Origin of the sequence: Kitasatospora sp. NPDC015120 (assembly GCF_043080305.1) — a bacterium.
Taxonomy (GTDB): Bacteria; Actinomycetota; Actinomycetes; order Streptomycetales; family Streptomycetaceae; genus Kitasatospora.
In genome coordinates this window covers 115,343-173,013 of record NZ_JBIBVJ010000010.1, presented here as the reverse complement: position 1 = coordinate 173,013, position 57,671 = coordinate 115,343, and the positions used below count along the sequence as shown (strand labels likewise).

30 protein-coding genes and 4 pseudogenes (2 of these 34 running past the window's edge) are annotated in these 57,671 nt (G+C 76.3%); 10 read left to right on the top strand and 24 right to left on the bottom strand.

Annotated elements, in window-relative coordinates:
* Nucleotides 1–442, bottom strand: a pseudogene (locus ACF1AK_RS22875) (chitinase) (its annotated part extends 515 nt beyond the left edge of the window); the annotation flags it as partial.
* Nucleotides 443–634: 192 nt separating this feature from the next.
* A pseudogene (locus ACF1AK_RS22870) lies at nt 635–1,168 on the bottom strand (carbohydrate binding domain-containing protein); the annotation flags it as partial.
* A gap of 226 nt (nt 1,169–1,394) precedes the next feature.
* Here ACF1AK_RS22870 and ACF1AK_RS22865 point away from each other — a divergent pair.
* Nucleotides 1,395–1,607: pseudogene (locus ACF1AK_RS22865) on the top strand (universal stress protein); the annotation flags it as partial.
* A 47-nt stretch (nt 1,608–1,654) separates the two neighbouring features.
* Here the strand turns inward: ACF1AK_RS22865 and ACF1AK_RS22860 are convergent.
* Nucleotides 1,655–2,488: an ABC transporter permease subunit gene (locus tag ACF1AK_RS22860; protein WP_391500659.1), complete on the bottom strand. Its 834-nt coding sequence runs from the start codon at nt 2,486–2,488 to the stop codon at nt 1,655–1,657.
* Entirely contained in the window at nt 2,485–3,444 is a 960-nt protein-coding gene (locus tag ACF1AK_RS22855; protein WP_391500658.1) for an ABC transporter ATP-binding protein, read from the bottom strand. Before ACF1AK_RS22855 ends, ACF1AK_RS22860 begins: the two co-directional genes overlap by 4 nt.
* 289 nt (nt 3,445–3,733) lie before the next feature.
* Between ACF1AK_RS22855 and ACF1AK_RS22850 the strand changes: the two genes are divergently transcribed.
* Entirely contained in the window at nt 3,734–4,846 is a 1,113-nt protein-coding gene (locus ACF1AK_RS22850) for a hypothetical protein (protein ID WP_391500657.1), read from the top strand.
* Complete coding sequence (locus ACF1AK_RS22845) at nt 4,843–5,931, top strand: polysaccharide pyruvyl transferase family protein (RefSeq protein WP_391500656.1); 1,089 nt, start codon at nt 4,843–4,845, stop codon at nt 5,929–5,931. The genes ACF1AK_RS22850 and ACF1AK_RS22845 overlap by 4 nt, the downstream gene beginning before the upstream one ends.
* Before the next feature lie 42 nt (nt 5,932–5,973).
* Here the strand turns inward: ACF1AK_RS22845 and ACF1AK_RS22840 are convergent, their stop codons facing one another.
* From ACF1AK_RS22840 to ACF1AK_RS22830, 3 genes are read right to left on the bottom strand one after another with little or no spacing between them, the layout of a single operon-like run.
* The gene (locus ACF1AK_RS22840; protein WP_391500655.1) at nt 5,974–6,924 is read right to left on the bottom strand and encodes an ROK family protein; all 951 of its coding nucleotides are present in this window, start codon (nt 6,922–6,924) and stop codon (nt 5,974–5,976) included.
* Nucleotides 6,921–9,026: a beta-galactosidase gene (locus tag ACF1AK_RS22835; RefSeq protein WP_391500654.1), complete on the bottom strand. Its 2,106-nt coding sequence runs from the start codon at nt 9,024–9,026 to the stop codon at nt 6,921–6,923. The genes ACF1AK_RS22840 and ACF1AK_RS22835 overlap by 4 nt, the downstream gene beginning before the upstream one ends.
* On the bottom strand, nt 9,023–10,039 hold the full coding sequence (locus ACF1AK_RS22830; RefSeq protein WP_391500653.1) for a zinc-binding dehydrogenase: 1,017 nt from the start codon (nt 10,037–10,039) through the stop codon (nt 9,023–9,025). Before ACF1AK_RS22830 ends, ACF1AK_RS22835 begins: the two co-directional genes overlap by 4 nt.
* Nucleotides 10,040–10,088: 49 nt before the next feature.
* Here ACF1AK_RS22830 and ACF1AK_RS22825 point away from each other — a divergent pair, with 49 nt between their 5' ends.
* Nucleotides 10,089–10,949, top strand: coding sequence for an SDR family oxidoreductase (locus ACF1AK_RS22825; protein ID WP_391500652.1), 861 nt, complete (start codon nt 10,089–10,091; stop codon nt 10,947–10,949).
* A gap of 37 nt (nt 10,950–10,986) precedes the next feature.
* On the opposite strand, the gene ACF1AK_RS22820 is transcribed toward ACF1AK_RS22825, so the two are convergent.
* The 3 genes from ACF1AK_RS22820 to ACF1AK_RS22810 are packed head-to-tail and all read right to left on the bottom strand — an operon-like array spanning nt 10,987 to nt 15,112.
* Nucleotides 10,987–12,222, bottom strand: coding sequence for a hypothetical protein (locus ACF1AK_RS22820; protein WP_391500651.1), 1,236 nt, complete (start codon nt 12,220–12,222; stop codon nt 10,987–10,989).
* Nucleotides 12,223–12,230: 8 nt separating this feature from the next.
* Nucleotides 12,231–13,139 carry an inositol monophosphatase family protein gene (locus ACF1AK_RS22815; RefSeq protein ID WP_391500650.1) on the bottom strand — a complete coding sequence of 303 codons (909 nt, stop codon included), beginning with the start codon at nt 13,137–13,139 and terminating at the stop codon, nt 12,231–12,233.
* Complete coding sequence (locus ACF1AK_RS22810; protein WP_391500649.1) at nt 13,136–15,112, bottom strand: aminotransferase class III-fold pyridoxal phosphate-dependent enzyme; 1,977 nt, start codon at nt 15,110–15,112, stop codon at nt 13,136–13,138. Before ACF1AK_RS22810 ends, ACF1AK_RS22815 begins: the two co-directional genes overlap by 4 nt.
* A gap of 245 nt (nt 15,113–15,357) precedes the next feature.
* Here ACF1AK_RS22810 and ACF1AK_RS22805 point away from each other — a divergent pair, with 245 nt between their 5' ends.
* The 4 genes from ACF1AK_RS22805 to ACF1AK_RS22790 all read left to right on the top strand — a co-directional run bounded on the left by ACF1AK_RS22805 (nt 15,358) and on the right by ACF1AK_RS22790 (nt 19,613).
* Nucleotides 15,358–16,254, top strand: coding sequence for a PfkB family carbohydrate kinase (locus ACF1AK_RS22805; RefSeq protein WP_391500648.1), 897 nt, complete (start codon nt 15,358–15,360; stop codon nt 16,252–16,254).
* Nucleotides 16,251–16,964, top strand: a complete 714-nt coding sequence (locus ACF1AK_RS22800; protein WP_391500647.1) for an HAD family hydrolase — start codon at nt 16,251–16,253, stop codon at nt 16,962–16,964. The genes ACF1AK_RS22805 and ACF1AK_RS22800 overlap by 4 nt, the downstream gene beginning before the upstream one ends.
* Nucleotides 16,961–17,845: a glycosyltransferase family 2 protein gene (locus tag ACF1AK_RS22795; protein ID WP_391500646.1), complete on the top strand. Its 885-nt coding sequence runs from the start codon at nt 16,961–16,963 to the stop codon at nt 17,843–17,845. The genes ACF1AK_RS22800 and ACF1AK_RS22795 overlap by 4 nt, the downstream gene beginning before the upstream one ends.
* Before the next feature lie 268 nt (nt 17,846–18,113).
* Nucleotides 18,114–19,613 carry a tyrosinase family protein gene (locus tag ACF1AK_RS22790; RefSeq protein WP_391500645.1) on the top strand — a complete coding sequence of 500 codons (1,500 nt, stop codon included), beginning with the start codon at nt 18,114–18,116 and terminating at the stop codon, nt 19,611–19,613.
* A 33-nt stretch (nt 19,614–19,646) separates the two neighbouring features.
* On the opposite strand, the gene ACF1AK_RS22785 is transcribed toward ACF1AK_RS22790, so the two are convergent.
* Nucleotides 19,647–20,258 (bottom strand): DUF5134 domain-containing protein, encoded by a 612-nt coding sequence (locus ACF1AK_RS22785; RefSeq protein WP_391500644.1) that lies wholly within the window; start codon nt 20,256–20,258, stop codon nt 19,647–19,649.
* Between the two features lie 667 nt (nt 20,259–20,925).
* On the bottom strand, nt 20,926–21,885 hold the full coding sequence (locus ACF1AK_RS22780; RefSeq protein WP_391500643.1) for a GlxA family transcriptional regulator: 960 nt from the start codon (nt 21,883–21,885) through the stop codon (nt 20,926–20,928).
* A 71-nt stretch (nt 21,886–21,956) separates the two neighbouring features.
* Between ACF1AK_RS22780 and ACF1AK_RS22775 the strand changes: the two genes are divergently transcribed.
* Complete coding sequence (locus ACF1AK_RS22775) at nt 21,957–22,589, top strand: HD domain-containing protein (protein ID WP_391500642.1); 633 nt, start codon at nt 21,957–21,959, stop codon at nt 22,587–22,589.
* Nucleotides 22,590–22,631: 42 nt separating this feature from the next.
* On the opposite strand, the gene ACF1AK_RS22770 is transcribed toward ACF1AK_RS22775, so the two are convergent.
* Both ACF1AK_RS22770 and ACF1AK_RS22765 read right to left on the bottom strand, forming a co-directional pair.
* Nucleotides 22,632–23,423 carry an ABC transporter permease gene (locus ACF1AK_RS22770; RefSeq protein ID WP_391500641.1) on the bottom strand — a complete coding sequence of 264 codons (792 nt, stop codon included), beginning with the start codon at nt 23,421–23,423 and terminating at the stop codon, nt 22,632–22,634.
* Nucleotides 23,420–24,406, bottom strand: coding sequence for an ATP-binding cassette domain-containing protein (locus ACF1AK_RS22765; RefSeq protein ID WP_391500748.1), 987 nt, complete (start codon nt 24,404–24,406; stop codon nt 23,420–23,422). Before ACF1AK_RS22765 ends, ACF1AK_RS22770 begins: the two co-directional genes overlap by 4 nt.
* A gap of 478 nt (nt 24,407–24,884) precedes the next feature.
* Here ACF1AK_RS22765 and ACF1AK_RS22760 point away from each other — a divergent pair, with 478 nt between their 5' ends.
* Nucleotides 24,885–25,646, top strand: a complete 762-nt coding sequence (locus ACF1AK_RS22760; RefSeq protein ID WP_391500640.1) for a GPR1/FUN34/YaaH family transporter — start codon at nt 24,885–24,887, stop codon at nt 25,644–25,646.
* Here the strand turns inward: ACF1AK_RS22760 and ACF1AK_RS22755 are convergent.
* From ACF1AK_RS22755 to ACF1AK_RS22710, 10 genes and pseudogenes are all read right to left on the bottom strand, one after another.
* Nucleotides 25,598–26,686 (bottom strand): helix-turn-helix domain-containing protein, encoded by a 1,089-nt coding sequence (locus tag ACF1AK_RS22755; protein ID WP_391500639.1) that lies wholly within the window; start codon nt 26,684–26,686, stop codon nt 25,598–25,600. The genes ACF1AK_RS22760 and ACF1AK_RS22755 overlap by 49 nt on opposite strands.
* A gap of 118 nt (nt 26,687–26,804) precedes the next feature.
* A complete protein-coding gene (locus ACF1AK_RS22750; protein WP_391500747.1) occupies nt 26,805–27,557 on the bottom strand; it encodes a carbohydrate ABC transporter permease in 753 nt (250 codons plus the stop codon).
* Nucleotides 27,558–27,624: 67 nt separating this feature from the next.
* A complete protein-coding gene (locus tag ACF1AK_RS22745) occupies nt 27,625–28,521 on the bottom strand; it encodes a carbohydrate ABC transporter permease (RefSeq protein WP_391500638.1) in 897 nt (298 codons plus the stop codon).
* Nucleotides 28,514–29,758: an extracellular solute-binding protein gene (locus ACF1AK_RS22740; protein WP_391500637.1), complete on the bottom strand. Its 1,245-nt coding sequence runs from the start codon at nt 29,756–29,758 to the stop codon at nt 28,514–28,516. Before ACF1AK_RS22740 ends, ACF1AK_RS22745 begins: the two co-directional genes overlap by 8 nt.
* Before the next feature lie 114 nt (nt 29,759–29,872).
* The gene (locus ACF1AK_RS22735; RefSeq protein ID WP_391500636.1) at nt 29,873–30,661 is read right to left on the bottom strand and encodes an alpha/beta fold hydrolase; all 789 of its coding nucleotides are present in this window, start codon (nt 30,659–30,661) and stop codon (nt 29,873–29,875) included.
* Between the two features lie 82 nt (nt 30,662–30,743).
* Complete coding sequence (locus ACF1AK_RS22730) at nt 30,744–33,491, bottom strand: helix-turn-helix transcriptional regulator (RefSeq protein WP_391500635.1); 2,748 nt, start codon at nt 33,489–33,491, stop codon at nt 30,744–30,746.
* Nucleotides 33,492–33,693: 202 nt separating this feature from the next.
* Nucleotides 33,694–34,446 (bottom strand): thioesterase II family protein, encoded by a 753-nt coding sequence (locus ACF1AK_RS22725; protein WP_391500634.1) that lies wholly within the window; start codon nt 34,444–34,446, stop codon nt 33,694–33,696.
* Nucleotides 34,447–34,496: 50 nt separating this feature from the next.
* A pseudogene (locus tag ACF1AK_RS22720) lies at nt 34,497–44,663 on the bottom strand (type I polyketide synthase); the annotation flags it as partial.
* Between the two features lie 107 nt (nt 44,664–44,770).
* Nucleotides 44,771–56,041, bottom strand: coding sequence for a type I polyketide synthase (locus ACF1AK_RS22715; protein ID WP_391500633.1), 11,271 nt, complete (start codon nt 56,039–56,041; stop codon nt 44,771–44,773).
* 25 nt (nt 56,042–56,066) lie between these two features.
* Nucleotides 56,067–57,671, bottom strand: the final stretch of a protein-coding gene (locus tag ACF1AK_RS22710) for a type I polyketide synthase (protein ID WP_391500746.1). 13,296 nt of this gene lie beyond the right edge of the window; 1,605 of the gene's 14,901 nt are visible here — the last part of the coding sequence; the start codon falls outside the window, past its right edge; the stop codon is at nt 56,067–56,069.

Below are 57,671 nucleotides of genomic sequence, written 5' to 3'. Positions count from 1 at the left end.
CGGAGAGCGTGTTGATGCTGCCGCTGCTGGACAGGCCGGTCTCGATGTCGATGTCGATGCCGTCGAAGTTGTACTTCTTCAGGATCGGGACGACGGTCGCGACGAACTTGTCGGCGACGGCGCTGGAGCTGAGGTCGATGCCCGCGGCGGCGCCGCCGATCGACATCAGGATGGTCGCGCCGGCGGCCTTGGCCTGGCACATCTCGGCGGGGGTCGACACCTTGACGTTGGCGTCCATGCCGTCCTCCCACAGGACGGTGCCGTCCGAGAGGATCACCGGGAAGGCGGCGTTGATGACGTTGTAGCCGTGCGCGGCCATCCGCGGGTCGGTGATCGGGGTCCAGCCCATGCCCGGGTGCACGCCGTTGGAGGCGCCGTCCCAGTTCTCCCAGTAGCCCTGGAGCACCTTGCCGGTCGGCTTGGGCTTGGTCGGGCAGGTGGAGCCCGGAGGCGTGGTCGGCGGGGTGGTGGGCGGGGTGGTGGGCGGCGTCGTCGGCGGGGTGGTCGGCGGCGTCGTGGGAGGCGTCGTCGGCGGGGTGGTGGGCGGGGTGGTCGGCGGCGTGGTGCTGCCGCCGGGGCCGGCGAGCTCCACGTCGTCCGCGTAGAACGCGGGCTGGCCGTACCAGCCGTGCAGGAAGACGGTCACCGAGGTGGTGGTCGCACCGGTCGAGAAGGCGACGTTGAGCTGGCTGTAGGACGCGCTGCCCGCCGTCCAGGTGGACGTCGTGCCGGACAGGCCGGTGCCGGTGGCACCCAGGTAGACGTAGCTGCCCTGGACGAAGGCGCTCAGCGTGTACTGGGAGTTGGGCTGCACGCTGATGGTCTGGGTGCACTGGCCGGTGTCCTGGCCGGTCGGCGTCACCTTGAGCGCCGAACTGCCGCCGTGCACCGGGCTGCTGACGGCCGCGCCGACCCCGCCCGCGCAGTTCCAGTCGGAGAGGCCGTTCTCGAAGCCGGGGTTGGCGACCAGGTTGGGGGTGGCGGCCCCGGCGTTGACGGTGCCGGCCACGGCGATGCCGGCGCCGACGACGACGGCCGCGCTCAGCGCGGCGAGGGAGCGCCGGGCGAGGCCGGGTCCGGGCTGGGCACCGGTGGTCCGGTGGGTCTGTGCTGCGCGCTCCACGACCGCACGCTGCGGCTGCGGAGTACGCGACCTCCGACGGAACATGCTGTGCTCGCTTCCCGCCGGGAGTCATGGGCATGACCGTCGCTGTGGGGGCGTGACGCCCGGCTCTGGGTGGGGACATGTGGGGATGTGCCGGTCCGGATCGTAGGAGCGACGGCAAGGCCCGTCAATAGGTCTGGACCAATGCCTACTTGGGGCGCGGTAGCGGTACCACTACCCTCGGTGCGCCACCCGGGCGTTCCCCCAGTTGAGGGGCGGGCACGCGGCGCACCCCGGGGTGGGGCTCGGCCACGAGGTGCTGCACGGGCATCCCGTCGAGCAGCCGGCGCGGGCCTCCGAGCACGCGCTCGCCGTGGTGGTCGGGCGGCGGGGCGACGGCGGGTTCACCGGCATGCGGATGGGCTCGGTCCCGCACGGACTGCTGCGCCGCGCCTGCTGCCCCGTCATCACCGTCCCGGAGCCTCCGGCCGACGGGCGCTGACCGGGGCCGGGCCGCCGCCCGGTGGCCGGGCGGGCGGGCCCCGGGGCTCAGATCGCCAGGTCGCGGCGTTCCAGCAGGGCGAAGGCGGCGGCCAGCCCCGCCAGGCCGACGGCGGTCAGGACGACCAGCGAGGACCACGGAACGGTGCCGCCGACCAGCGCGTCGGCGGGCGTGTAGTAGTGGAAGGGACTGAGGTACCGCAGCGGCGCGGCCGGCTTCCAGGCGAGGGCCACGAAGTTGAGCGCGAACCCGACCGCGCCGAGGGCGACCGCGGCCCCGACCACGTGCGCCCGGCGCCGGCTCGCGGCCGAGACCGCCAGCACCGGCCCGGTCAGACAGAGGGTGAAGCCGCACCCCAGCAGTCCGGCGGCGAGCACCCCGCCGACCGGGACGGCGGCCCGCAGGTCCGGTGAGAGCACGACGCCGAGCGCCACCGTGGCGGTGGCCGCGGCGTTCAGCAGGACGGAGGCGGCGACCAGCGCGACGGTCCGCTCGGCCAGCAGCCGGCGGCGGGAGACCGGACGGGTCATCAGCAGTTCGACGGTGCCGGACTCGACGTCGGCGGCGACGGCCGCCGCGCCCAGCGCGCCGATGGCGGTGAGCTGGAGCGCGATCCAGAACGGGTGGGTGAGCCCGGCGCCGAGCAGGCCGGGGTAGCTGGCGATGGAGACGTCCCCGCTGGAGCCGCTGAACGCCTTGAAGGCGTCCGGGGGGTTCGCCGCGCCGCCGAACAGGTCGGTGGGCGGCACCGTCCCGGTGATCACGACGATCAGGGCCTCGAAGACGACCATGCCGAGCACCAGCGACAGCAGCATCCGGCGCCGGCGGTGCAGGGCCAGCCAGACCAGGGGCAGCCGCCGGCTGACGCCGCCCCGGCTCATGACCGCTCCTCGACGCCGGGGCCGCTGCCGGGGGCGGCGGCAGGCTCCTCACCGGTCCGGTAGAGGTCGAGGAAGGCCTCGTCCAGACCGGCCTCCTCGACCGTGAGGTCGCCCACCGGCAGGGCCGCGAGCAGGCCGCGCACCGCCGCCACGACATCGTCCGGCGGCACCAGGAGCTCCACCCTGGGCCCGTCCCAGCGCGGGGACCAGCGTTCGGCCGTGCCGAGCGGCCGCTCGCCCCGCCCGTCGGCGAGCACCAGCCGGATCCGCCGGGCCCGGGCCCGGCGCAGCGCGGCCACCGACTGGACGGCCACCAGCCGCCCGCCGCGGATGATCGCCACCCGGCCGCAGGCCCGCTGCACCTCGGGCAGGACGTGGCTGGAGAGCAGCACCGTGCGGCCCGCCGCCGTCTCCTCGGCGAGGAGTTCGAAGAAGACCTCCTGGACCAGCGGGTCCAGGCCCTCGGTGGGTTCGTCGAGGACGGTGAGGGCCGGGCGGTGCTGCAGGGCCTGGACCAGCCCCAGCTTCTGCTTCATGCCCCGCGAGTACGCCCCGACCGTCTTGTCCAGGTCGGCCCGGGACAGGCCCAGCCGGGTGCAGAGCTCGGCCTGCCGGGGCGCGGGGGCGCCCTGGAGGTTCGCCAGCAGGTCGAGCGTCTGACGGCCGGTGAGTTCGGGGTAGAGCCGCAGTTCGCCCGGGAGGTAGCCGATGGACGGCGCCACCCGGCGGTGGTCGGCCACCGGGTCCAGGCCCAGGATCCGCACCGCGCCGGCGCTCGGCCTGAGCAGCCCGACCAGACAGCGCAGCGTGGTGGTCTTCCCCGCGCCGTTGGGCCCGAGCAGTCCGAACACCTCGCCCGTGCCGATGTCGAGGTCCAGGCCGTCGACCCCGACGCTGCGCCCGTAGCGCTTGGTCAGCGATCTGAGCTCGATCGCCGCCGTGCCCGCAGCGGACATGCTCCACCTCCCGTGGTGAGCGCGGCTCCATGGTTCCCCGTCCGGGCGGCGGCGAACCGGGCTGCCGGCTCCCCCACCCTGCCGTTCGCCGCGGTCCGGCGCACGGGGCCGAACGGACCGCCCGCCCGGGCCCACCGGCCCCTGCGACCGCGGCTGACCCGCCCGGGTGGACACCGGGCGGGCCGTGCCCGGGCGGCCGGGGCGGGGCGGTGGCGCCCTGGTACAAGCGGAGCGTGGGCGGCCGGCCGGGTGGGGACGCGCGCCGGGCGGCTCCCGGAGAGGCGGAGGAATGATCGTCGAGGATGTCAGGTGCGAACCCGTCACGGACGGCCGGCGGTTGTCGGCGGCGGTCCGGGCCGGGACGCGGCTCCCGTCGGCCCGGCTGCACTTCACGGTGCCGGGCGGCGAGGACGGCTGGCTGCCCGAGCGCGGCGACGCCTTCCTCGCCGCGCTGCTGATGCCGGCGATGAGCCTCGGCGAGGAGCTGGTGGTCGACGCCCCGGTCTCGGCCCGGCTGCTGCGGTCGGCGCGGACCGTGGCGGCCGTCTACGCGGCCTGGTGGGAGCAGCTGCGCGAGGTCCGGGTGACGGCGGGCGAGGTCGACGAGGCGCGGCGCGGGCCGGAGCGCGTCGGGCTGTTCTTCACCCTGGGCGTGGACTCCTTCTACAGCCTGCTCGGGGACGGCGAGCACCGCGCCGAACCCGGCCACCGGCCGGTGACCGACCTGCTGTTCGTCAACTTCGACCAGCACGCCGGCCCCGACCAGGACGAGCTGCTCGGCCGGGTCCGGCAGGTGGCCGCCGGGACCGGCTGCCGGGCCCTGGCCGTGGAGACCGACGTGCGCGCCTTCACCGCCCCGCTGGTCCGCTGGGAGGACTTCCACGGAGCGGCGCTCGCCGCCACCGCGCTGGCGCTGCAGGGCCTGCTCGGCCGCTGCCTGATCGCGGCCAGCTTCGACTACCGCCGGCTGCCGCCGTACGGCTCGCACCCGGTGCTGGACCACCTGTGGTCCACCGAGGCGCTGGAGGTCGTCCACGACGGTGCGGACGCCACCAGGGCGCAGAAGGTGGCACGCCGCCTGGCGCGCTCCGACCTGGCGCTGCGGAACCTGGCGGTGTGCTGGCGCGGCCGGCCCGGGCGCAACTGCGGGGCGTGCGAGAAGTGCCTGCGGACCATGGTCGCCCTCGAACTGGCCGGGGTGCTCCCGCGCTGTGCGACGCTGCCTGCCGTGCTCGACCCCGACCGGCTGCGCAGCGTCCCGGTGAGCACGGCCGACGCCCGGGACGCGATGCGCGAGGCCGCGGCCGACGCCGCCGCCCGGGGCCGCCCCGATCTCGCGCAGGCAGCCGCGCAGGCGGCGGACGGCCCCGGTCCGGTGCCCCCGGCGGCGGTGGCCCGGTGACCGGGACCGGCCGGTGGGCCGACAGCCGGAGCCGGCTCGCGCGGACCGTCGGCGAGCTGGTCGGGCCGCCGGGCCCCTGCGCGCTGCTGGGCTTCCCGTACTACGCCAACGTCGGCGACAGCGCGATCTGGCTGGGGGTGCGCGCGCTGCTCGCCGAGCTGGGCGCCGAGGTCGTCTACACCGCCGACCACCACGACTTCTGCGAGGCGGCGCTCGCCGCGCGGCTGCCGAGCGGAACCATCCTGTTCACCGGCGGCGGCAACCTGGGCGACCTGTGGCCGAGCCACCAGCGGATGCGCGAACGCGTGATCGGCGCCTTCCCGGGACACCGGATCGTCCAGCTGCCGCAGTCGCTGCACTTCGGCGACCCGGCCGCGCTGGACCGGGCCCGGGCCGTCTTCGACGCGCATCCCGACCTGGTGCTGCTGCTGCGCGACGAGCCGAGCCTGCGCGCGGCCCGCCGGGCCTTCCGCACCCCCTCCGTGCTCGCCCCGGACTGCGCGTTCGCGATGACCGGCCTGCCCCGCCTCGCCCCGCCCGAGCGGCGGATCCTGTGGCTGCGGCGCGAGGACCACGAGTCGGCCGCCGCGCACGAGCCCGGCGGTCCGCCGGCGGACGCCGGGGTGCACCGGACGGACTGGACCGCGCAGCAGGGCGCCGACGCGGGCTGGGCCGCCGCACTGCGGGCCGTGCGGCAGCGGATCGAGAAGGCCTCCGCGGAGGTCCGCGCGACGGCGGGAGACGGGGCGGCGGGAGACGGGGCGGCGGCCGAGCTCGCCGACGCCCGGGACCGTCATGCCGAGCTCCAGCTCCGGCGCGGCTGCCGGCTGCTCGGCAGCGCCTCGGCGGTGGTCACCGACCGGCTGCACGGCCATCTGCTGAGCCTGCTGCTGGGCCTGCCGCACGTCGTGGTCGACGACCGGTACGGGAAGATCAGCGGCTACTGGCAGACCTGGGGCCACGACCGGCACCACGCGGTGGCCCGGCGCGAGCCGGACGCCGAGCGGGCGCTGCGGACGGCGGCCGCCCTGCTCGCCGACCCGGCCACGCCCCGGCCGGCCCGGACCGGCGTCCGGACCGGCTGAGCGGCGCGCCACCGGGGCCCGGCGTCGGCGCAGGGCCCGGTGTCAGCGCGCACGGTCGAGCGCCAGCAGCGCCGCGCCGACCGCCCCGGCGTCGGCGGCGAAGCGGGCCGCCAGCACGGGCACCGGCGGGCGGTCACCGGGCGCGTACAGCCGGCGGGCGAACTCGGCGCGCGCCGGGGCGAGCAGCAGGTCCCCCGCGGCGACCGGCCCGCCTCCGACGACCACCACCGCCGGGTCGAACACATTGGCCAGCGCGGCCAGTCCGACGCCGGTCAGCGTGCCCACCCGGTCCATGATCTCCAGTGCCTGTCCGTCGCCGCCGCGCGCGGCGGCCGTGACGGCCTCGCCGGCGCCCGCCCGCTCCCCGCCGATCAGCCGGGCCAGCGGCGAGGCCGGCCGGGCCGCCGCCTCCCGCAGCCCGCGCCGGCCGATGGCGGCGCCGGAGGCCGCCTCGCCCCAGCACCCCCGGTTGCCGCACTCGCACAGCGGCCCCCCGGGCTCGACGATCAGGTGGCTGGCCTCGGCGGCGAAACCGTGCGCGCCGTGCAGCAGCCGCCCGCCCACGATCACGCCGCACCCCAGGCCGGTGCCGAGCGTCACCAGCACCACGTCCTCGTGCCCGCGCCCCGCACCGAGGCGGTACTCGGCCCACGCGGCGGCGTTGGCGTCGTTGTCGGTCACCACCGGCAGGCCCACGGCGTCCGCGATCGGCTCCCGCAGCGGGGCGCGGGCGAAGTGCAGCCCGGGGGCGAAGGCCAGTGCGCCGGTCCGGGCGTCGACCATCCCCGGCAGCCCGACGCCGACGGCGGCGGCCCGCTCGCCGCGCACCCGCGCCACCAGGGCGGCGACGGCGGCGACCAGCTCCTGCGCCGTGCGGCGCGGCGTGGCGCAGCGGGCGCGCGCCGCGACCGTGCCGTCGGCCGTGATCCGCACCGCCGCGATCTTGGTGGCGCCGACGTCGATGCCGACCGCCTCGGCCCGGGGCACGGTCACGACCCCTCCGCCAGGACCACGCGGGCCTCGCCCTGCGCGGCGGCGGTGCGCACCTCGAAGCCGCCCGGCCCGCGGAGGGCGGACAGGTCGCACGGCCGGTCGGCGCTCAGCAGGTCGCTCCCCACCCCGACCCGGACCGGTGTCCCGGCGCCGGTCCGCTCGTTCAGCCCCTTCACGTAGCACGCCCCGAGCCGTCCGTGCGCGACCTGGACGACGGCGCAGCCGCCCGCGGCCAGGTCGGCGGTGACCAGGTGCTCCCCGCACGCGGTGCGGGCCCGCAGCGGGGCGTCCGTGCGGTTGAAGAGGAAGACCAGCTCCTCGTCGGGGTCCCGGGCGGCCCTGCGCAGTTCGAGCCAGGGCGCCGGTCTGCCCCGCACGGCGGCGGCGCTCCCGGCCAGCCAGTCCTCGACGGCCGCGCCGACGCTCCGCCCGCCGGGCACCACCGCGACCGCGGCGCTGCGCAGCGCGGCGTCGGCGAGCTCGGTGCAGCGGTTCAGGTCCTCGTCCAGTGCGGGCGGTTCGCCCACCAGGAGGAGCGCTCCGCCGTGCGCGGCGAAGGCGGCGAGCCGCCGTTGCAGGGCCCGTTCCATGAAGCGGGCCGAGGTGGTGGCCAGCGGCCCCGCCGCGGGGTCGAGCGGGCTGCGGCCGGTGAGTTCGGTCAGCCGGAAGGGCAGGTTGCGGTGCAGGCAGTGCGTGACGAAGGGCACCAGGGTGCGGTCGGCCGAGGGCACCGGCCGCTCGCCGTCGCGCGCCCAGTCCCAGGCGCCGATCGCGGCGTACGGCGGATGCACGCCCCACCGCACGCCGGGCTCCGGGCGGGAGAGGGCCAGCGCCTCCTGCCGCCCGGCCAGGAAGTGGGTCAGCACCCGCAGCGCGGCGAAGGCCGGGCCGGGGCCGGCGTCCAGCCGGACCGGGGCGCCGTCGCCGTACGGCGCCTCGAAGGGCACGGGATCGCCGGCCGTCCGCGCCAGCCACGTGCGGTCCACCGCGAGGTGCGGGCCCCAGCCCTCGGTGGCGCAGGCCGGGTAGACGCTGATGCCGGTCGCCCCGCAGGCCACGCCGAGCAGGGTGTGGTGGACCGGGACCACCGGGAACGCACAGCCCGGCTCCGCCCAGCGAAGGCCCCAGTTCTCCTCGATGTTGGGGCCCGGCCCGGCCTTGGCCGCCAGGACGTAGCCGATCAGGGCCTCCTCGTCGGTGAGCACGTCGCCCGTCCAGCTGGTGTAGGCGCGGGGCAGGGCGCCGGCCGCGCCGATCCGGTTCCTGGCCAGCCAGGCGTCGTGGCGGCCGGCCGCCCGGCCGGGGACGCGCTCGGCCCTGGCCGGCGGCGCGCAGGTGGTGAAGACGGGCAGGTCCGGTGCGAGCGCCCCGGCCCAGCCCGCCATCCCGGCGGCCAGCACCTCGGCGGACCACCGGCCCCAGCCGATCTGGGAGCGGAGCCCGTCGGCGCCGGTGCCGGTGGGCGGGGTCAGGCCGGGGGCGAAGCGGGCGAAGGCGTCGGCGCCCGGCGGGGCGTAGTCGAGTGCGTCGATCGGCAGCGCGCTCTCCCCGTAGTGCCCCTCGTTGCCGATCTGGGCGGCGACGACCGGGCCGCGCGGATGCGCGAAGGGGCGCAGGAAGCGGCCGACGGCGCGCAGCCAGCCGGCCGCGTCGGCGAGGAACGCCGGGTCCAGGGCGGAGGGCAGCGGGTGCTGCTGGCAGGTCAGCGGCCGGCCGTCGGCGGACCGGGCGGCGGGCCGCCGGGGGTCGAGGGCGGGGCTGAGCCGGTCGGGCAGTCCGCCGAAGGGCAGTTCGGCGTGGACGAAGGGGCCCGGCTTCACCACCGCGAGCAGCCCGGCGGCCGCGACCAGGTGCAGGAAGCCGGCCAGGTCGCGGTTGCCGTCCCCCTCGAAGCACCACCGCCGGGCGCCGTCGGCCCCGGCGACCTCGTGGTGCCGCCAGGGGACGTAGCAGGTCACCACCTCGATGCCGGCCTCGCGCACGGCCGCCAGCTTGGCCGCCCACCGCCCGGGGCGGTCCCGGTAGTAGGGGTACTCGCCGGTGATCAGGAACCGGGGCCGCCCGTCCAGCCACAGCGTTCCGTCGACGAAGCGGGGCCTCACGGGGCGAGGCCCTCGCCGCCGGCGAGCAGGACCTTCATGGCGCTGTAGCCGGCCGCCGGTGCGAGGGCCAGCAGCGCCAGGGCCTCGGCGCAGCGTTCCAGCGGCAGCACATGGGTCACCAGTGATTCCAGCGGCAGTTCCCGTGCGAGGTCCACCGCCAGGGCGAAGTCCGCCGGGCGGTACGGTCCGGCCCCCACCAGCCGGATGCCCCTGGTCACCAGGGCCCGCAGCGGCACGGTGGCGACGCCGGTCTCCTTCTCCCCCATCACCACGACGGTGCCCCCGGCCGCCACCGCGCCGAGCACGTCCCCGGGCAGCGTCCCGGTGGTGTCGATGGCCACGTCGGGCCGGCCCGCCCCGGCGGCCTCCTCGGCGGGCAGCACCCGGACCGTGCGCGGCAGCAGCAGCCGGGCGAGGGCCACCCGGCCCGGATCGCGCTCGGCCAGGGTGACCCTGGCGCCGCGCCGGGCCAGCACCAGTGCGCACAGCGCCCCGATCGGGCCGGCGCCGACCACGAGCACCCGGTCGTCCCAGCGCGGCCGGGCCGCCGCCAGGTTGTTCAGCACGCAGGCGAGCGGCTCCACCAGGGCCCCGCGCCGGTAGGACACCGAGGCGGGCAGGCGGTGGACGAAGCGCTCGGGCACGACGGCGAAGCCCGCCATCGTGCCGTCCCGGTCGACGCCGACCTCGCGGCCCGCCTTCGCCCCGCAGTGGGCCGGCATCCCGCGCCGGCAGGGGCGGCACCGGTCGCAGTGGTAGGTCGGGTTGATCACCACCCGGTCGCCCGGTGCCACCGAGCCGACGCCCGCTCCGACCGCCGCCACCGCGCCGGCCGCCTCGTGCCCCAGCACCACCCCGCGGCGGGCGGGGAACTCGCCCAGCAGGATCGCCCGGTCCGTGCCGCAGATCCCGGTGGCCGCCACCGCGACCAGGACCTCGCCCGCCCCGTAGGCGGGGACCGCGCGGTCGTGGATGCCGGGCACGCCCACGTCCTCGAACACGACGGCCTTCATCGCAGCCTCCCACCGGATCGTTCGTCAACGGTCCCATACGATGTCCGATATGAACGCATTCTGGCGGCCGAGCGGGTGGCCGCCCCCGCCGGAATCCCGGCTGAGGATCCTGCTGCTCGGTGCGTCGGGATTCGTCGGCGGCGGCCTGTGGAGCCACCTGGCCGCCCGTCACGAGGTGGTCGGCACGTACGCCACCCGGCCGGCCCCCGGACTGGTGCGGCTGGACCTGCGGGACGAGTCCCGGCTGGCGGCGCTCGCGGCCGGCGGCTTCGACCTCGTCGTGCACGCGGCCGGCCTGGTCCCCCTGGAGCAGGCCGAGGCCGATCCGGAGCTGGCCCACCGCCTCAACGTCCGCCCCGTCGAGGTGCTGCTGGACGCCGTGCGCGGCTCGGCGGCGAAGCTGCTCCTGCTCTCCAGCGACAACGTCTTCGACGGCACCCGGGAGCAGTACACCGAGGCGGACCTCCGCGCCCCGGTGAACGTCTACGGGCGGACCAAGGCGGCGGCGGAGGACCTGCTGCTCGCCGAGGGCGGCCACCTGGCCGTGCGGATCCCGATGGTCTTCGGGCGAGGACCCTGGGCCAACACCTTCCTGGCCCGCCTGGCCGGACCGGCCACCGCCGCCCGCACCGACCTGGTCTGCGCCCCCGTCTACCTGCCCAGCCTCGGCCCGGCGCTGAGCCGGCTGTGGGACCGCACGGGCATGCTGCACTACGGCGGCGCCGACGTGGTGACCCGCTACGAGCTGATGTCCCGGGTCCGGCGGGCCCTGGCACTGCCGACCCGGGTGGTGCCCACGGAGCACGACGGCCCCGGCTGCCGCCGCCCCCCGCGGCTGGTGCTGCGCAGCACCCGGCACGGCCTGCTGGGCCCCGGGCTGGACGAAGCGCTCGCGCATCTGGCGGCATGACCCGGGGGAAGGCGGGGCCGGCGCGGCCGGCCGGTGCCTAGGGCAGGTGGTCGGCGACCAGCGCGAGGTGGCTCCCGGCGTCCACGCCGCCGGGGCGGCCGAGCCGGGCGGCGAGGTCGTTGAGCAGCAGGGTGCCGAGCAGGTAGTGGCCGAGCGCGAGTTCGGCGGGCGGGGAGTCCCGGCCCCGCAGGTCGGGTTTGGGCTTGCGGTCGGAGAGGCGGCACGGCGCCTCCGCCAGGACGTGCAGGGCGTGCGTCAGCAGCAGCCGGTCCCGCCAGCCCGGGTCGTCGCGGAAGAGGTCCGACAGGCCGTCATGGGCCGCCAGCCGGGGCAGGAAGCGGTGGATCGCCGCGCGGTAGCCCGGGAACACCGGCCGGCGGAAGCCCACCCGGTAGCCGTGCTCCGTCCTGCGCACCGAGAAGCCCGTGCGCAGGGCGGGGTCCCACACGGTGAGGCTGAACAGCGTCTTCGCCAGGTCGTAGACCGGGTCCCACGGCTCGACGGAACCGCGCGGATCGATCAGCCGGAAGTCCTCGGCCGCCGCGCCGGGGCGGGCGGAGAGCAGTACGTTGCGCGTGTTGGCGTCACCGTGGGCGGGGGCCATCAGCCGGGCGGGCTCCAGCCGCGCCAGCCGCCCCGCCAGCCGTTCCAGGACCAGCTGCGGGGCCTCGCAGGGGACGCCGTTGACCGTGAGCCGCCCGGCGCCCATCAGCTCCGCCGGCAGGGCCCGGCGCAGCACGGGCAGCCGTCGCAGGAAGCGGCCCAGCACGACGTCCGCCAGGTGGCCGGCCGGGGTGGGGTGGGAGCGCACGGCGTACCCGTCCAGGACGAGGGCCTGGACGAGGGCCGTGTACCGGCGGAAGAACTCCCCGGTGCCGTGCGGCGACTCCCGCAGGGGGGCCGCCAGGTCCGCGGAGTCGTAGTACGGCGTCGTGCAGGCCGACCAGCCGTCACCGTCGAGGACGTGCGGGACCGGCAGGTAGTGCGCCGCCAGCCGCGGTGCCAGGGTGCGCAGCAGCTCGATCTGGCGCAGCTTGCGGCGGAAGGACACCAGGTCGTGGCCGTCCACGGCGCCGGGCGCGGGCACCAGGACCTTGACCACCAGGGCCTCCCCGGCGGGGGTGAGGGCCCGGTGGACCCGGGCCGGGGAGCCGCCGTCCAGGATCTCGTCCCCGATGGTGAGGCCGAGGGTCCCGGCGACGGCGGCCAGGGCCGTCCGCCCGGTCCACCCGCCGGGCGGGCGGGGGGAGGTGACGTGCCGGTGATCGGTCACCGTCCCTCCTACCAGCGGATCGAGTCGATCAGCGCCGCGTGCAGCCGGGGCGTGCAGGCGGCGATGCAGGAACGCTGGTTCAGCGGGCCGATGTCCAGCAGCAGGGTGTCGTGCAGCGGTTTGCCGTAGGCATCGGTGATGGTGACCCCGGCGCGTTCCGCGAGGTGGACCGAGGCGGCGATGTCGTAGGGGAACAGGTGCAGCACGCTCCCGTGGCCGACCCGGCGGAAGTCCGCCTCGGTCTCGGGGCGGTCGCGCAGCAGCCGGTTGCCGATGTCGACGTAGGCGTCCATCTGGCCGGTGATGATCCGGGAGATGGAGAAGGAGGCGCTGTTGAAGACGTACACGCCGCCGGTGTTGGCCGAGGCGTCGATCAGATGGCCGTACGACCCGATCATCAGCTCCGCCGGGTGGCCGTTGAACTCCAGCGACCAGAACATCCGCCCGGGATCGGTGGTGGCGGACAGCCGGGGCACCGGGGCGGGGAAGCCGCCGGACTCGATGCCGGGGCCGTGCTCGTCGGCGTAGAGCCAGTGGCCGGTCTTGATCTCCTGGAGCATCGCGTAGCGGATGTCGCCGATGGTGGGCGCCTCGGTGAACGGGGCCGCGGCGATGGAGACGCAGGCCATCTCCAGGTCGGCGGCGGCGCCGCGGGTCCCGTCGATGGGGTCGATGATCAGCACGTGTCCGGGTGCCCGGCCGATGGTGCGCAGCCCCTCGCTCTCGGTGTAGACGGCCACCGGCTCGCCGCGCTCCCGCAGGAAGTCCCAGGCGGCGCGCTCCGCGAGCACGTCGACGGGAAACTCGGCGTCGCCGCCCTTGGCCGTGCCCGCCACGTAGCGGCTGCCGACCTCGTGCAGTCCCTCGCGCACGGCCGCCCGGATCCGCCCGGACAGCTCCTGGACGAGGCCCCTCATGAGACCGAGAGGAAGAGTCGTTCCAGCAGGTCGCACATCTCGTCCGCCTCCTGACGGGTCATGATCAGTGCCGGGCGGACCTTCAGCACGTTGCCGTGCCCGTAGAGCGAGGTCCGCAGCAGCAGTCCGTGGTCCATGCCGCGTTCGGCGAGGTGGTTGGTGAGCCGGGCGTCGGGGCGGCCGTCCCGGTCCACGACGTCGATGCCGATCATCAGCCCGACGCCGCGCACCTCCCGGACGAACGGCACCTTCCCGGCGAGGTCGCGCAGCCGGGCGAGCACGTGCCCGCCGACCTCGCGCACGTTCTCCAGGAAGCCGGGGCGGCCGATGATCTCGACGGTCTTCAGCGCGGCCGCGGCGGCCAGCACGTTGCCACCGAAGGTGGAGTTGATGTGGTGTCCCTCCACCCCGGTCAGCCGCTCCTCGGTCAGGATGCCGGCGATCGGCATGCCCGCGCCGCCGAGGCCCTTGCCGAAGGTCATCATGTGCGGGGCGACGCCGAAGTGGTCGGCGGCGAACATCCGGCCGGTGCGCCCGAAGCCGGTCTGGATCTCGTCGAAGACCAGCACGATGCCGCGTTCCTCGCACAGGTCCTTGAGCGCCCGCAGGTAGCCGTCCGGCGGGACGACATTGCCGCCGTTGCCGCTGATCGGCTCCAGCACCACGCAGGCCACCCGGCCGGTGCTCGCGTAGTCGATGAAGTCGTTGATCCGCTCGACGCACAGCAGGCCGCAGGTCGCCCGCTCCTGCCGGTAGAAGCAGCGCAGGCAGTGCGGGTCGGGGACGTGCACGACGCCGGGCAGGTGCGAGGGGAAGGGGGTGCGCCGGAACGCGGCGCCGGAGGCCCCGATCATGCCGAGGGTCTGGCCGAGGTGGCCGCGGAAGAGGGTGACCACATCGGACTTCCCGGTGTGCACCTGGGCGATCTTGACGGCGCTCTCGTTGGCGTCGGAGCCGCTCGCCGACTTCAGGTGCACCCGGGTGAGGTTCGCCGGGGAGACCTCGGCCAGCTTGGCCACCAGCGCGTTCAGCGGCTCGGTCTGGAACTTGGAGGTGACGTGGATCAGCCGGCCGGCCTGCTCGCGGACCACGTCGACGATCTCGGGGTGGGCGTAGCCCAGGCTCAGGTTGAACGTCCCCGAGGAGCAGTCGAGATAGCGCCGGCCGTCCTCGCCGTAGAGGTACACGCCCTCGCCCCCGGCCACCCGCAGGTCGTCCGGCCGGTAGTAGTAGTGCTGGAGCGCGGCCGCGGCGTCCCCGCCGGGCGGGGAGTGCGGGGCGGCGGCGGTGCGTGCCGCGGAGCTGGCCTGGCGCATCGGTCTTCCTCCGACAATTCCTGGCAGATCGACCTGCTCGAACGATTCGAACCGCAGATCCGCTTCCTGGAGATCGAGTTCGGCGGTCATCGCGTTCGGTACCGCGACGCACCGGATTCCGGCCCGTTTCGCGGCGCGCACGCCGCTGGGGGAATCCTCGAAGGCGACCGCCCGCTCGGCCGGAATTCCCAGCGAGGCGAGCGCCGCGACATAGAGGTTCGGCTCCGGTTTGGCGCTGGCCCGGTCACCGTCGGCGCACTGCACGGTGCTCCACCCGTCGGCGAGTCCGCATTGCCGCGCATAGCGCGCGACCCATTCCCGGGTGGAGTTGCTGACGATCCCCCGGGAGATCCCGAGGGCGTCGACCGCGCCCAGGACCCGGTGCACACCGGGCCTGCCGCACAGTCCGCCGAGCAGCTCGCGCTGCCGGTGGCGGACCCGCCGCTGCAGTTCGCGGCGGTCCGCCGTGCAGCCGGTGGCCCGTTCGAGCTGGGTCCACAGGTCGGAGCCGATGGTTCCGACGAGCGAGGACCACACCTCGGCCGGGAGCTGGTGGCCGAATTCCCGGAAAACCTCCGCGTGCGCGCGGAATATCTCGGCCTCAGGATCCCACAGCGTCCCGTCGAAATCGAAGAGAATCGCATCCACGTCCTTCACCCGGACACCTCCGTCGAGCGGCGGCGAACGGCCGCGCGGCCAGGGGTTCGTGCACGGAGCCGAGGCACCGAGCGTCCATCATCGCGTGGCCCACCCGGTCCCGCCATTCATGGTTCCGCCGACCGGTGCCCGCCCCATGGTTCGTCGGCGTACCCACGATCGGCGCACGGCTCGGTGCGTACCCGGAAGGACGGTGGTCGACTGGGAGCGACGCCCTGGAGGACCGGAGCGAGAGCCGAGGAGCGATGGACGAAGACACCCGCCCGACCCGTACGACGGCCCGTGCCGGCGCTCCCCGGCCCCGGGTGGCCGTGGTGGGGCACGTCGAATGGACCACGATCGCGGGGCTCGACCGGGTGCCCGGCGCCGGGGAGGTGGTCCACGCGCACCGGCTCTGGCAGGGCCCGGCCGGCGGCGGCGCGGTCGCGGCCGTCCGGCTGGCCGAACTGGCCGGGGACTGCGCCTTCTTCACCGCCCTCGGCGACGACCACGCCGGGCGGCGCTCGCGGGCCGAACTGGAGCACCGCGGCGTACGGGTCCTGGCCGCGCCGCGCCCCGGCCCCACCCGCACCGCCGTGAGCATGGTCGACCGGTCCGGCGAACGCACCACCGTCACCCTCGGCGAACGCCTGCAGCCGGCCGCCGAGGACCCCTTCGACTGGACGCAGCTCGCCTCCCTGGACGCGGTGTTCTTCACCGCCGGGGACGCCGCCCTGCTGCGCCGGGCCCGGCGGGCGCGGGTGCTCGTGGTGACGGCGCGCGAGTTCACCACCGTGCTGGAGTCCGGCGTGCGGGTCGACGCGCTGGTGGGCAGCGGCTGCGACCCGGCCGAGCGCTGCGACCCGGCGCTGCTGCGCCGGCTGCCGGACCTGGTGGTCAGCACCGAGGGCCGCCACGGCGGCGTGTTCACCTGCTGCAACCAACCCCCTCGCCGCTACCGGCCCGCCCACGCCCCGGGCCCCCTGGTCGACACCTACGGGGTCGGGGACAACTTCGCGGCCGTCCTCACCTACGCGCTCGCCACCGGCAGGACCACGGCCGACGCCCTGGACCTCGCCGCCCGGCACGGCGCGGCCTGCACCACCCAGCGGGGCCCGTTCACCGCCGGGCCCGCCCCTCGGCGACCGGCGGCCCGGGTATGACGCGGCTGCTGCTCCTGTGGGACATCGACGGCACACTGATCGACGGCGACCACGTCTGCGAGGCCCTCTACCCGAGCGCCTTCGAGCGCCTCACCGGCCGGCCGGCACGTCACCGCGTCAGCATCGCCGGGAGGACCGAACTCGACATCATGGACGAGCTGTTCGCCCGGCACGGCGTCGGCGGGGTCGGCCCGGAGCGGGTCACCGCCGAGCTGGCCGCCCGGCTGCGCGAACGGGCCGCCGAGCTGCGGGCCGCCGGACGGGCCCTGCCGGGTGCCGTCGAAGCCCTGCGGGCGCTGGCGGCGCGGGCCGACGTGACCCAGTCCGTGCTGACCGGGAACCTGCGGGCCAACGCCGCGCTGAAGCTGGGGCTGTTCGGGCTGGCGGAGTTCCTGGACCTCTCCGTCGGTGCGTACGGCGACGACGCGCGCGAACGGGCCGCCCTCGTCCCGGTGGCGCGGCGGCGCGCGGCGGCGGCGCACGGACACCCCTTCGACGCCGACAGCACCGTCCTGATCGGCGACACCCCGCGCGACGTGGCCGCGGGACGCGCCGGAGGGGCGCGGGTGGTCGCCGTCGCCTCGGGCGCGAGCAGCGCCCACGCGCTGCGGGCGGCGGGGGCGGACACGGTGCTGGCGGACCTGCGCGACACCGCCGCGGTGCTCCGCGCCGTCCGGGCGCCGGGGCCGGCCGCGCGGAGCCTCGGATGAGCGGGGCCGCCCGGCCGGTGCGCCTGGTCTCGGTGGTCGTCCCGGCGCGCAACGCCGAGCCGACGATCGCCACCCAGTTGGAGGCCCTGGGCCGGCAGACCTATCCGGACCCGTGGGAGGTCATCGTCGTCGAGAACGGGTCCACCGACGGCACCCGCGGGCTGCTGCGGTCCTGGCAGCGGCGGATGCCCCGGCTGAGGGTGGCCTTCGCCGGGGCCGCCGGCGTCAACCGGGCGCGCAACCTCGGGTGCCGGCAGGCCGACGGCGAGTTCGTGCTGCTCTGCGACGCGGACGACGTGGCGGCCCCCGGCTGGGTGGCGGCCCTGGTCGACGCCCTGCGGACCAGCCCGGCCGTCGGCGGCGCCCTCGAACGCCGGCTGCTCAACGGTCCGGTGGCGCTCGCCGCGCGGCCGCCGAAGAAGGCCCCCGCCCTGCTGGACACCTTCGGCTTCCTGCCCTATCCGGCGGGCGCCAACTGCGGTTTCCACAAGGAGCTGTGGAGCCGGCTGGGCGGCTTCGACGAGAGCTACCGGGGCGGCGGTGACGACGCCGAGTTCTTCTGGCGCGCCCAGCTGGCCGGCTACCGGCTGGCGTTCGCCCCCGACGCGGTCGTGCACTACCGGCACCGCAGCGACACCCGGGCCATCGTCCGGCAGGCCTACGGCTTCGGGCGTTCGCACCCCAAGCTCTACCGCGACTTCGCCGCCGCCGGCATGCCGTCCTCGCCGCCGGCCGAGGCCGCCGGCGCCTGGTGCAGACTCCTGGCCCGCGCCCCCGACCTGCTCGGCCCGACCGACCGGCGCGCCGCCCTGCTGGCCCAGCTCGCGCTGCGCGCGGGCCGGGCCGCCGGCAGCGCCAGACACCGCCGGTGCTACCTGTGAGCCGCTCCCGGCCCGCCGGCGAGGAGGGCCGGCCGCTCCGTCCGGAGGGCGCGCCCCCGCGCCCCCGCGCCGCGCGGCACGCGGTCCACGCCCGCCCGGTGCGACCCGGCGTCCCCTGCTCCCCGGCGGTGCCCCATCCGGCGCAGCCCGTCTGGCGGCCGGTCGGCGCATCTCCGACTGTTGGCCTGTGCCGATCGTTCGGGTGCGACCCCGGGGTCCGCACACCCGGCGCAGCCGGCCCCCACCAGCGAACCCCAGCGGAGGACGCATGAGCCCCACCGACCCCGGCCCGACCACCGACCAGGTCGTCGCGGCGCCGACCTATCTGGCGGACATCCGCTTCTTCTTCCGGCCCGAGGACATCGATCACATGGGCCAGAAGGGGATCGAGCTCGGCACGTACGACGGGGTGAAGAGCAACGCGCTCGCGATCCACGCCCAGACCGCTCCGCCGGACGCGCAGATGCCCCCGGACGAGGCGGGCAAGTGGAGTGCCGAACGCTCGCAGACCTTCCGCAACTGGATCGTCAACGGGTTCCCGCTCGGCACCGCGACCCCGGCCGGGCCGCCGCCCCCGGCGCCCACGACCCGGGTCCGCAAGGACATCACCACCCTCAGCGACGCCGAGTTCGCGCAGCTGACGACGGCCTTCAAGGGCCTGATGGCCCGCGACCCGAAGGCCCCGGACAGCTACTTCGCCCTGGCCGGGCACCACGGCCTTCCGAAGCGCTTCTGCCTGCACCACGAGAACCGCTACAACCCCTGGCACCGCCAGTACCTGCGCGTCTTCGAGGACGCCCTGCGCACCGTTCCCGGCTGCGAGGAGGTGACGATCCCCTACTGGGACATCTCCACCAAGCTGCCGGACCGGCTGCAGCACCCGCCGTTCGACGCGTACGTGCTGCCGGCCGACCCCGGCGCCGACGCCACGCCGCATCCCGTCCCCGGGTTCTTCCCGTACACGACCAAGCGCTTCCCGGTCGACACCATCGCCCAGAACATGATCGACTTCGGGGTGCTGGACGACATCGCCACCTCGCTCGTCCAGTCGCTGTGGGGCGCCTTCAACGTCAACGGCTACCAGGACTTCTCGATCCAGGCGCACGACGGCGGCCACGGATCGATCGGGCCGACGATGGGCAACCAGAACGTGGCCGCCTTCGACCCGGTGTTCTGGTTCTACCACTGCAACCTGGACCGGCTCTGGCTGAGCTGGCAGACCCGCGTCGGCGCGACCACCCTGACCGGCTTCCGGTCCACCCTGGGGAGCAACACCGACTGGCTCACGCCGCCGTTCAACGCGCTGCCGCCGTACAGCGTGACCGCCGACCGGACGATCGAGACCGACATCTCCTACGACCGGCTGGACCTCGTCAGCCCCGTGGAGGGCGTGTTGGAGAACCTGTCCGGAAGCATCGACGCCGCCCGCACCTTCGCGTTCCGCAGCGCCAACCCGGTCTCGGTCCGGGTGAAGGGGATCGACCGGCTGAACATCCCGGGGTCCTTCGTGGTGAGCCTGCTCGCCGACGGCGAGCCGGTCGCGAAGCGCTACTTCTTCCAGCCGGACGATCCGCGCAGCTGTGCGACCTGCGTGCAGCACGGCATCGTCAACATCGACTTCCGGCTGGCCCACGAGCAGCTGCTCGACCGGTCGCTGTCCGTCCGGATCGACGTGCCCGGGCACGCCGGGGCGAGCGGGACGGCCTTCCCGCTCACCCAGGCGGGCAACCCCACCATCAACGCGCGGCTGCTGGCCGAGGAGGCGTAGCACCCGGCGCGCCCGGCCGGGTCACGCCCGCCGTCAGCTCATGCCGAGCAGCATGTAGACCATGCCGATCGACATCACCGACTGCCGCGCGGCGGCCAGCCGGGGTGAGGGCGCGGCCGGTCCGAAGAGCGGCCGCGCTCCCGCGTGCCGGGCGGCGTCCGCCGGGCGCGGCAGCATCGCACCGGCCCCGCAGGCGGCGTGGGCCAGGAAGTAGGCGGCCAGCGCGAGCAGGGTCCACTCCGGCACCGCCGCGGCGCCCGGGTGGGCGGCGCCGCGGGCGTGGTGGTGCGCCGGCGCCAGGGGCAGCACCAGCACGGCCATCGCGGCGGCGCTGAGGGCGTGGTGGGGGTAGTGCTGCCAGCCGCCGGGGCCGGCGCGGCTCGCGTGTCCGTCGCGTCCCGCGCGGCCCAGGAGCAGCAGGGCCGACCAGGCCGCGCACGCGGCGAGCAGGGCCGACCAGACGGCCTGCGGCAGGGGGTCGAGGGCCGGGGCCATCATGGCGACCATGGCGAGCGCCATCACGATCTCGGTCAGCTCCAGCCGGCGGTCGGCGCAGCGGCGCCCCGCGATCACGAGCGCGCAGTGCACCGCGCACCAGCCGGTCAGGGCGATCAGCAGCACGGTGACGATCACGGGTTCCAGCACGGGGACCCCCGTTCCAGGGCCGCCCCCGGCCCGGTGCGGAGCCGCCGGCCCTTCCCCCACCGTAGGCCCGGGCCCCGCCCGCCGCTCGGGGAGGCGCCCTCGGAACCCGGCAACGCGTTCCAGGTGGTCGCCCTGCCGGCGCTGGTCCACTCCCCGGGGGGGGAGACGCCCGACGGGTGATGCCGGCCGCCGGCCTCGGAGCGGGGGTGTTCGTGCCGGCCGCCTGGGCGAGCACCCGGCCCCGCTGCCCGCCGAGGACCTGCACGCGGGCAACGCGCCGAACAGGACGGTCACCTCCGGCACCGGTCGGGCCGGTCCGGCGGTGACCGGCCCCTTCGCCGTCACGGCGGTGACGCTGCCGGTCGGCCGCGGCAGCCTGGGGCCCCGCCCCGCCGATCTCCGAACGGGCCTCCGTGCCGGGGAGCTTCCGCGCCCTGCTGCGGGAATCGCCGCTGCTGCACGCGGTGCTGACGGTGAGGACGATCGCCGCACCTGGCCACCGACGGCTTCGCCGCCGGGGCGGCCGGGCTGGGCCGCGGCGGTGGACGCCTTCGGGAGCCGGGGGGTCTTCGCGACGACCGGGCTCTGCCTGCCGGGCGCCTTCGGCTACGCGCTCACCGGACGCGGGAGGTGCGAGCGGTGAGGACCGGGCGGCGGGAGCCGCCGGTCACGGCGCCGCCGGGCCCTGGACCTGGAAGGTGGTCCGGTAGTCCGACGGGGAGGTGCCGACGTGGCGGTGGAACGCCGCGCGGAAGGCGGCGGGGCTGCCCAGGCCGCTGAGGCGGGCGACCTGTTCGACGGGGGTCGTGGTGGTCTCCAGGAGCTCGCGGGCCCAGTCGATGCGGGCGGTGGTCAGCCAGGCCATCGGCGAGGTGTCGGTCTCCTGCTGGAAGCGGCGGATGAACGTCCGGCGGGACATGTGGGCGCGGTGGGCCAGTTCGTCGACGCTGTGCCGGTGCGCCAGGTTGCCGAGCATCCAGGCGCGCAGCGGTGCGAGGTCCTCGCCGCGCGCGGCCGGCCGGAAGCGCTCGATGAACTGCGCCTGGCCGCCGGGGCGCTGGGGCGGGGCGACGAGTGCCCGGGCGCGGGCGTTGGCGGCCGCGGCGCCGAAGTCCCGGCGGATGATGTGCAGGCAGAGGTCGATGCCGGCGGTCACGCCCGCGGAGGTGAGGATGTCGCCGTCGTCGACGTAGAGCAGGTTCGGCCGGACGTCGATCCGGGGATACCGGCGTTGCAGCGTGTCGGCGTCCCGCCAGTGCGTGGTCGCGGGGCGGCCGTCCAGCAGTCCGGTGGCGGCCAGGGCGAACGCCCCGGTGCAGATCGACACCAGCCGTGCTCCGTGCGCGTGCGCCGAGCGGATCGCCGCCAGCACGGCGTCGGAGGGCGGGGTGTCCGGCGTCTCGTAGCCCGGGACGACGACGGTGTCGGCGTCCGCCAGCGCCTCCAGCCCGGCGGGCGCGGTGACGGTGAACCCGCCGCTGAGCACCGGCCCGGCCGAGGGGTCGGCGCAGACGGTGACCCGGTAGTGCGAGTCCGCTCCGAAGGCCTGCGCCGGGATGCCGAGGTCGAGCGGGAGGACTCCTGGAAGCGCCAGCACCGCGACCCGGTGCCCATCGATGGCCGACATGGCACGATCCTAGCGCCACCCGGTCTGCGTGCCACTGTCGCGCCCCCGAGGGCGCCTCGTAGCCTGCGGCCATGGACTTCACACTTGAGCTGCCGACCGGCCCCCTGGCCGAGGCCGTCCTCGCCGCCGCCCGCACCTCCGAGTCGCCCTCGGTGGCCAACCACAGCGTGCGCAGCTTCCTCTTCGCCGAGCTCGTCGCCGCCCACGAGGGATGCCTGGAGGACGTCGACTACGACCGCGACCTGCTGTTCGCCGCGACCGTCCTGCACGATCTGGGCGCCGGGGACCTCGCCAAGGGCGAAGCCCGCTTCGAGGTGGAGGGCGCGGACCTGGCGGCCGGACTGCTGCGGCGCCACTACGTCCCCGAGGCGGACGTCGACCGGGTGTGGGAGGCGATCGCCCTGCACACCTCGCCCGGGATCGCCGAGCGCCGGGGCCTGCTGTGCTACCTCACCCGCGAGGGGGTGGGGCTCGACTTCGGGCGCCGCGCGGAGGTCGCCGCCCGGTGGGCGCCGCAGATCCACGCCGCCTACCCCCGTCTGGCCATGGTCCGCTCCCTCGTCGACGCGATCGTGGAGCGGGCCGCCCGGTCGGAGGCGGCGGCTCCCCGCTACTCGATCGGCGGGGAGCTGCTCCGCGAGCGCCGGGCGGAGGGCGTGACCGAGATGGAGCGCGCCGCCGCCTCGTGCCCCTGGGGCGAGTAGCCGCCGCCCGGACGGCCCGCGCCGGGCGGCGGCTCCCGGGACTCACTCGGGGTGGCGGTCGAACACCGACTTCGCCCAGAGGTAGCCGAGCACGGTCAGGCCGAGGCACCAGGCGACGGCGAGCCACCCGTTGTTGCCGATCCCGCTCCCGAGCAGCAGCCCCCGCAGGGTCTCGATGGCCGGGGTGAAGGGCTGGTACTCGGCGATCGGCTGGAACCACCCCGGCATCGCCTCGACCGGGACGAAGGTGCTGGAGACCAGCGGCAGGAAGATCAGCGGCAGGGCGTTGTTGCTGGCCGCCTCGGCACTCGGGCTGACCATGCCCATGCCGACGGCGATCCAGGTGAGCGCCAGGGCGAACAGGGTGACCAGCCCGAAGGCGGCCAGCCATTCCAGGACGGTGGCATCGGTCGAACGGAAGCCGATCGCCACGCCGACGGCGCCGACCAGGACGGCGCTGAGGACGGCCTGCAGCACGCTGCCGACGACGTGCCCGATGAGCACGGACCCCCGGTGGATCGCCATGGTGCGGAAGCGGTCGATGATCCCCTCGGTCATGTCGTTGGAGACCGAGACCGCCGCGCCGACCGTGGTGCCGCCGATGGTCATCAGCAGGATGCCGGGGACGAGGTAGGCGATGTACTCGCCCCGGTCGGCGTGGCCGCCGCCGAGGCCCGCGCTCATCACGTCGCCGAAGATGTAGACGAACAGCAGCAGCAGGAAGATCGGCGTCAGCAGCAGGTTCAGCGTCAGGGACGGGTAGCGGCGCGCGTGCAGCAGGTTGCGCCGCAGCATCGTCGCCGAGTCGCGGACGGCGAGGGACAGGGAGCTCATCGCACAGCCTCCTCGGGCCGGGTCGCGGGGGTGGTGCCGCCGGTCAGGGCGAAGAACACGTCATCGAGGTCGGGCGTGTGCACGGTGAGTTCGGGCGCCTCGACGCCGGCGGCGTCCAGGCGGTCGAGGACCGCCCGCAGGTCGCGCTGGCTGCCGTCGCTGGGGATCTGGAGGTACAGGCCCTCGTGGTCCGCGGTGGCGTCGGGCAGGGCGGCGGCGGCCGACCGGTAGGCCTCCGGGTCGGCGAACCGCAGCCGGACGTATCCGCCGGGGATCTGCCGTTTGAGCTCCTCGGCCGTCCCCTCGGCGACGATCCGGCCGCCGTGCAGCACCGCGATGCGGTCGGCGAGCTGGTCGGCCTCGTCCAGGTACTGGGTGGTCAGCAGGACGGTGACGCCGCCGGCGACCAGTTCGCGGATGATCCGCCACATGTTGTGCCGGGAGCGCGGGTCCAGGCCGGTGGTCGGCTCGTCGAGGAAGATGATCCGGGGGCTGCCGACCAGGGTCATGGCGATGTCGAGCCGGCGCTTCATCCCGCCCGAGTAGGTGGAGGCGGGCTTCTTCGCGGCCTCGACGAGGTCGAAGCGCTCCAGCAGTCCGGCCGTGACCCGGCGCCCCTCGCGCTTGGCGAGGTGGTTCAGGTCGGCCATCAGCCGCATGTTCTCCTCGCCGGTGATCAGGCCGTCGACGGCGGAGAACTGCCCGGTGACGCCGACGGCGGCGCGCACGCCGTCCGGGGCGGTGGCGAGGTCGTGGCCCGCGACCTGCGCCCGGCCGCCGTCGGGTTTGACCAGGGTCGAGAGGATCTTGACGACGGTGGTCTTGCCGGCGCCGTTCGGCCCGAGCAGCGCGAACACGCTGCCGGCCGGGATGTGCAGGTCGACGCCGTCGAGGACGGTCTTGTCCCCGTAGGACTTGCGCAGGCCGACAGCGGTGACGGCGGCGGGTGCCTGCGCACCGGGAGCCCGCCTGGGCTCGGGCATGGCAGAAGACGGCACGGAGTCCTCCCCTTCGAAGGCGTTCGTGACGGCGAGCGCGGGCGCCCGACCTTTCATGACGCTATGGTGGCACCATCGTGGCGCCATGGCAAGCCATGGTGGCGCCGCCCGCCCCCGGCGGCCCGAAGTCGTTGCCCCTGGGGCACGAAGCCGCAGGCGGGAGGCCTGTGACGGCGGCACACCGGGCATCACCGCGAGGGCCGGGCGCCCCCGCGACCACCCGGACCCACCTGATGGCACCTCATGGCGCCGGGTGGCGCCGCGTGGCGCCACCGGGGGCCGGGGTCCCCGGCCGGGCCGGACGGCCACGGCCGGCCCCCGCCCGCCCCGGGTCACCGGGGCACGGGCGCGACAGTGCCGGTACGCCGCGGGACAAGTCACGGTTCGCCCTGATTCCTATCGTTCTGCCACGGGTCCGCCCCCACGGCGGACCGCGAGGCAGCGAGCGAAGAGGAGCGTGACCATGACGGCAGCGGCGGCGGAGGAGCAGCGGGTGTCGGGACCGGACCCGGCGGCGTGGCGGGAGGCCGCCCCGGACACCGGGCCGGTGCCCGGCGGCGGGCAGGAGCCGGACCCGCGCGCGATGGCCCGGATCCACCTGCGGCCCATCGCCTCGCCGCTGCCGCTGGGCTTCTTCGCGGTGGCCATCGCCTCGGCCGTGACCAGCAGCCTCCAGCTCGGTCTGATCGACGGTGCGGGCCGGCAGGCCGTGGCGCTCACGGTCTTCTCCGCGTTCGTGCTCCAGCTGCTGGTCAGCATCCTCGCCTTCGGCGCCCGTGACGTCATCGCGGCGACGCTGATGGGCGGGTTCGCCGGTGCCTGGCTGGCCAACGGGCTGGTCTCGGCGGCGGAGGCGCGGGGCGGGGCGCAGGTGCTGGGCGTGATGAACCTGGCGTTCACGGTGTTCGCCGCCCTGATGGCCTCGGTGGCGAGGCCGAAGAGGGCGCTGTGGCTGCTGCTGATGATCGCCACGCCGCGCTACTTCGTCGCCGCGCTGCACGGGCTGTCGGGCGCGGCCTGGCTGGGCCACCTCGCCGGAGCGCTGGGCCTGCTCCTCGCGGCGGTCGCCATGTACGCGGCCTACGCCCTGATGCTGGAGGAGTTGCGGGGCAGGGAGGTGCTGCCGATCGGGCGCAGCGGGCCCGCGCACCTCGCCATGCACGCGGGGCTGTCCGGTCAGCTGCGCGGGCTGGAGACGCAGGCGGGCGTGCGCCGGAGCCTGTAGCCGTCGGCCGGGGTCCGGTCGGACGGCGCACCGCCCGCGGCCGGTGCGTGCTCCGCCCCCGGCGCAGACTCCTGGACGGCGCGCCATTCGCGCGGGGACATCCCGTAGGCCGCCCGGAACGCCCGGCTGAAGTGCGCGGCGCTGGTGAAGCCCCAGCGGTGCGCCACCGCGGAGATCGTCGTGTGGCGGTGGAGCGCCAGGTCGTGGCGGCACTCCCTGAGCCGGCGCCGCTGGATCCACCGGCGGACCGTGGCGTCCTCGCCCTCGAACAGCTTGTGCAGGTAGCGCAGGGAGATGTGGTGGGCCTGGGCGATGACCTCCGGGGTCAGCTCGGGGTCCGCGAGGTGCCGGTCGATGTACTCCTGGATCCGCAGCAGCAGCGCCCGGTCCCCGCCGGGCGTCTGCGCGCCGCTGCGCCCGAGCACCTCGTCGGCGAGCAGGCCGAGCAGGTCCACGGCATTGCGGGCCATCAGCTTGAGGGTGTGCGGGGCGTACTCCCCGGCGCCGTCCACGAGCCCGGCCAGCAGCGGCGAGAGCAGGCAGCCGAGCGGCGTGTCGGCGCCGAACCGGCGGGCGGTCACCTGAGCGGTCTCGGACGCGCTCAGGCCCAGGACGTCCCTCGGCAGCACGAGGCACTTCACCCGGAAGTCGCCGGGGAGGGCGAGCCGGAAGGGGCGGGCCAGATCGTGGACGACGACGTCCCCGGGCCGCAGGACCGCTTCCCGGCCGTCCTGTTCCAGCCGGGCGGCGCCGGTGTCCAGCAGGGTGACCACCACGGACGCGGCCCGGCCGTCCGTTCCGGCGGTCCGCCCGCTCCGCAGGGCGGACAGGCCGCCGCCCTCCACGGTGGCGGTCCGGAGCCGGCCGAGCGCGGAGGTGCGGACCGTGCCGCAGGACGGCTCACCCGGGACGGTCAGGGGCGCGGCGCCGAGCGTCCGGGCCAGCGCCTCGCGCCACAGCGCCCGCTCGCGCCCGGCGGGCGGCGCGCCGGTGGTGCGGATGCCGCCGCGCGAGCTTCGTTCCCGGACGTCCGTTGCCATGATCCCCGTCCTTCGGCCGGTGTGCCTCGGACTTCACCGTGCCAGCGGACCCGGGGGCGGCGCATCGCGTGAACACGCTAGATCGGCAGGCCGGCCCGGGGCCGGGGCCGGGTGTGCCTCACCGCAGGGCGCCGTCGGTGGCGCCGGCGGTGACGAAGCGCTGGGAGACGACCAGCAGCAGCGCGGCGGGGACGGCCGCCAGGACGGAGGTCGCCATCACGGCGTTCCACTGGTCCGTGTGGGCCCCGAGGTACTGGTAGATGCCCAGGGTGACCGGCCGCACCGACGGGGTGGTGGTCAGGGTGAGCGCGAAGAGGACGTCGCTCCAGGCGAGGAGGAAGGTGAAGACGGCGGCGGTGACCAGGGCGTTGGTGCTCAGCGGGAGCACCACGGACCAGAAGACCCGCAGCCGGCCGGCGCCGTCCACCCGGGCCGCGTCGATGATCTCCCCGGGGAGGGTCCGCATGAACGCGTGCAGGACGACGATCGCGAAGGGGACCCCGGCGGTGGAGTCGGCGAGGACCAGGCCGAGGTGGGAGTCGAGCAGGCCCAGGTCGGCGTAGGCGCCGTGGAGGGCGTTGGCGAGGACGACGCCCGGCACCGTCTGGGTGACGAGCACGCCGAGCAGCACGAGGCGGGTGCCGCGCAGGGAGAACCGGGCCAGCGCATGGGCGGCGGGGGCGGCGAGCGCGAGGCTGAGCACCACGCTGCCGAGGGCCACCACCAGGCTGGTGACGAGATTGCGCCCCTGCTCGCGCAGCGCGACGGCGTAGCCGCCGAAGTCCGGGTGGAGCGGGAACCAGCCGCCCCGCAGGGTGTTGCCCGCCGGCTGGAGGGAGGCGTTCACCATCCAGTAGACGGGGAACAGCATCAGCGCCAGCAGGACGATCGCGACGACGGTGGACAGCGGGCCGCGGCCCCGGGCGCGCCTCACGGGCTCACAGCGCCCGGGCACGGCGCTCGGCCCGCAGGTGGACCAGGGCGGCCAGGAACGAGACGGCGATCAGCACATTGCCCAGCACGGCGCCGCGCCCGAACTCGAACTGCCGGAAGGAGAGCTCGTAGGCCCGGGTGGCGAGGGTCTCGGTGGCGCCGCCCGGCCCGCCGCCGGTCACCACGAGGACGACGTCCAGCACCTTGACCGTGTAGACCACGCCCAGCACCAGCACGACGTTCACCACGGGCCGCAGCAGCGGCCAGGTGATGTGCCGGAACGACGCCAGCGGTCCGGCGCCGTCCAGCTCCGCCGCCTCGTACAGGTGCGGGGGGATGCCCTGCAGGCCGCCGTACAGGAGCGCGGTGGCGAAGGGGACGCCGACCCAGACGTTGACGAGGATCACCGACACCAGCGCCTGCGAGGGGTCGGTGAGCCAGGGGACGCCGGCCGTGGAGAGGCGGAGTCCGCGCAGCACCGTGTTGACGACCCCCGAGTCGGGGTCGAGCATCCAGCGCCACGTCGTGCCGGACACCACCAGCGGCAGCAGCCAGGGCAGCAGCAGCAGCGAACGCAGGACGCCGCCGAGCGGGAAGCTGCGCCGGAAGAACAGCGCGAGGGCCAGGCCGACGGCGGCCTGCCCGAGCACCGAGCCCGCGGTGAACAGCACGGTGGTCGGCAGGGCCCCGGTGAACGCCTCCGAGGAGAGGACCGCCCGGTAGTTGCGCAGTCCGGCGAACGGGGCGTCGCCCGTGTAGAACGTGTCGGCCGTGTAGTGCTGGAAGCTCATCACGACGTTCTCGACGAGCGGGTAGCCGAAGAAGAGCAGCAGGTACGCCGCGGCGGGCAGCACGAACAGCCACCGGGACAGCCGCGGCCCCGGGCGCCACCGGTCAGTCACCGGTCGCGGTCCGCTGGGCGTGCCGGAGGGCTTCCTCCGGGGTCTGCTGCCCGCTCAGCACGGACTGGATCGCGGTGTAGATCCCGGTCGCCGCCTTCGGCCACCCCACGCCGAGCTGTCCCGTACGGGTCCGCGCGTTCTCCACGCCCTGGACGAAGACGGCCGTCGACGGGTTCTGCTCCGCGTACTGCGCGGCGGTCTGCGGGCGGGAGGGGACCGTGACGTGCTGACGGGCCAGGGTGAGCATGTTCGAGGGTTCGGTGAGGCAGGCGAGCACCTGAGCGGCCTTCTCCTGCCGGGCGGCGGAGGGGTTCTGCGGGACCGTCCACACCTCGCCGCCGAGCGGGGTGACCGGGGTCGCCCCCGCCTGCGGCACGGGGACGGGCGCCACCGCCCAGTGCAGGGACGGGTCCTCGTTCAGCGCGGGGATCCGCCACGGTCCGTTGATCATCATGGCCGTCCGGCCGGCGGCGAACTGGTCGTGGACGTCGGCCTGCGTCCAGTTCAGCACCGACTTCGCCATGGATCCGCTCGTCACCAGGTCGGCCCAGAGCCGGAGGGCCTGGGCGGCCTGGGGGCTGTCCAGGTGCCGCTCGTCCCCGCCGTTGGACCACAGGAAGGGCAGGAACTGCCAGCTGCTCTCGAACGTGGCGCTCGCGTCGACCGCCATGCCGTGGCGTCCGGGGCGGGTGAGCCGGGCGGCCGCGTCCTTCAGCTCGTCCCAGGTCCGCGGCACGGCGACACCGGCCTCGGCGAGCATGTCCTCGTTGTAGAAGAGGGCGACCGTGCTGACGTAGGGCGCCAGCCCGTACACCTCGCCCCGGTAGGTGCCGGCGGACAGAATGGGCTCGGAGAAGCCGGCGGTGTCGATGCCGTAGCGCTCCAGCGGCGTCAGCGCGCCGGTCCGGGCGATCTGCTGCAGGTCGGCGTTGTCCAGCATCAGCAGGTCGGGCAGGGTCCGGGCGGAGGCCTGCTGAAGGACCTTGGGGACGAGCGAGGCCGGCGGGACGCTCGTCTGCTCGACGCGGACGCCGGCCCGCCGCCCGCAGGCGGAGAGCATCTCGTCCCACTGGGCGTGCTCGGTGCGGTCGGTGTAGTAGTCGAGCACCGTGATGGTGCCGGGGTCCTCACTGCTGCCGGTTCCGGCGCCGCATCCGGTGGCGAGCGCGACCAGGGCCATGACGGCGGCCAGGCCGGCGGCGGGACGCCGCGTCGGCCGCGGGGCCGGAAGGATCATGGTGGAGTGCCTCGTCGGGTGACTGTTCGTGGCCGGGAACGGCCGCTGTCGTGCGCGTGGGGACTCCCGTGACGTCACGATGACCCGAACCGGCGCCTTCCACTCGACCACATCTTAAACACCCCAGGTCGGGCGCCCGCCGGGGGTGTCCGGGAAGCCCCACGGCGGGAGCCCCGTCAGGCCGGCGGCCTCCCGGATCATCCCCGCCACGGCGTCGGGCCGGGACAGCGCGAGCGCGTGCGAGGCGTCCAGCACGAGTTCGGTGGCGGCCATGCGCTGGGCCATGAAGCGCTGGGCGGTGGGGTTGACGATCCGGTCGGCGGTCGCGATCGCGTACCAGGACGGCTTGGCGGCCCAGGCCGGCGGGCCCGAGGGCTCGCCCAGCGCGCGGCAGGCGACCGGGTGCCGGACCCCGCCGGCCGACTCCCGGGCGCCGGGCGGCAGATCGGCCGCGTAGAGCTGCGGGAAGCGCTCGGCGCGGACGGCCAGGGCGCGCCGCGGGCCGTCGGGCGGCCGGGCGGGCAGGGTGACGGTGAGCGTCGCGTCGGCCACCGGGGCCGGGGCGAAGCGGGCGGCGACGTCCAGGACGCTCTCGCCGGCGTCCGGGCCGAAGGCCGCGACGTAGCACAGCGCCACCACGTGGTCCGCGCCCCCGGCGGCGGGCTGGGTGATGACCGCGCCGCCGTAGTCGTGGCCGACCAGCACCACGGGACCGTCGAGTGCGCGCACCACGCTCCCGATGCGGTCGGCGTCGTGCGCCAGACCGCGCAGCGGGTTCGCGGGGGTGTGCACGGCCAGTCCGTCGGCGCGCAGCCGGGCGGCGACCTCCGCCCAGGTCGAGGCGTCCGCGAACGCGCCGTGCACGAGCACGACGGTCGGCAGTAAGGGGCTGGATCGGTGCACTCCGGCGACCTCCGACTCGGTGGTGGCCCCAGCCAAGCGCGCCCGGCCGGGGCGGCGCATCGCGTGAACGTACCAAGTGCCCTCAGTCGGCGGGCAGGCTCATGACCAGGTTGGCGAGCTGCACCCGGGAGTTGACCGACAGCTTGCGGAAGGCGGACGTCAGATGGGTGTTGACGGTGTGCGGGGAGAGGAAGAGCTGCTCGGCGGCCGAGCGGTTGGTGTGGCCCTCGGCGACCAGGCGCGCGATCCGGCGCTCCGAGGCCGTGAGGGACTCCCACCCCTGCACGGGTCGCGGGGCGGTGGCCGTCCGGCGGGCGCCGGACGCCCCCGCGTCCGCCAGCACCCGCTGCACCCGGGCCGCCGCGCCGTGGCCGCCGGACGCGGCGAAGGCGTCCCGGGCCCGCGTCAGCGCGGCCACCGCCGGGCGCGTGCGGCCCGCCGCCAGCAGCGCGCGCCCCAGGTCGGCGCAGGCGTCGGCGCGCACCAGCGGGCGGGGGCTCGCGCCGAGCAGTTCCGCGGCGCGGGCGAGCAGGGCGGGGTCGTCCGCCACGAGCCCGCGGGCCTGCGCCGCGAGGCCGGTGGCCGTCGGCACGGCGGGGTTGCGGTCCGCGTGGGCGGCGGCCTGGGCGGCGAGGTCCTCGGCGAGTTCGCGCTCCCCGGCGCGCAGCGCCAGGCGGGTGGCGAGGGCCACCGAGGTGCGCAGGATCCGCCAGCGCATGAAGGGGCCCTGCCGCTGCACCAGCCGGATCCGCTCGGCGGCGCGGTCGAGCTCGCCGTCGGCCCCGGCGTGGAGGGCCTCCAGGAAGCCCACGGCGGCGGTGTTGCCCGGGTTCGGCTTGGCCGCCAGCCGTTCCCGGGCGGCGGCCAGCTGCTCCCGCGCCGCCGCGCGCTCACCGCGCAGCAGCGCGATCCGGGAGCGGAGCACCCGGCCGTTCACCTGCTGGACGCGGATCCGCAGCTCGTCCTCCAGCCGTTCCATGGTCACCAGGTGGGCCTCGGCGTCGTCGAGCCGGCCGAGGCCGAGGTCGTGCTGGCCCTGGGCCCATGCCAGCATTGCCTGACGCGCCGCGCCGGTGTCGGCCTCGCCCAGGAGCAGCCGCCCGGCGGACCCGAAGTCGTCCAGGTGCAGGTGCGCGACGACCTCCTCGGGCAGGAAGGCCGGATCGAGGGCGCTCAGCGCGGCGAAGCGTTCCAGCGCGGTGGCGCTCTCCCCCGCGTTCTGGGCGATCTCGCCGAGCGCGGACAGCGCCAGGACGTGCGCCTCCCGGTCGCCGGTGGCGGTGGCGGCCCGCAGCGCGGCCTCGCCGGCCTCGCGCGCCGCGACCAGGTCCGGTTCGCGGGACAGGGCCAGCGTGCGCAGGGCGGCCAGCCTCGCCGCGACCTCCGGGGCGGCGGCGCCCGTGGCGAGGGCGGCCTCGGTCCGCCGGCGCAGCTCGCCGGCCAGGTCGAGGTCCCACAGCGTGCCGCCGAGGGCGGCCTGCAGCCGCCCGAAGTCCTCCAGCGGCGGCCGCTCGGCGAGCAGCGCGTCTCCCGTCGCCAGGGCCTGCGGGCTCCGGCCCGCCCGGGTCAGGCAGCGGACGGCCTGCTCCCCCGCGCCGAACCGCAGCGGGCCCGGCGAGGGGGCGAGTTCCAGGGCGCGCGTCATGAGGTCGGCGGCGAGCTCCGGTGTCACCGGCAGCACGTCGTCGGCCGCGCGCCGCAGCAGCTGCACGGCCTCCTCGTCCCCGGGCAGGGCTCCCCGGAGGATGTGCGGCACCGCGTCGACCGGCCGGTGCCCCGCCGCGACCAGGCTGCGGGCGGCCTCCCGGTGCAGGGCCTTGCGGGCCGAGGGCGGGATGCCGGCGTAGACCGCCTGGCGCAGCAGGTCGTGCCGGAACGCCAGCCGGTCGCCGTCGTCGTCCAGGAGCCCGGCGCCCACGGCCTCCTCCAGCGCCGGGACCAGGGCGGCGGCGGGCCGGCCGCAGAGCGCGGCGGCGGCGTCGAAGCCGAAGCCGCGCCCCAGGACCGCTCCCATCTGGAGGAAGCCCAGGGTGTCCGGCCGCAGGGACCGCAGCCGGCCGCGCACGCCCACCACCAGGCCCGGCGGCACGGGGTGGTCCGCCGCCCCCGCCGTGCGCAGGCCCCTGAGCATCTCGACCGCCAGGAAGGGGTTGCCGCCCGCTCCGTCGAGCAGTTCCCGCGCCGCTGTGCCGACCGGCGTGCCGAGCGTGTCGCGGGCCAGCCGGCCGATGGCCTCCCCGGACAGCGGGCCCAGCGGGACGGTGAGCGTCGGGAGGTTCCCGGCCGCGGCGGCGACGATCTCCTCCGCCGGAGCGGCGGGCGCGCGCCGGCCGGTGAGCAGCCAGAGCACCGGCGAGGTCCGCAGGCGGGTCGGGAGCTGCTGCAGGGCGAAGCGGCTCAGCGTGTCGGCCCACTGCACGTCGTCCAGGCCGACCAGGACCGGCATGCCGCCCGCCCGCGCCTCGATGGCCTCCGCGAGTCGTTCCACCAGCCAGATCCGCTGGTCGTGGTGGCGGGCGAGGTCGGCGAAGTCGTCGCCGGAGAGCAGCGGCCGCTCGCCGTGCAGGACGGAGGTGGCCAGCGACGAGAGGGGCACGATGTGGTGCAGTTCGTCGGCCTTGCCGACGCCGGCCGAGAAGCCCGCCGCCCTCGCCCTGGAGACGGCCTCGGCGAGCAGCGTGGTCTTGCCGATGCCCGGTTCGCCCTGGATCAGGGCCAGCCCGCCGCTTCCGGTGCGGGCGACCGACGCGATCAGCGCGGTGAGCTCGGCCAGCTCGGCCTCCCGGCCGCGCAGACCGCTGCGGGACAGTGGACCGTCCGCTGCCGCCATCTCCGACTCGTCCCGTCCGCACTCGCCCGCCGGAACCGGGGTCCGCCCGGTCCCCGGAGAGTCTACCTACCCGGCGTCACTGCCCTGACCTGGGCCGTCGCGCCCCGGAGGGATGCCTGGAGGGCGGGGAGCGGGGGCCGCGCCGGCCCCGGAGCGGGTGTCCGCCGCTCCGGGGCCGGCGCGTCCGCGCGGGCCGGGACGCTCAGCGTGCGGTCAGCCGCTCGGTCAGCGCCTCGATGACCGCGGCCTGGTGGTCGGCCAGGTAGAAGTGGCCGCCGGGGAAGACCCGCAGGTCGAAGGGGCCCTCGGTGTGGTCGGCCCAGGCGGCGGCCTCGTCGACGGTGACCTTGGGGTCGTCGTCGCCGACCAGGGCGGACAGCGGGCAGCGCAGGGCCTCGCCGGGCTCGTAGGCGTAGGTCTCGGCGGCCCGGTAGTCGGCGCGGGTGGCGGGCAGGATCATCCGCAGGATCTCCTCGTCGCCGAGCAGCCGGTCGTCGGTGCCGCTCAGGCCGCGGATCTCGGCGATCAGGCCGTCGTCGTCGCGCAGGTGCACGGTCTCGGTGCGGTGGGTGGAGGGGGCGCGGCGGCCGGAGGCGAACAGGCCGGCCGCCACCAGCCCCTTCTGCCGCTCCAGGCGCCGGGCGACCTCGAACGCCAGGGTGGCGCCCAGGCTGTGGCCGAAGAGGGCCAGCGGCCGGTCCGTCCAGGGCAGCAGCGCGGCGAAGACCTGGTCGGCGAGGTCGGGGACGTTGTCGACGAGCGGTTCGGCGCGGCGGTCCTGGCGTCCGGGGTACTGGACGCACAGGACGTCCACGGACGGCGGCATCGCCCGGGAGACCGGGAGGAAGTAGCTCGCGGAGCCGCCCGCGTGCGGCAGGCAGACCAGCCGGACCGCGGCGTCGGGGCGCGGGTGGAACCTGCGGATCCACCGGTCGTCGTCAGCGGGATGGTTCACGGGAGGTGTCGCTCCTTGCGTCGTGGGTGGGAGGGGGCCGCCGGCGGTGGTCACTGCCCCGCCGGGCCGAGCGTGTCCAGCCAGGCGTCGACCGCCGCGGCGGCCTCGTGGGCGTGACGTTCCATCAGGGTGTAGTGGTTCCCGGGCACTTCGACCACGGTGTCGGCGTGCTCGGGGGCGGCGGGGCGGTCGTCGGCGTCCGCCCCGCCCCGGGCCATCCATTCCGCGGCCCGGACGACCAGCGTCGGCGCGGCGGCCCGCGGGGCGTCCCAGTCCTCGAAGATCCGCAGGTAGCCGCCCATCGCGGTGAGCTGGGTGCCCGGCGCGGAGACGAAGCCGAAGCGCTCCGACTGCCCCTCCACCACCGCCGACTGGAAGCGCTCGCCCATCCGCTCGCGCCGGGTGAAGCTGTCCAGCATGACGATCCCCGCCACCGGACGGCCGAGCCGCTCCAGGTGGCAGGCGACCGCGTGGGCCACCCAGCCGCCCGAGGAGTAGCCGACCAGCACCACCGGCCGGCCGCCCACGCTGCGTTCGATGGCCGTGGCGTGCACCTCGACCAGCGCGGCGACGTCCTGCGGCAGGGCCTCCCCCGGGACGAAGCCCGGCTCGGACAGCGCCCAGATGCCGCGCCGGCCGCCGAACGCGGCGGCGAACCGGGCGTACTGGTGAACGCCCGACGGCGCCATGTACGGGCCCAGGCAGACGAGTTGCGGGCCTTCCCGGTGCTGCGCGAAGAGCACCGGCGCGGGCAGGTGGTCGGCGGCCGAGTCCGCGGCGAAGACCGGCCGCAGCCGGGCGGCGGCGGTGACCAGCTCGATCCCCTCCGCCATCCGGCCGAGTTCCCCGGCCCGGCGGTAGAGCGAGACGATCAGGTCCTGCGACTCCGGCTCCGGCTGCGGCTGCGCCGGTTGCGGCGCGCCCGCGGGCTCCCCGGCCCGGGGGCCGCCGCGCTCCGCCAGCAGGGCCAGCAACCGGCGCCCCACCTCGGCCGGGGTGCGGTGGTCGAAGGCCAGCGTGCTCGGCAGCCGAAGGCCGCTGGCCCGGCTGAGCCGCTTGCCGAACTCGACGGCGGTGAGCGAGTCGAAGCCCAGCTCCAGGAAGACGTGCTGGGCCTGGACCGACTCCTTCGAGGGGTGACCGAGCACGGCCGCGGCCTCGCCGCGGACGAACTCCACGACCTCCGAGGCGTGTTCGGTGACGGCCAGGCCCGCCAGCCGGCGCAGCAGCGGAGGCTCGGCGCCGTCCTCGGCGGCCTCCTCGCCCTCCTGCGCGGCGAGCAGCCGGGCGACCTCGGGCAGCGCGCCGATCAGCGGGCTGGGCCGGGCCGCGGTGAAGCCCGGCACGAAGCGCTCCCAGTCCACGGCGGCGACCACCAGCGTGGTGTCCTCGCACTCCACCGCGCGGCGCATCGCCAGGACTCCCAGCTCGGGGCTCATCGGCTCCAGGCCGCGCAGCCGCAGCCGCTCCCCGGCGGCGGCGTCGACCATGCCGCCGCCGCCCCAGGCGCCCCAGGCGACGGCGGTGGCGGCCAGCCCGCGGGCGCGGCGGTTCTCGGCGAGCGCGTCCACGAAGGCGTTGGCGGCCGCGTAGCCGGCCTGGGCGCCGCTGCCCCAGGCCGCGGCGCCGGAGGAGAAGAGCACGAACGCGTCCAGCTCCCGCTCCCCCAGCAGGTCGTCCAGGTGCGCGGCGCCCAGCGCCTTCGCGCCCAGCACGGCGGCGAGGTCCGCCTCGGTGGTGTCGGCGAGCAGCGCGGGCGCGCCGCCCACTCCGGCGGCGTGCACCACGGCACTGAGCGGCGCCAGGTCGTCCAGCGTGGCCACGAGTCCGGCGACCGCCGCCCGGTCCGCGAGGTCGCAGGCGGCGAGCGTCACCTTGGCGCCCAGTGCCTCCAGTTCGCCCCGCAGCTGCTCGGCACCCTCGGCGGCGGCCCCGGCGCGACTGGCCAGCACCAGGTGCTCGGCGCCGTCGGCGGCGAGCGCACGGGCCACCCGGCCGCCGATGAAGCCGGTGCCCCCGGTGACCAGCACGGTGCCGCGCACCCGCCAGGGCCGCGCGGCGGGACCGGCCGGGCGCGGGGCCCGCACCAGCCGCCGCGCGTACGTGCCGTCGGCCCGCACCGCGAGCTGGTCCTCGGCGGTGGCGCCGCAGAGCACCGCGGCCAGGCGGCGCAGGATCCGGCCGTCGGTGGCCGCCGCGCCCCCGGGCAGGTCGACCAGACCGCCCCAGCGGGCGGGCAGTTCCAGGGCGGCGACCCGCCCCAGCGCCCAGACCTGCGCCTGGGCGGTGCCGCGCAGCGGAGCGGGGGCGGTGTCGCGGGCGCCGGTGTCGGGCCCGTCGACGGAGACCGCCGCCCGGGTGGCGCACCACAGCCGGGCCGCGATCCCGGCGTCGCCGAGCGCCTGCACCAGCGTCAGGGTCCGGCCCAGGCCCAGGGACAGGCCCGGATGCCCGGGGTGGGGCCGCTCGTCGAGCGCGAGCAGCGACAGCACCCCACGCGGGCCGTCCGCGCCGAGGCCGTCGGCGGCCTCGCGCAGCCGCCCGGCCAGCGCCCGCCGGTCCTCGTCGTCGCTCACGCTCAGCCGGACCACCTCGGCGCCGTGCAGGGCCAGGGCGTTCAGCGCGATCCCGGCGGCGGGACCGGCCACCGGCTCCGGCGGAAGCAGTACCAGCCAGCTCCCGGCCGGGCCCGGCACGGCCGGCTCCGGGACGGACTGCCAGCTGATCCGGTAGCGCCAGCCGTCCGCCTCGGCGTCCTCGCGGCGGCGCCGGTGCCAGGCGGAGAGCGCGGGCAGGGCCGAGCGCAGCGTGGCGTCCTGCGCCAGCCGCCCGTCCCCGGTCAGCGACGCCAGGTCCTCGCGTTCGACGGCCGCCCAGAACTCGGCGTCCGCCTCCGGGGCCGCCGCCGCTGCGGCGGGCCGGGCGGCCGTCTCCAGCCAGTACCGACGGCGCTGGAAGGGGTAGGTCGGCAGGTCCGTCTCCCGCGCGTCCCAGCCCGCGAAGACGGCGGACCAGTCGGGCCGCACCCCGTGGGTGTGGGCCTCGCCCAGCGAGATCAGGAAGCGCCGGGCGCCGCCGTCGCCGCGCCGCAGGGTGGGCACCACGGCGGGTGGCAGCCCGCGCCGCGCGTCGGCGTCCGGTGCCCCGTCCTCCTCGCGGGTGACGGCGTCGACGGTCTCCTGGAGGCCGAACGCCAGCACCGGGTGCGGGCTGACCTCGACGAACACCTGGTGGCCGTCGGCCAGCAGCCGCCGGGCGGCCCGCTCGAACTGCACCGGCCGGCGCAGGTTGCGGTACCAGTAGTCGGCGTCCAGCTCGGCGCCCTCGACCACCTCGCCGGTGACGGTGGAGTAGAAGGGCACGGCCGGCGCCTTCGGGGTGATCCCGGCCAGCATCCCGGCGAGTTCCTCGCGCAGGACCTCGACCTGGGGGCAGTGCGAGGGGCAGTCCACCCGGACCCGCTTGGCCGCCACCCCCTCGGCCTCGCAGACGGCGAGCAGTTCCGCCACGGCGTCGAGGTCGCCGGCCACCACCACGCTCTGCGGGCCGTTGACCGCGGCGACGCTCAGGCGCCCCTCCCAGCGCTCCAGCCGCCCGGCGGCCTCCGCCTCCGGCAGCGGCACCGAGACCATGCCGCCCGGCACCCCGGCCAGCAGCCGGCTGCGCAGCGCCACGATCCGCGCGCCGTCCTCCAGCGACAGCGCGCCCGCGCTGCAGGCGGCCGCGATCTCGCCCTGCGAGTGCCCGACCACGGCGGCGGGCCGCACCCCGCAGGAACGCCACAGCTCGGCGAGCGAGACCATGACCGCCCAGAGCACCGGCTGGATGACCTCGATCCGGTCAAGGCCGGGCGCACCGGGCACCTCGCGCAGCACGTCCTCCGCGCGCCAGTCCACGTACGGGGCCAGCGCCCGGGAGCAGGCGGCGACGCTGTCGCGGAACACCGGGGAGGAGTCCAGCAGGCCGACCGCCATGCCGGACCACTGCGAGCCCTGGCCGGGGAAGACGAACACGGTCTTCGGCTCGCCGCCCGCGGTGCCGCGTGCCACCAGCCGGTGCGAGCCGCCGGTCGCCAGCGCTTCCAGACCCGCGGTCAGCTCCGCCCGGTCGCCGCCCACCACGACCGCCCGCTGTTCGAAGGCGGCGCGGGTGGTGGCGAGCGAGTGGCCGACGTCCTCGGGCCGCAGCTCGGGCCGCGCGCGGAGCAGTGCGGCGAGCGAGGCCGCCTGCTCCTCCAGCGCGCCGGCCGTCCGGGCGGACAGCGGCAGGACCACCGCCACCGGTTCCAGCGGCAGCCGCCGCGGGGCGGCGCCGGCCTCCGGGGCCGGGCGGGCCGCAGGGGGTTCCTCGATGATCACATGGGCGTTGGTGCCGCTCATCCCGAAGGAGGAGACGCCGGCCCGGCGGGGACGGCCGCCCGGGGGCCAGGCCACCGGCTCGGTGAGGAGTTCCACGGCGCCCGCCGACCAGTCGACGTGCGGGGTCGGCTCGTCCACGTGCAGGGTCCTGGGCAGCAGCTCGTGCCGGAACGCCTGCACCATCTTGATGATGCCGCCGACCCCGGCGGCGGCCTGGGTGTGGCCGATGTTGGACTTCAACGACCCCAGCCACAGCGGGCGTTCACGGTCCTGGCCGTAGGTGGCCAGCAGCGCCTGCGCCTCGATCGGGTCACCCAGCCGGGTGCCGGTGCCGTGCCCCTCCACGACGTCGACGTCCGCCGCCGACAGTCCGGCGCTCGCCAGCGCCCGGCGGATCACCCGTTGCTGGGCGGGACCGTTGGGCGCCGTCAGGCCGTTGGAGGCGCCGTCCTGGTTGATCGCGCTGCCGCGCACCACCGCCAGCACCCGGTGGCCGCGGCGCTCGGCGTCCGAGAGCCGCTCCACCAGCAGCAGGCCGACGCCCTCGCCCCACCCGGTGCCGTCGGCGGCGGCGGCGAAGGCCTTGCAGCGGCCGTCGGCGGCGAGCGCGCGCTGCCGGCTGAACTCCACGAAGGCACCGGAGTTGGACATCACGGTGACACCGCCGGCCAGCGCCATCGAGCACTCGCCCTGGCGCAGCGACTGGACGGCCATGTGCAGGGCCACCAGCGAGGACGAGCAGGCGGTGTCCACGGTGACCGCCGGGCCCTCCAGGCCGAAGGTGTAGGAGATCCGCCCGGAGACCACGCTGGCCGCGTTGCCGGTGCCCAGGTAGCCCACCACGTCGTCGGAGACCTCCAGGCCGCGCTGGAGGTAGTCCTGGTAGCCGGTGCCGACGAACACGCCGGTCGGGGTGCCCCGCACGGTCGTCGGGTCGATGCCGGCCCGCTCGAACAGCTCCCAGGCGGTCTCCAGCAGCAGCCGTTGCTGGGGGTCCATGGCGACGGCCTCGCGCGGGGAGATGCCGAAGAAGGCGGCGTCGAAGTCGGGCAGGTCGTGCAGGAAGCCGCCGGAGCGCGCGTAGGTGGTGCCCGGGTGGTCGGGGTCGGGGTGGTAGAGCGCGTCCAGGTCCCAGCCCCGGTTGCCGGGGAACACCGACATCGCGTCGGTCTCCCCCGCCACCAGCTGCCACAGGTCCTCGGGGCTGCGCACGTCCCCGGGGAAGCGGCAGCTCATCGCCACGATGACGATCGGGTCGTCGTCGCGGTCGGCCGTCACGGGCCCGTCCTCGGCGCCGGGCCCGGTGGCCTCGCCCAGCAGGTCGGCGAGCAGCCGCCCCGCCAGCGCCTCGGCCGTGGGGTGGTCGAACACCACGGTGGTGGACAGCTGGACGCCGGTGGCCCGGGTCAGCCGGTCGCGCAGTTCCACCGCGGTCAGCGAGTCGAAGCCCAGCTCCCGGAACGGCCGTCCGGGTTCGACCAGATGGGGGCCGCGCAGCCCGAGCACGGCGGCCGCCTCGGCGCGGACCAGCTCCACCAGGGCGCGTTCCCGCTCGGCGGGCTCGGCCCCGGCGAGGGTGCGGCGCAGCGCTCCGGCCTCCTCGGAGAGGTCGCCGTCGCGCGGCTCCGCGGCCGGCCGCAGGGCCGCCCGGACCTCGGGCAGCTCCGACAGCAGCGGACTGGGCCGCACCACGGTGAACGCCGGGGCGAACCGCTCCCACGCCACGTCGGCCACCGTCACGGCACTCTCGCCGCGCTCCAGCAGCCCGGCCAGCGCGGCGATCGCGGCGCCCGGCGCCAGCGGCCGCAGGCCCCGGCGGCGCAGGCTGCCGGCCACCTCGGCGGAGCCGGCCATGCCCGACTCGGCCCACGGGCCCCAGGCGACGGCGGTCGCCGCGAGGCCCCGGGCCCGGCGGGCCTGGGCCAGCGCGTCCAGGGCGGCGTTGGCGGCGCTGTACGCGCCCTGGCCGCCCCCGCCCCAGGTCCCGGCGATCGAGGAGAAGAGCACGAACGCGTCCAGCGGGCGGTCGCCGAGCAGGTCGTCCAGATGGGCCGCGCCGGCGGCCTTCGCCGCGACCACGGCGGCGAAGGCCGCCGGGTCGGTGTCGGCGAGCATCGCCGCGGTGTCGACGCCGGCGGTGTGGACCACGCCGGTGAGCGGGTGCTCCGCCGGGATTCCGGCCAGCAGCGCGGCCAGCGCGTCCCGGTCCGCCACGTCGCAGGCGGCGATCGTCACGCGGGCGCCGAGTTCCTCCAGTTCGGCGCGCAGCTCGTCGGCGCCCGGGGCGGCGGGGCCGCGCCGGCTGGTCAGCACCAGGTGCTCGGCGCCGCGGCCGGCCAGCCAGCGGGCGACGTGGCCGCCGAGCGCACCGGTGCCGCCGGTGACCAGGACGGTGCCGCGCGGCGCCCATCCGTCGGCGGCGGGGGCCTCGGGGGTGAGGCGGGTCAGCCGGCGGGCCAGGACCGTCGTGCCGCGGACGGCCAGCTGGTCCTCCTCGCCGTCCGAGGTGAGGACGGCGACCAGCCGGGCGAGTGCCGGCTCCTCGGAGGCGGGCCGCTCCTCCCCCGGTCCGGCGGCCGGCGGCAGGTCGACCAGGCCGCCCCAGCGGTCGGAGTGCTCCAGGGCGGCGACCCGTCCCAGACCCCAGATCTGGGCCTGGGCGGGGTCGGCCGGCTCGTCGGCGCCGCCGGCCGCCACCGCGCCGCGGGTCACGCACCAGAGCGGTGCCTCGACGTCCGCGTCGCCGAGGGCCTGCACCAGGGTCAGGGTCGGTGCCACACCGGCGGGCAGCGCGGCCGCCTCCTCGCCCCGGTCGTCCCCCCGGTCGTCGCTCCGGCCGTCGTCGCCGAGGGCGAGCAGCGAGACGACCGCGCGCAGGGGCACCTCGCCGTCGGCGGCCGCGCGCAGCCGCGCCGCGAGGGCCTGCCGGTCGGCGGGCCCGTCGAGCTCCAGCACGCCGACGTCCGCGCCCCGGGCCGCGAGCGTCCCGCGCAGCGCGTCCGCGGTGCTGCGCGCCCCGGTGCCCGCGGGCACCAGGAGCAGCCAGCGGCCCTGCGCCGTGCCCGTGCCCTGCGCGGCGGCCGTGAGGTGCGGCAGCGAGGTCCAGGTGACCCGGTACTCCCAGCCCTCCGCCGTCGGGTGCTCGCGCTGCTCACGGGCGGCCGGCTCCAGCCAGTACGACTCCCGCTGGAAGGCGTAGGTGGGCAGGTCGATCCGGCGGGCGTCGGTGCCGGCGAACACGGCGTCCCAGTCGAGGGGGGTGCCATGGGCGTGCAGCCGGGCGAGGGCGGTGGTGAAGGACTCGGGTTCGGGGCGGTCGGCGCGCAGCGCGGGGACGGCGAGGGCGTCCGCCAGCGTCTCCTGGACCATCGGGGTCAGGCCGCCGGGGCCGACCTCCAGGAACGCCGTCGCGCCCTGGGCCGCGAGCGTCTCCACGGCGTCGGCGAAGCGGACGGCGTGGCGCACGTGGCGCACCCAGTAGTCCGGGTCGGCCAGCTCCTCGAAGGTGAGGAGCCGGCCGGTCAGGGTGGAGACGATCGGCCGCTCGGGTGCGGTGAAGGTGACGCGCTCGGCGACCTCGCGGAAGCGCGCCAGCATCGGTTCCATCAGCGGCGAGTGGAAGGCGTGGGAGACGGTGAGCCGTTTGGTGCGGCGGCCCTCCAGCAGCCCGACGACCTCCGCGACGGCGTCCTCGGTGCCCGACAGCACCACCGAGGCCGGGCCGTTGACGGCCGCGATGCCCACCCGGTCCTCCCGGCCCGCCAGCGCCAGCAGTACCTCGCCCTCGGCGGCCTGCACCGCCGTCATCGCCCCACCGGTCGGCAGCTGCTGCATCAACCGGCCGCGCGCCACCACCAGTTCGGCGGCGCCGGGCAGCGAGAGGGCGCCCGCGACGTGCGCGGCGGCGTACTCGCCGACCGAGTGACCGGCGAGGAAGTCCGCCCGCACCCCCCAGGACTCCACCAGCCGGAACAGCGCCACCTCGATCGCGAACAGTGCCGGCTGGGTGAACTCCGTGCGCGCCAGCAGCTCCGCGTCCTCGCCGAACACCACGTCCCGCAAGGGCCGTTCGAGGTGGACGCCCACGGCGGCGCAGACCTCGTCGAACGCCTCCGCGAACACCGGGAACGACGCGTGCAGTTCACGTCCCATCCCCAGCCGCTGGCTGCCCTGGCCCGAGAACAGGAACGCCAGCCCGGCGTCCCGGCCGGTCACCCCCTCGACCACCTGCGGCGCCGGGCCGCCCTCCGCCAGCGCGCGGACGCCGTCGACGAGTTCGGCGAGGTCCGTGCCGACCACCACCGCGCGGTGCTCCAGCGCGGCGCGCGAGGTCGCCAGCGCGCGGGCGACGTCGACCGGCCGCACGTCGGGCAGGCCGATGACGTGGGAGAGCAGCCGTTCCGCCTGCCCGCGCAGGGCGGCCCGGCTGCGGGCGGAGACCACCCAGGGCACCGGCGCCGCCGCCTTGACGGGCAGCGGGGCGGAGCGGGCCGACGGCTCCTCCTCCGCCTCGGGCGCGGCCGGAGCCTGCTCAATGATGGTGTGCGCGTTGGTCCCGCTCACCCCGAAGGAGGAGACGGCGGCGCGGCGCGGCCGCTCGCCCGCCGGCCAGGCCACCGGCTCGGTCAGCAGCCGCACCGCGCCGCTCGACCAGTCGATGTGCGGGGACGGCTCGTCCACGTGCAGGGTCCTGGGCAGGACCTCGTGCTGGAGCGCCTGCACCATCTTGATGATGCCGCCGACCCCGGCCGCGGCCTGGGTGTGACCGATGTTGGACTTCAACGAGCCCAGCCACAGCGGGCGTTCCTCGGGCCGGTCCTGCCCGTAGGTGGCCAGCAGCGCCTGCGCCTCGATCGGGTCGCCGAGCCTGGTGCCGGTGCCGTGCGCCTCCACCGCGTCGACGTCCGCCGGCGAGAGCCCGGCGCTCGCCAGCGCCTGGCGGATCACCCGCTGCTGGGCGGGACCGTTCGGGGCGGTCAGGCCGTTGGAGGCGCCGTCCTGGTTGACGGCGCTGCCGCGCACCACGGCCAGCACCGGGTGCCCGTGGCGCCGGGCGTCGGAGAGCCGCTCGACCAGCAGCAGGCCGACGCCCTCGCCCCAGCCGGTGCCGTCCGCCCCGGCGGAGAAGGACTTGCAGCGGCCGTCCACCGAGAGGCCCTGCTGGCGGCTGAATTCGGTGAACATCCCGGTGCTCGCCATCACCGCCGCGCCGCCGGCCAGCGCGAGCGAGCACTCGCGCCGGCGCAGCGCCTGGACCGCCAGGTGCAGGGCGACCAGCGAGGAGGAGCACGCGGTGTCCACGGTCAGCGCCGGGCCTTCGAGCCCGAAGGTGTAGGAGAGCCGGCCCGAGGCGACGCTCGGCGCGGTGCCGGTCAGCAGGTAGCCCTCCAGCTCCTGGGCGTTCTCGGCGTCGCCCGCGTACCCCTGGTAGGCGAGGCCGACGAAGACGCCGGTGCTGGAGCCCTTGACCGAGAGGGGGTCGATCCCGGCCCGCTCGAAGGTCTCCCAGGCCACCTCCAGGAGCAGCCGCTGCTGCGGATCGGTGGCCAGCGCCTCGCGCGGTGAGATCCCGAAGAAGCCCGGGTCGAACTCCCCGGCCTCGTGCAGGAACCCGCCCTCGCGGGTGTAGCACGTGCCGGGGCTCCCGGGGTCCGGGTCGTAGAGGTCCTCCAGGTCCCAGCCGCGGTCGGCGGGGAAGCCGGAGACCGCGTCGCCGCCGCGCTCGACCAGCTGCCAGAGCTCCTCGGGGCTGTTGACCTGCCCCGGGTAGCGGCAGCCCATCGCCACGATGGCGATCGGGTCCTGGTCCTTGGCCTCCGCCTCGTGCAACCGGCGCCGGGTCTGCTTGAGATCGGCCGTCACGCGCTTGAGGTAGTCGAGCAGCTTCTGCTCGTTCTGCATGTCTCGTTCACCCGCCATGAGAGTCAGGAAGTGCTGTCGCACTGCGGTCCGGTGGAGCCACAGGGTCAGGAGGCGTCGAGCTCCTGGTCGATCAGCTCGAAGATGTCGTCGACGGTCGCGCTCCGGAGCCGCTCGTCCGAGGCGTCCGCGTCCGCGCCGTCCCCCTCGTCCGCCGGGGTGCCGGCGAGCCCGGCGAGCACGGCCTGCAGCCGGGTGCGGACCCCGGAGCGGACGAGTTCGTCGTCCGCCCCGATCGCCGCGAGGACCGCCTCCAGCCGGTCGATCTCGCCGAACACCGCCACGGCCGGCTCCACCTGCTCCGGCGCGAGGCCGGTCCGGATCCGCTCCGCGAGCGCGAGGGGGTTCGGGAAGTCGAACACCAGCGTCGCGGGCAACCGCAGCCCGGTGGCGGCACCGAGCCGGTTGCGCAGTTCCACGGCGGTCAGCGAGTCGAAGCCCAGGGCCTTGAACTCGCGGCCGCGCTCGACGTCCTGCGGTCCGCCGAGCCCCAGCACCGCCGCCACGTGCGTGCGCACGACGTCCAGCAGCAGCCTGGTCTGCTCGTCCTGGGGCAGACCGTCCAGCCGGTGCCGGAGGGTGTCCGCGCCGCCCGTCGCGGCCTCGGCCGTGCGCCGGGCGGGCGTACGGACCAGGCCGCGCAGGATCGCCGGGACGGCGGCCGCGGCGGCGCCCCGGTCGGCCGCGGAGTCGAAGCGCACCGGCACCGCCAGGGCGTTCTCCCCCGCGCGGGCGGTGTCGAAGAGCGCCAGGCCCTCCTTCGCCCGGAACGGGACCAGCCCCGAACGCGCCATCCGGTCGCGGCCGGACGCGTCCATCCCGGCCGCCATCCCGCCCTCGGCCCAGGGGCCCCAGGCCAGGGCGGTCGCGGGCAGGCCGGCCGCCCGGCGGCGCAGGGCCAGCGCGTCGAGGAAGGCGTTGGCCGCCGCGTAGTTGCCCTGCCCGGCGCTGCCGAGGGTGGCGGCGACCGAGGAGAACAGCACGAAGGCCGACAGGTCGAGACCGCGGGTGAGCTCGTCCAGCACCAGGGCCGCGTCCACCTTCGGGCGCAGCACCGCCGCCAGCCGCTCGGGGGTCAGCGAGGTCACCGTGCCGTCGTCCAGCACCCCGGCCGCGTGGATCACGGCGGTCAGCGGGTGCTCGGCCGGGACGGCCGCCAGCAGCGCGGCGACGGCCTCCCGGTCGGCGGCGTCGCAGGCCGCCAGGGTCACCTCCGCCCCCAGCTCCGTCAGCTCGTCGCGCAGTTCGCGGGCCCCCTCGGCCGCGGGACCGCGCCGGCCGGTCAGCAGCAGCCGCCGGACGCCGTGCTCGGTCACCAGGTGCCGGGCGACCACGCCGCCGAGGGCGCCGGTGGCTCCGGTGATCAGCACCGTGCCCTGCGGGTCGAGCGGCGCGGGCACGGTGAGCACCAGCTTGCCGGTGTGCCGGGCCTGGCTGAGGTGGCGCAGCGCGTCCGGCGCCTGCCGCACGTCCCAGCCGGTGACGGGCAGCGGCCGCAGCACGCCCCGCTCGAACAGCTCCACCAGGGCGCGGAGCATGGCGCCGATCCGGTCCGGTCCCGCCTCGATCGTGTCGAACGCCCGGTAGGACGCGCCCGGGTGGGCCGCGGCGATCGCCCCGGCGTCCCGGACGTCGGTCTTGCCCATCTCCAGGAAGTGCCCGCCGTCGGCGAGCACCCGCAGCGAGGCGTCGACGTACTCGCCGGCCAGGGAGTTCAGGACGACGTCCACCCCGCGCCCGCCGGTCGCCGCCAGGAAGTGCGGCGCGAAGTCGAGCGTGCGGGAGGAGGCGAGGTGCGCCTCGTCCAGGCCGTCGGCCCGCAGCGCCGGCCACTTGCCGGGGCTCGCGGTGCCGTAGACCTCGGCGCCGAGGTGACGGGCCAGCTGGGTGGCCGCCATGCCGACGCCGCCCGCCGCCGAGTGCACCAGCAGCGACTGGCCCGGGCGCAGGCCGGCCAGGTCGACCAGGGCGTAGTAGGCGGTGAGGTAGGCGATCGGCGCGGACGCGGCCTGGGCGAAGGTCCAGCCGCGCGGCACGGGGGCCACCATGCGGTGGTCGGCGACCGCGAGCGGCCCGAAGGCCTCGGGGACCATGCCGAAGACGCGGTCCCCGACGGCCGTGCCGGTGACCCCGGGCCCGGTCTCGACGACGACGCCAGCGGCCTCGCTGCCCAGCGAGGCGGCCCCCGGGTACATGCCCAGGGCGATGAGCGCGTCGCGGAAGTTCACCCCGGCGGCCCGGACGGCGATCCGGACCTGCCCCTCGCCCAACGGGGCCGTGGCGGCCGGGTTCCCGGTCAGCGCCAGGCCGTCCAGGGTGCCCGTCCCGTCGGTGGTCAGCCGCCAGCCCGCCTCGCCGGGAGCGGGGTGCAGGGCCGCGCCGGGCTCCGTGCGGGCCAGCCGGGGGGCGTGGGCGGTCCCCCGGCGCACCGCGAGCTGCGGTTCACCGGCGGCCGGCACGGACATCAGGGCACGCACCGAGTCCGGGTGGCCGTCCAGGTCGACCAGCAGGATCCGGTCCGGGTTCTCGGACTGGGCGGAACGCACCAGGCCCCAGGCGGCGGCCTGGGCCGGGTCGGCCACGGACTCGCCGGGCTCCGGGGCGACCGCGCCACGGGTGAGCAGGACCAGCCGGGACCGCGCCGTGCGCTCCTCCGCCAGCCAGGCCGTGACCAGGGCGAGGACCTCACGGGTCGTCCGGTGGACGTCGGCGGCGCGCTCCCCGCCGGGGGCCACGGGGGCGAGCACCAGCGGCGGGGGCGTGGCGCCGGCGTCCAGGGCGGCGGTGAGCGCGGTGAGGCCGGGGTGGACGGTGAGCCGGGCGCCGGCCGCCGCGAGTTCGGCGGCCGGCCCGAGTTCGGCGGCCGGCGCGGTCGCGAGGATGCCCGCCGGGTCGTCGGGAGCGGCGGTGCCGAGCAGGACCCAGTCGGCGTGCTCCGCGTCGGCGGCCGGCGCGGCCGGCAGGGCGACCGTCGGCCAGGTGAGCCGGTAGAGCGCGTCCTGCTGCTCGGCGCGGCGTGCCCGGGCGAGCCCGTCGGCGGCGACGGGGCGCAGGACCAGCGAGTCGACGGTGGCGACGGGCCGGCCGGTGGCGTCGGCGGCCAGCAGCGAGACGGCGTCCGCTCCGGCCGACGTCAGCCGCACGCGCAGCGTGCCCGCGCCGGTCGCCGCGAGCCGCACCCCGCTCCAGGAGAACGGGATCCGCCCCTGGCCGGTGTCGGGCAGCAGGCCGCCCAGGCCCACCGCGTGCAGGGCCGCGTCCAGCAGCGCCGGGTGGACGCCGAACCCGTCGACCTCCGTCCCCTCCGGCAGCGCGACCTCGGCGAACACCTCCTCCCCGCGCCGCCACACCGCGTGCAACCCCTGGAACACCGGGCCGTAGCCGAACCCCAGCTCCGCCAGCCGCTCGTAGAAGCCCTCGGTCGTCACGGCCTCGGCCCCGCGGGGCGGCCAGGGCGACAGTTCCTCGTCGGACGCCGGCCCGGCGGTGACCAGGGCGCCGGTGGCGTGCGAGGTCCAGGCCTCGCCGGCCTCCTCCGCGCCGTCCGGCCGGGAGTGCACCTGGACGGTGCGGCGGCCGGTCCCGTCGGCGGCGCCCACGGTGATCTGGATCTGCACCGCGCCCTGCTCGGGCAGCACCAGCGGTGCCTGGAGGGTCAGCTCCTCCAGCAGCTCGCAGCCCACCTCGTCGCCGGCCCGCAGCACCAGGTCCACCAGGGCCGTCCCGGGCAGCAGAACCGCCCCCGTCACCCTGTGCTCCGCCAGCCAGGGCTGCGCCGCCAGGGACAACCGGCCCGTCAGCAGCGCGCCCTCCCCTCCGGCGAGCGCGATCGCGGCGCCCAGCAGGGGGTGACCGGCCGGGCGCAGGCCCGCGCCCGTGAGGTCGCCGGGCGCGGGCCGGGTGTCCAGCCAGTAACGGCGGCGCTGGAAGGCGTAGGTGGGCAGGTCGACGCGCCGGGCGCCGGTCCCGGCGAACACCGTGTCCCAGTCGAGGGGCGTGCCGTGGGCGTGGAGGTGGGCGAGGGCGGTGGTGAAGGACCCGGGTTCGGTGCGGTCGGCCCGCAGGACCGGAACGGCGACGGCCTCGGGCAGGGCCTCCTGCACCATCGGCGTCAGGCCGCCGGGGCCGACCTCCAGGAAGGCCGTCGCGCCCTTGGCCGCGAGCGTCTCGACGGCGTCGGCGAAGCGGACGGCGTGGCGCACGTGGCGCACCCAGTAGTCCGGGTCGGCCAGCTCCTCCGCCGAGACCAGCTGTCCGGTGAGGGTGGAGACGAGCGGCAGGGCGGGCACGCCGAAGGTGACCCGCTCCACGACCGCGCGGAAGCGCGCGAGCATCGGTTCCATCAGCGGCGAGTGGAAGGCGTGGGAGACCGTGAGCCGCTTGGTGCGACGGCCCTCCAGCAGCCCGACGACCTCCGTGACGGCGTCCTCGGTGCCCGAGAGCACCACCGAGGTCGGGCCGTTGACCGCCGCGATGCCCACCCGCTCCTCGCGACCGGCCAGCAGCGGCAGCACCTCGGCCTCCGGGGCCTGCACCGCCACCATCGCCCCGCCCGGGGGCAGCTCCTGCATCAACCGGCCGCGTGCCGCCGTCAGTTCGGCGGCGTCCGCGAGCGCCAGAACACCGGCGACGTGCGCGGCGGCGTACTCGCCGATCGAATGACCGGCGAGGAAGGCGGGACGGACCCCCCAGGACTCGATCAGCCGGAACAGCGCCACCTCGATCGCGAACAGCGCCGGCTGGGTGAACTCCGTGCGGCCCAGCAGTTCGGCGTCCTCGCCGAACACGACGTCCCGCAATGGCCGTTCCAGGTGCACGTCCAGATGGGCGCAGACCTCGTCGAACGCCTCCGCGAACACCGGGAACGACGCGAAGAGCTCACACCCCATCCCCGGCCGCTGGCTCCCCTGTCCCGAGAACAGGAACGCCGGTCCGGCGCCCGGCAGCGCGGTGCCGAGGACCACCGAGCGGTCCGGCCGGCCGTCCGCCAGGGCGCGCAGGCCCGCCATCCGGCCGGCCCGGTCCGGGGCCACCACCAGCGCGCGGTGCTCCAGGGCGGCCCGCGAGGTGGCCAGCGTCAGGCCGATGTCCGCCGCGCCGAGCCGCGGCCGCTCGGCCAGGTGGGCGTGGAGGCGCTCGGCCTGTCCGCGCAGCGCCTCCACGGTGGTGCCGGAGAGCACCCACGGGAGCCCGGCCCCGTCCGCCGTGTCCCCGTCGGCCGTGTCTCCGTCCGCCGTGGCCGGGGCCGCCGGGACCGGACCGGCCGGGGCGGGCGCCTGCTCGATGATCACATGGGCGTTGGTGCCGCTCACCCCGAAGGACGAGACGCCCGCCCGGCGCGGCCGGTCGTTCCGCGGCCAGTCGACGGGCTCGGTCAGCAGTTCCACGGCGCCCGCCGACCAGTCGACGTGCGGGGTGGGCTCGTCCACGTGCAGGGTCCTGGGCAGGACCTCGTGCTGGAGCGCCTGCACCATCTTGATGATGCCGCCGACCCCGGCCGCGGCCTGGGTGTGACCGAGGTTGGACTTCAACGACCCCAGCCAGAGCGGCCGTTCCTCGGGCCGGTCCTGCCCGTAGGTGGCCAGCAGCGCCTGCGCCTCGATCGGGTCACCGAGCGTCGTCCCGGTGCCGTGCGCCTCCACCGCGTCGACGTCCGCCGGCGAGAGCCCCGCGTCCGCGAGCGCCTGGCGGATCACCCGCTGCTGGGCGGGACCGTTGGGCGCCGTCAGGCCGTTGGACGCGCCGTCCTGGTTCACCGCGCTGCCCCGCACCACCGCCAGCACCCGGTGGCCGTGGCGCTCGGCGTCCGACAGCCGCTCCACCAGCAGCAGGCCCGCACCCTCGCCCCAGCCGGTGCCGTCGGCGGCCGCCGCGAACGGCTTGCAGCGGCCGTCGGGCGCCAGACCGCGCTGGCGGCTGAACTCGATGAAGGCGTTGGGGCTGGACATCACGGTCACCCCGCCCGCGAGCGCGAGCGTGCACTCGCCGCGCCGCAGCGCCTGCGCCGCCAGGTGCAGCGCGACCAACGAGGAGGAGCAGGCCGTGTCCACCGTCAGCGTCGGCCCCTCCAGACCGAAGGTGTAGGCGATCCGGCCCGACACCACGCTCGCCGAACTGCCGGTGCCGATGTAGCCCTCCAGGTCCTGCGGCACGCTCAGCAGCCGGGAGGCGTAGTCCTGGTAACCGGATCCCATGAAGACACCGGTCCGGCTGCCGCGCAGCGCGCCCGGGTCGATCCCGGCCCGCTCGAAGGCCTCCCAGGTCAGTTCGAGGAGCAGCCGCTGCTGCGGGTCCATGGCGAGCGCCTCGCGCGGCGAGATGCCGAAGAAGGCCGGATCGAAGTCGGCGACGTCGTAGAGGAATCCGCCGTCCGTGGCGTAGCTGGTGCCCGGCCGGTCCGGGTCGGGGTCGTAGAGCGCCTCCAGGTCCCAGCCCCGGTCCGTGGGGAACCCGGCCACCGCGTCGCGGCCCTCGGCGACCAGGCGCCACAGCTCCTCGGGCGAACGCACCTCACCCGGGTAGCGGCAGCTCATCGCGACGATGGCGATCGGCTCGTCGTCGAGGGGTGCGGCCGTGGCGGCGGCCGTGGGCGTGGCCGGCTCCACGGCGCCGGCCAGCTGTCCGCGCAGATGGGCGGCCAGCACGGCGGGCGACGGGTGGTCGAAGACCAGGGTGGCCGGCAGCCGCACCCCGGTCGCCGTGGCCAGCCGGTTGCGCAGCTCGACGGCGGTCAGCGAGTCGAAGCCGAGCTCCCGGAAGGCCCGGTCGGCGGCGACCTGCTCCGGGCCGCCGTGGCCGAGCACCGCGGCCGCCTCGGCCCGGACCAGGTCCAGCACCGCGCGCAGCTGCTCGGCCTCCCCGAGGCCGGTCACCCGCCGGACGAACGCGGGCACCGGCGCGTCGGCGGCCGGCTCCGGGCCGTCGGCGGCGGCCGCCAGCGCGGACCGGACCTCCGGCAGGTCGGCGAGCAGCGGGCTCGGGCGCACCAGGGTGAAGGACGGCGCGAACCGCGCCCAGTCCACGTCCGCCACGGTCACGGCGGTCTCCTCACGGTCCAGCGCGCCGCACAGCGCGGCGACCGCCGGCTCCGGTGCGAGCGCGGCCAGTCCACGGCGCCGCAGCCGCTCCTCGGCGTCACCGTCCTCGACCATGCCGCCGCCCGCCCAGGGCCCCCAGGCCACCGCGGTCGCGGCCAGTCCGCGGGCCCGGCGCCGCTCGGCCAGGGTGTCGAGCGCGGCATTGGCCACCGCGTAGGCGGCCTGGCCTCCGGCACCCCAGACGCCGGAGATCGAGGAGAACATCACGAACGCGTCCAGCGGCCGTTCGCCCAGCAGTTCGTCCAGGTGCCGCGCGCCCTCGGCCTTCGCGGTCACCACCCGGGCGAACTCCTCCGGCGTGGTCTCGGCCAGCAGGCCGGGCGTGCCCACGCCGGCGGCGTGCACCACGGCGGTCAGCGGGTACTCGGCCGGCAGCCCGTCGAGCAGCCGCGCCAGCGCCTCGCGGTCGGCGACGTCGCACGCGGCGACGGTCACCTCGGCCCCCAGGGCCACCAGTTCGTCGCGGAGTTCGGCCGCGCCGTCGGCCGCGAGGCCGCGCCGGCCGGCCAGCACCAGGTGCTCGGCGCCCTCGCGCGCCAGCCGCCGCGCGACATGGCCGCCCAGGGCGCCCGTACCGCCGGTGATCAGCACGGTCCCGCGCGGCCGCCGGGCGGCGGCCGCCGTCACCGCGCCCTGGGGCGCGCGCGTCAGCCTGCGGACGTAGACGCCCGAGCCGCGCACCGCCAGCTGGTCCTCCGCGCCCGCGCCGGTCAGCACGGCCGCCAGGCGGCGGGCGGCGCGCTCGTCCAGCGTCTCCGGGAGGTCCACCAGCCCGCCCCAGCGGCGGCTGTGCTCCAGTGCCGCCGTCCGGCCCAGCGCCCAGACCTGCGCCTGCCGGGCGCTGCGGACCGGGTCGGAGGAGCCGATGGAGACCGCTCCCCGGGTCGCGCACCAGAGCGGGGCGTCGAGGCCGAGGTCGCCCAGCGCCTGGACCAGCGCGAGGGTGGCGGCCAGGCCCGCCGACAGCACGGGGTGCTCGGGGTGCGGCTGCTCGTCCACCGCGAGCAGGGAGAGCACTCCGGTGACGCCGTGCTCCGGGGCGCCCTGCCCCGGGGCGAGGCCGACGAGGCCGGCGAGCACGCCGCCCAGCTGCTCGGCGACGGTCTCGCGGCCGGCGGCGGTGTCCACGGTGACCGGGACGACTTCCTCGCCGTGCGCGCGCAGGGCGGCGACGACGGCCGGGCCCCAGCCGTCGTCGTCCGGCCCGGCGGGCAGCAGGACGAGGCGGCGCCCGCCCGGGGTGGGCTCCGTGAGATCGGGGGCGGGCTTCCAGGTGATCCGGTAGCGCCAGCCATCCACCGTGGACTGCTCCCGACGGGTGCGCCGCCAGGTGGACAGCGCCGGCAGGACCTCGGCCAGCGGGGCGTCCTCGGGCACCTGGATGCGGTCGGCGAACGCGGCCAGGTCCTGCTGCTCCACGGTCTCCCAGAAGCCCGCCTCGACCAGGTCCGCCGGAGCGGCCTGGAAGGCGGAGGACTCCAGCCAGTAGCGGCGGCGCTGGAAGGCGTAGGTGGGCAGGTCGATCCGGCGGGCGCCGGTGCCGGCGAAGACCGTGTCCCAGTCGAGGGGGATGCCGTGGGTGTGGAGGTGGGCGAGGGCGGTGGTGAAGGCGGCGGGTTCGGTGCGGTCGGCGCGCAGCGCGGGGACGGCGAGGGCGTCGGGCAGCGTCTCCCGGACCATCGGGGTCAGTCCGCCGGGACCGATCTCCAGGAAGGCCGTCGTGCCGTTGGCCGCGAGGGTCTCGACGGCGTCGGCGAAGCGGACGGCGTGGCGCACGTGGCGCACCCAGTACTCGGGATCGGCCACCTCCTCCGCCGAGACCAGCTGTCCGGTCAGGGTGGAGACGATCGGCAGCGAGGGCGCGCCGAAGGTGATCCGCTCGGCGACCTCGCGGAAGGCGGCGAGCATCGGTTCCATCTGCGGCGAGTGGAAGGCGTGCGAGACCGTGAGCCGCTTGGTGCGACGGCCTTCCAGGAGTGCGACGACCTCCGCGACGGCGGCCTCGTCACCCGAGAGCACCACCGAAGTCGGGCCGTTGACCGCAGCGATGCCCACGAGCTCTTCGCAACCGGCGAGCAGCGGCAGCACCTCGGCCTCCGGGGCCTGCACCGCCACCATCACCCCGCCCGACGGCAGCTCCTGCATCAACCGGCCACGCACGGCGACCAGTTCGGCGGCATCGGCGAGCGAGAGGACGCCCGCGACGTGCGCGGCGGCGAACTCGCCGATCGAGTGACCGGCCAGGAAGTCCGCCCGCACTCCCCAGGACTCCACCAGCCGGAACAGCGCCACCTCCACCGCGAACAATGCGGGCTGGGTGAACTCCGTCCGGCCCAGCAGCTCCGCGTCCTCGCCGAACACCACCTCCCGCAACGGCCGTTCCAGGTGCACGTCCAGATGCGCGCAGACCTCGTCGAACGCCTCCGCGAACACCGGGAACGACGCGCACAGCTCACGCCCCATCCCCAGCCGCTGACTCCCCTGCCCCGAGAACAGGAAGGCGGGCTTGTTCTTCCGTCCGGCGACTCCCTGGACCAGGCCGGCATCGGCACCGTCCCGCGCCAGGGCCTCCAGCCCGCGCAGCAGCCCGTCCCGGTCGGTCCCGAGGACCACGGCCCGGTGGGGCAGCGCGGCCCGCGAGGTGGCCAGCGAGCGGCCGAGGTGGGCGGGATCGACCGCCGGGCGCTCCGCCAGGTGGGCCAGCAGCCGCCGGGCCTGCCCGCGCAGCGCCTGCCCGTCCCGGGCCGACAGCGGCCACAGCGCCACCGGCAGCCGCGACGGCTCACCCGCCGAACCGTCCGCCGGTTCCTCGGCCGATTCCTCCGTCGGCTCCTCGGCGGGCGCCGCTTCGAGGATGACGTGCGCGTTGGTGCCGCTGACGCCGAACGAGGACACGCCCGCCCGCCGGATCCGGTCCCGCTCCGGCCAGGCCACCGGTTCGGTCAGCAGCCGCACCGCGCCCGCCGACCAGTCCACGTGCGGCGTCGGCTCGTCCACGTGCAGGGTGCGCGGCAGGACGCCGTGGCGCAGCGCCATCACCATCTTGATCACACCTGCCACCCCTGCCGCCGCCTGGGTGTGACCGATGTTCGACTTCAGAGCCCCCAGCCAGAGCGGCCGGTCCTCCGGGCGGTCCTGCCCGTAGGTGGCCAGCAGCGCCTGCGCCTCGATCGGGTCACCCAGCGAGGTGCCGGTGCCGTGTGCCTCCACCGCGTCCACCTCGGCCGCGGACAGTCCCGCGTCCGCGAGCGCCTGGCGGATCACCCGCTGCTGCGCGGGACCGCTCGGCGCGGTCAGGCCGTTGGACGCACCGTCCTGGTTCACCGCGCTGCCCCGCACCACCGCCAGCACCGGGTGCCCGTGGCGGCGGGCGTCCGAGAGCCGCTCCACCAGCAGCATGCCCACGCCCTCGGCCCAGCCGGTGCCGTCGGCGGCGGCGGAGAAGGGCTTGCAGCGGCCGTCGGCCGCCAGCCCGCGCTGACGGCTGAACTCCATGAACGCGCCGGGCGTCGACATCACCGTCACGCCGCTCACCAGGGCCAGCGTGCACTCGCCGCGCCGCAGCGCCTGCGCCGCCAGGTGCAGGGCGACCAGCGAGGAGGAGCACGCCGTGTCCACCGTCACCGCCGGCCCCTCCAGGCCGAAGGTGTAGGCGATCCGGCCCGACACCACGGCGGCGGCGTTGCCGGTGCCGAGGTAACCGTCGAAGTCCTCCGGGGAGTTGGAGAGGCGCGCGTAATCCTGCCCGTTGGTCCCGGCGTAGACGCCCGTCCGGGTGCCGCGCAGCGAGCCCGGGTCGAGGCCGGCCCGCTCGAAGACCTCCCAGGTGGTCTCCAGCAGCAGCCGCTGCTGCGGGTCCATCATCAGCGCCTCGCGCGGCGAGATCCCGAAGAATCCGGCGTCGAACTCGGCGACGTCGTGCAGGAAGCCGCCCTGGCGGACGTAGCAGGTGCCGGCGTGGTCCGGGTCGGGGTCGTAGAGCGCCTCCAGGTCCCAGCCGCGGTCGGCGGGGAAGCCGCCGATCGCGTCGCCGCCCTCGGCGACCAGGCGCCACAGGTCCTCGGGCGAGGCGACGCCGCCCGGGAAGCGGCAGCTCATCGCCACGATCGCGATCGGCTCCGCGGCGTCCTCCACCAGCTTCCGGTTCTGCCGGCGCAGCCGCTCGGTCTCCTGAAGGGAGGCCCGCAGCGCTTGGACGATCTTGTCGTTCGAGGTGGTCATCATCCGCTCCGTACTCAGGGCCGTTTCAGAAATCGCTGTCGCCGAGCGCGAGTTCGACAAGATCGTCGATGCCCATCGTCTCGATGGACTCCGCCGTACCGGGATCGTCCGGGGCCGGTTCCCCCGCACCGGGCTCCGCCAGCCGCAGCAGGGCCTCCAGCAGCCCCGCCTCCCGCAGGCGGGACAGCGGGACGGTCGCCAGGGCCTGGCGCAGCCGGGCCTCCGGCACGTCGCCGGTGCCCGCGTCCCCGCCGGTGGCCGGGAGGAGTTCCGCGCACAGGTGGTCGGTGAGCGCGCCGGGGGTCGGGTGGTCGAACACCATCGTGGTCGGCAGCCGCAGCCCCGTCGCCGTGGCGACGCGGTTGCGCAGCTCGACCGCGGTGAGCGAGTCGAAGCCCAGCTCCCGGAACGCCCGGTCCGGCTCGATCGACTCGCCCCCGCCGTAGCCGAGCACGGCCGCGGCCTCCGTCTGGACGAGGTCGAGCAGCAGCGCGTGCCGGCCCTCCGGCGCCAGCTCCGCGAGGCGGCGGGTGAGCTCCGACGCCCCGCCGTCGGCGGCCTCGTCGCCGACGGCGGCCCCGGCCAGGGCCGCCCGGACCTCCGGCAGGTCACCGAGCAGCGGGCTCACCCGGCCGATGGTGAAGGAGGGCGCGAACCGCGACCAGTCGACGTCCGCCACCACCACCGCGGTCTCGTCCCGGTCCAGGGCGTCCTGGAGCGCGCCGACGGCCAGCGCGGGGGCCAGTTGCGGCAGACCGCGGCGGCGCAGGTGCTCCGCCGCGCCGTCCTCGGCCGCCATGCCGCCCTCGCCCCACGGACCCCAGGCGACCGCGGTCGCGGCCAGGCCCCGGGCCCGGCGCCGCTGCGCCAGGGCGTCCAGGAAGGCGTTGCCGGCCGAGTAGGCGGCCTGGCTGCCACTGCCCCAGACCCCGGAGACCGAGGAGAAGAGCACGAAGGCGTCCAGGTCCCGGCCCTCCAGCAGCTCGTCGAGGTGCACGGCGCCCGCCACCTTGGCCGCGACCACGTCCGCCAGCTCGCTCAGGCCGGTCTCCATGACGGTGGTGAACTGCGGGAGGCCGGCGGCGTGCACCACGGCGGTCAGCGGGTGCCGTTCCGGCAGGGAGTCCAACAGCCCGGCCAGTGCCCCGCGGTCGGCCACGTCGCAGGCGGCGATGGTGACCTCGGCCCCCAACTCCTCCAGCTCACGGCGCAGTTCGTCCGCACCCTCGGCCGCCGCGCCGCGCCGGCTGGTCAGCACCAGGTGCTCGGCACCGCCGCGCGCCAGCCAGCGGGCCGCGTGGCCGCCGAGCGAACCGGTGCCACCGGTGATCAGCACGGTGCCGCGCGGACGCCACTCGCGCCCGGGGGTGCTCCGGGCCGCCCGCGCCAGCCGGCGGACGAACACCCCGGAGTCGCGCACCGCCAGCTGGTCCTCGTCCCCGGCGCCGGCCAGCACGTCGGCCAGCCGGCCGAGGGTGCGTGCGTCCTGGCCCGAGGACGACGGGAGGTCGACCAACCCGCCCCAGCGGTCGGGATGTTCCAGCGCGACCGCGCGGCCCAGCCCCCACACCAACCCCTGGAGCGGCTGCTCGACGGGGTTGGAGCGGCCGACCGAGACGGCGGCCCGGGT

Bases quoted from the DNA above. Each gene is read 5' to 3' on its own strand.
- ACF1AK_RS22860 (WP_391500659.1), bottom strand. From the start codon at position 2,488: ATGAGCCGGGGCGGCGTCAGCCGGCGGCTGCCCCTGGTCTGGCTGGCC.
- ACF1AK_RS22715 (WP_391500633.1), bottom strand. From the start codon at position 56,041: ATGACCACCTCGAACGACAAGATCGTCCAAGCGCTGCGGGCCTCCCTT.
- ACF1AK_RS22740 (WP_391500637.1), bottom strand. From the start codon at position 29,758: ATGATCCTTCCGGCCCCGCGGCCGACGCGGCGTCCCGCCGCCGGCCTG.
- ACF1AK_RS22795 (WP_391500646.1), top strand. From the start codon at position 16,961: ATGAGCGGGGCCGCCCGGCCGGTGCGCCTGGTCTCGGTGGTCGTCCCG.
- ACF1AK_RS22730 (WP_391500635.1), bottom strand. From the start codon at position 33,491: ATGGCGGCAGCGGACGGTCCACTGTCCCGCAGCGGTCTGCGCGGCCGG.
- ACF1AK_RS22855 (WP_391500658.1), bottom strand. From the start codon at position 3,444: ATGTCCGCTGCGGGCACGGCGGCGATCGAGCTCAGATCGCTGACCAAG.
- ACF1AK_RS22780 (WP_391500643.1), bottom strand. From the start codon at position 21,885: ATGTCGGCCATCGATGGGCACCGGGTCGCGGTGCTGGCGCTTCCAGGA.
- ACF1AK_RS22830 (WP_391500653.1), bottom strand. From the start codon at position 10,039: ATGAAGGCCGTCGTGTTCGAGGACGTGGGCGTGCCCGGCATCCACGAC.
- ACF1AK_RS22750 (WP_391500747.1), bottom strand. From the start codon at position 27,557: ATGCTGTTCCCCGTCTACTGGATGGTGAACGCCTCCCTCCAGCCGGCG.
- ACF1AK_RS22825 (WP_391500652.1), top strand. From the start codon at position 10,089: ATGAACGCATTCTGGCGGCCGAGCGGGTGGCCGCCCCCGCCGGAATCC.
- ACF1AK_RS22805 (WP_391500648.1), top strand. From the start codon at position 15,358: ATGGACGAAGACACCCGCCCGACCCGTACGACGGCCCGTGCCGGCGCT.
- ACF1AK_RS22755 (WP_391500639.1), bottom strand. From the start codon at position 26,686: ATGGCAACGGACGTCCGGGAACGAAGCTCGCGCGGCGGCATCCGCACC.
- ACF1AK_RS22770 (WP_391500641.1), bottom strand. From the start codon at position 23,423: ATGAGCTCCCTGTCCCTCGCCGTCCGCGACTCGGCGACGATGCTGCGG.
- ACF1AK_RS22800 (WP_391500647.1), top strand. From the start codon at position 16,251: ATGACGCGGCTGCTGCTCCTGTGGGACATCGACGGCACACTGATCGAC.
- ACF1AK_RS22815 (WP_391500650.1), bottom strand. From the start codon at position 13,139: ATGAGGGGCCTCGTCCAGGAGCTGTCCGGGCGGATCCGGGCGGCCGTG.
- ACF1AK_RS22760 (WP_391500640.1), top strand. From the start codon at position 24,885: ATGACGGCAGCGGCGGCGGAGGAGCAGCGGGTGTCGGGACCGGACCCG.
- ACF1AK_RS22765 (WP_391500748.1), bottom strand. From the start codon at position 24,406: ATGCCCGAGCCCAGGCGGGCTCCCGGTGCGCAGGCACCCGCCGCCGTC.
- ACF1AK_RS22775 (WP_391500642.1), top strand. From the start codon at position 21,957: ATGGACTTCACACTTGAGCTGCCGACCGGCCCCCTGGCCGAGGCCGTC.
- ACF1AK_RS22790 (WP_391500645.1), top strand. From the start codon at position 18,114: ATGAGCCCCACCGACCCCGGCCCGACCACCGACCAGGTCGTCGCGGCG.
- ACF1AK_RS22850 (WP_391500657.1), top strand. From the start codon at position 3,734: ATGATCGTCGAGGATGTCAGGTGCGAACCCGTCACGGACGGCCGGCGG.